Below are 55,580 nucleotides of genomic sequence, written 5' to 3'. Positions count from 1 at the left end.
CCTGCGTTACGACCCCGACGGCGGCTACGTCCACCACTGGGTCCCCGAACTGGCCGGACTCTGCGCACCGCGCGTGCACGAGCCCTGGCGGCTCCCCGGCCTGGAACGGGCGCGCTACGACTACCCCGACCCGGTGGTCGGCCTCGCCGACGGCCTGGACCGCTTCCGCAGGGGCCGCGGGACGGGGCCGGATTCCGCGGACGGGCCGGAGCCGGGCTCCGCGGGACGCCCGGGACCGGGGTGACGGCCCGCCGGCCCGCCGCGCCGTACGGTGGTGAGGTGGAGCCCGAACCCCCGCAACCCCAGCCTCGGCTCCGGCATCAGCCCCCGCCGGTCGCCCTCGGCACCGGCGCGGTCGCCCGACGCCTCGGGGTCTCCCCGACCACGCTGCGCTCCTGGGAGCGCCGCTACGCCATCGGGCCGGACCGCCGCGAAGAGGGCAGGCACCGGCGCTGGACCCCTGCGGACATCGCCCGGCTGGAGCTGATGTGCCGCCTCACCGCCCAGGGCGCGCCCCCGTCCGAAGCCGCCCGGGTGGCCCGGGGAGTCGCCCCGGACGGCCCGGCCGCAGCCGGTCCCGCCGCCGCGACGCCGGGAGGGCCGCGCGCGCTGCGCCTCGGGGACGTCCGCCCGGAGTGCAGGGGGCTCGCGCGGGCCGCCGTACGGCTGGACGCGCCGGCCGTGGAGGACCTGCTGGCGGCCGTGCTCGCCGAGCTGGGCCCGGTCACCGCCTGGGAGGAGGTCATCGCACCGACCCTGCACGCGGTGGGCCGCAAGTGGGCCTCGTCCGGGGAGCGTTACGTCGAGGTGGAACACCTGCTGTCCTGGTACGTCTCCGCGGCCCTGCACCGGATCCGGCCCGCCCCGGAGCCGCTTGTGGCCCCGCCCGTACTGCTGGCTTGCACACCCGGGGAGCAGCACAGCCTCCCGATGGAGGCGCTGGCCGCCGCCCTGGGCGAACGGGCCGTGCCGGTCAGGATGTTCGGAGCCGCCCTGCCGGCCGAGGCCCTGTGCGTGGCCGTCCGGCGGACGGGGCCGCGGGCCGTCGTCCTGTGGGCGCAGTCCCGTACGACCGCCGACGCCGCGCTCGCCCGGTCGGTGGCGGGCATCGAGTGGGGCCCGCGCGGCGCCCGCGGCCACTCGGCGCTGCTGCTCGCCGGCCCCGGCTGGGGCGCCGGAGCGGCGGCCCGGCCGGCCCGCGCCGAGCGGCTGTTCGGGCTCCGCTCCGGGCTGGCCGTCATCGAATCGGTTGTGGCACCCCGGGCTCCGGGAGCCGCTCCAGGGACTGCCGCATGACGTGCAGCGCCCGCCGCATGTGGCTCTTGACGGTGCCCAGCGGGAGGCCGGTGCGGTCCGCGATCTGCGACTGCGTCAGGTCCGCGTAGAAGGCGAGCCGCAGCACCCGCTGCTGCGCCGACGGCAGCCGGGCCAACTCGCCGAGCAACAGCACCCGTTCCACGGCCCGCTCCGGCCCCGGCTCCGGCTCCGGCCGGCCCTGAGCACAGACGCGCGCGGCGGCCTCGACCACCCGGGCCCGCCGGGTGCGGGCCTCCAGGGCGTCTGCCACCTTGTGCCGGGTGATGCCGGTCAGCCAGGCCCCGAGTCCGCCCGGCCCGGGCCGGTACCCGGCGCGGCCCCGCCACGCGGCGAGGAAGACCTGCTGGGTCACGTCCTCGGCCTCCCGCTCGTCGCCGAGCGAGCGAGAGGCCAGCGCGTGCACCAGCGGCCGCCAGCGCCGGTAGACCGCCGCCACGCAGTCCTCGTCGCCCGCCGCGAAACCCGCCGCCAGCCGGGTGTCGTCCTGGTCGTCCATGCCCCGAGCCTCGCGAGCGCGGCCCGCCCGGCCAAGTTGCACCGCTTGCGCATCGATTTGGCCGGGCAGGGCGGGCGCGGCGGTCACGGCGGGCGACCGGCACGACGGGCGACCGGCACGCCAGACACGCCAGACACGCCAGACACGACGGACACCGCGGCAGCTCAGGGACTGCGCCCCGATGCCGCAGGGACTAGGGTCCGAAGGGTGAGCGATCTGCTGCTGGTGAGGCACGGGGAGACCGCCTGGAGCGCGACCGGACGGCACACCGGGCGCACCGACGTCCCGCTGACCGCGCGCGGGGTCGAGGAGGCCATCTCGCTCTTCCCGTACTTCCGCGACCGAAGCCCCGCCCTGGTCCTGACCAGCCCGCTGCGCAGGGCCGCCGCCACCGCCGAGCTCGCCGGCCTGACCGGCGCCGTCACCGACCCCGACCTGTACGAGTGGGACTACGGCGGCTACGAGGGCATCACCACCCCCGAGATCCTGCGCGGGCGCCCCGACTGGTCCCTGTGGACCGACGGGGTACCGCCCGGCGACGAGGACCACCCCGGAGAGAACGCGGCCCAAGTCGGCGCCCGCGCGGACCGGGTGCTCGCCCGGGCGGGTGAGGTGCTGCGCGCCGACCGGGGCAATGTCGTCCTGGTGGCCCACGCGCACCTGCTGCGGGTGCTGACCGCCCGCTACCTCGGCCTGCCGCCCGAGGCCGGCCGCCTCTTCCTGCTCCGTACGGGCACCTTCAGCATGCTGTCCACGGAGCACGGCCTGCCCGTGGTCGCGGGCTGGAACACCCGCCCCTGAGGCTCCCGTGACGCTCCCGCCTCGCGCACCGGCCCCGTCTGCGTGACGATGCGTACATGGCCCACCATGGCTCGGACGGCGCGCCCCCTGAGCCCCCGGAACCGGGAGCGGGGCCCGTCACGGGATCCGCCGACACCGACGCGGAACCAGGGCTCAAGGCCAACGCGATCGGCTTCCTCGACGCGCTCGTCATCGGCCTGAACTCGACCTCGCCCGCCTACTCCCTGGCCGCGGTCATCGGGCCGATCGTCGCGCTCGCCGGCATCTACGCGCCCGGCGTCATGCTGGCCTCCTTCGTCCCGATGCTGCTGATCGCCGCCGCCTTCTACTACCTCAACAAGGTCGACCAGGACTGCGGCACCACCTTCTCGTGGGTGACGCGCGCCATGGGCCCCTGGGCGGGCTGGCTCGGCGGCTGGGCCATCGCCATGACCGGCGTCCTCGTCATCGGCTCGCTGGCCGACGTCGCCGTCCACTTCGGACTGCTCGCCGCCGGACTCGACGGCTGGGCGGCGAACGAGGCACTGCGCCAGAGCCTGACCGTCGTCGTGATCCTGGCCATGACGGCCGTCTGCGTCATCGGCACCGAGATGTCGGCCCGGCTCCAGGACGTCCTGATCCTGGCCCAGGTCTTCTTCCTGCTGGTCTTCGCCGTCGTCGCCCTCTACCGCGTCTACGCCGGCACCAGCAGCCTCGACGGCACCAGACCCGCGATCGAGTGGCTCAATCCCTTCGGCGCCGGCGGCGCCGCCCTCACCGGCGGCCTGCTGCTCGGCGTGTTCATCTACTGGGGCTGGGAGTCGGCGGTCAACCTCACCGAGGAGGTCGAGAACTCGGCCACCGCACCGGGCAAGGCCGGCATCTGGTCCACCGTGGTCCTGCTGGTGACGTACCTGTCCGTCGGCTTCGCGGTCGTCGGTTACGCCGGGACGAAGTTCCTCGCCGAGAACGCCGGCGAGGAGGAGGCCGTCTTCGCGGTCCTCGCGCACGAGGTGATGGGAGGCTGGGACTGGGTCGTCCTGCTCGCCGTCTGCACCTCCGCGCTCGCCTCCACCCAGACCACGATCATCCCGGCCTCCCGTACCGCCCTGTCCATGGCCCGCCGGCACGCGCTGCCGCCGAACCTCTCGCACATCCACCCCCGCTTCCGGACCCCGGACGTCAGCACCTGGTGGGTGGCCGGCATCGCCATCGTCTGGTACCTCGCCGTCAACCAGATCAGCGAGAACGCCCTCCTGGACTCCCTGACCGCGCTCTCCCTGCTGATCTCCTTCTACTACGCCCTCACCGGCCTGGCCTGCGCCGTCTACTACCGGCGCCACCTGCTGGAGAGCGTGCACAACTTCCTGCTGATCGGCCTCGGCCCGGTGCTCGGGGCCGGACTGCTGGCCTGGCTGCTCGTGCAGTCGGTCGCCGACATGTCGGACCCGGAGAACTCGGCGAGCGGCGTCTCCTGGTTCGGCCTCGGCCCGCCGCTCGTCATCGGGATCGGCATCGCCGTCGTCGGCGTGCTCGTGATGTGCTTCTGGCGGATCAGGGACGGCCGCTTCTGGCAGGAGCGGCGCGGCGTCGCCGACCCGGCCCTCGTACACGTGGCCAGGAAGCCCCGGAGGCCGGAAGTGCCGAAGCCCTGAACCTCAGCCCCGAACCTCGCCTTCCGCGGTCCCGCACCCCGTACCACCGGCCGTAAGCCGGAGAGGAGCCCCGATGTCCGTCGTCCTCGGGTACGACGAGTCGCCCGGAGCCGAGCGCGCCCTGCGCGTCGCCCTGGAGGTGGCCGCCGCCTTCGGCGAGCCGCTCGTCCTCGTCTACGGGGCCGCCGCCCCGGGCCCCACCGGCGAGGAGTACCGCGCGCACCGGGAGGCCGTCCGGGAAGCCGGCCGCAGCGCGCTCTCCCGGGCGGTGGAGGCCGCCGACGAGGCGGGAGTGCCGTCCACGGTCGAGGTGGCCGACGCGAAACCGGCCCAGGCGCTGCTCGACGCCGCCGAACGGCACGACGCCCGGGTGATCATCGTGGGGAGCTGGGGCGACAGCCCGATCCGCGGCGCCCTGCTCGGATCCACCCCGCACAAGCTCCTGCACCTCTCGCCGGTCCCGGTCCTGTGCGTCCCGACGGAGCACGCTCCGGGGGACTGACCCGCCGCCCGGGTCCGTTGGTCTGCCCATGGCCGAAGATCACCGCTCGGGAGTGTGCCAATGGCCCATCGAGGGCGGGCCGACTTGAGCCATTGCCCCTGTGGATGCTTATCTGTGTCCTATCCATGTATCTACGGCGCCACGCAGCGCCGGACGGCAACGAGGCCGCTCCGGACCGTGGCGCCTTCGCCGTGCCCGTGTGCCGCCCACCACCCCCGGGCGGATGCGGGTGCGGCGTGCTCCATCGCAAGGGGGGCGGCACACCGCCGTGAAGAGGATGTTCGTGGCTCCGGATCCGGGGCGCGCAAGACTCAGGAACGCCACGCGGGCCGTCATCGGCGTCGCCCTCGCGGTGGCCGTGGCCGAGCTCTGCGGGCTCTCGCTCGTCGCGTCGATCACCGGGGGACTGGCGGCCCTGCTCGCCCTCTTCACCGTGACCGACTCGACCGTGCGCGCCCAGCGGGTGACCACCGCCCTGCTGCCCGCCGCCGGGTTCCCCGTACTGGCCCTGGCCACCACCCTGCACGGCGTACCCCTGGCCCGCGACGCGGTGTTCGTCGCCGTGGTCTTCGCCGGCGTCTACGCCCGCCGGTGGGGGGTGCGCGGCCACGCCCTCGGCATCTTCGCGTTCATGAACTTCTTCATCACGCAGTTCCTGCACGCCCGGCCCGGGCAGCTGCCGGAGCTCTACGCCGCCGTCGGACTGGCCCTCCTGTCGGCCGGCGCCGTGCGGTTCGTGCTGTGGCCCATCGAACGGCGCGTTCCGCCCGCCGCCGTACCGCCCGCCCCGCCCGGGACCGGGCTGGCCCGGCCGACCACCCGCCAGGCCTTCCAAGCCACCGCCGCCTGCGCGGTCGCGCTGGGCATCGGCCAGGCCCTGTCGGAGGACCGCTGGTACTGGGCGGTCGGCACGGCCTGGTGGATCTTCGTCAACACCGCCTCGCGCGGCGAGACCCTGGTCCGCGGCTTCCGCCGGGTCCTCGGCACGGTGTTGGGGATCGGCGCGGGCCTGCTGGTGGCCATCCCGCTGAACGGTGCGCCCGCGCCCACGGCCGTCTTGGTGGCACTCTGCGTCTTCGGGATCTTCTACACCGCCGCCGTGTCCTACAGCTGGATGATGCTGGCCGTGACGGTGATGGCCGGCCTGCTCTACGGGCTGCTGGGCGTACTCGATCCCGGTCTGCTCGTCCTGCGCCTGGAGCAGACGGCCGTCGGCGCGGTGTGCGCCGGGCTGGCCGTGATCCTGGTGCTCCCGGTGACCACCCACGCGACCAACGACATGTGGATCCAGCGCGCGCTGCGCTGCGTCCGCGCCTGCACGGCAGAAGCCGCGGCCCGGCTCGCCGGTTCCCCGGTCGCGGACCCCGCGCCGCACGCCGCGGAGCTGGAGCTGTTCCTGGGCCGGGTACGGCTCTCCCTGGCTCCGCTCGTCCACCCGCTGAGCCCCTACCGCGGCCGCAAGGCCAGGGCCCGCCGGGTGCTCGCGCTGCTCGACGAGTGCGCCGTGGAGGTCCGCGGGCTGGTCGCCGTGGCGGCGGACCCGGACGCGAGCCACGACGCCCGGCTCGCGGCGGCGTGCTGGCGCGTGGAGGCCGCCGTGGAGGCCCTGCTGACGCCGGAAGCGGAACGCGCCACGGGCGCGGAGCACCGGTCGGCCGCCGCGGCCCTGAACCCCGCGCGGGCCGCCTCGGAACCCGCGCTGGCCCATCTGCAGGGTCTGGAGCGGCTCCTCGCCCAGCTCGACGGACCCCTGCGCACGGCGTCACGCTCCCCGCTGGTGGGCGCCTGACCCCTGCGGCCCGGGCGTCGACCGGTCGCACACGATCAGCCGCTCGTGGTCTGAAAAGGGTTGTCTGAAGGGTTGTTCGAGCGCCCGACGCTGCCGCGGATGGTACGTCCCCCCAAGTCCCGTCCGCAGGCCGATCGATGAAGATCACACGGAGGAGTGTTCCGGGCGCGCCTTCCGCACGCCGCTGACCTGCGACATGTACAACGGGTGATTGTTCATTGCACATTCATCCGGCATGGCGCCGCTTCACGGCGCGCGGGGTGGACCTGGTCGGATCGGACAGGGGGTAGCCGCCCGGAATGGAAATACTTCAACAGCGTTCCAGCACCGCTCAGGTGTGGGAAGCGGCCGAGGAGTTCATCCGACTCTTCCACAGGGAGAACCCGGACGCGGGTGATCCGCGCGAGCGGCTCGCCGCCGTACGGGCCGAGCTCGCCGAGACGGACACGTACCGGCACACTCCCGAGGAGCTGGAGCACGGCGCCCGCGTCGCGTGGCGCAACAGCAACCGCTGCATAGGCAGGCTGTACTGGAACTCGCTGCGCGTCCGCGACCGCCGCGGGCTCACCGACGCCGACGGGATCGCGGAAGAGTGCTTCGAGCACCTGCGCGAGGCCACCAACGGCGGCCGGGTCCGGCCCACCATCACGGTCTTCGCCCCCGACACCCCGGACCGCCCCGGCCCGCTGATCTGGAGCGAGCAGCTGGTCCGGTACGCCGGCTACGGCGACCACCCTTCGATAACCGTCGGCGACGCCCGCAACGCCGAGCTCACGAGCGCGTTGCTCGCGCTGGGCTGGTCCCGCGGCTCGGGCACCCCCTTCGACCTCCTTCCGCTGGTCGTGCAGGGGGTCGACGACAAACCCCGCTGGTTCGACGTCCCCCCGGACGCCGTCCTGGAGGTGCCCATCGAGCACCCCGACGGAGCGGCCGGCGGTGACGGCTGGTCGGACTGGGGCCTGCGCTGGCACGCCGTACCCGCGATCTCCAACATGTGCCTGGAGATCGGCGGAATCCACTACCCGGCGGCGCCCTTCAACGGCTGGTACATGGGCACCGAGATCGGTGCCCGCAACCTCGCGGACACCGACCGCTACAACCTCCTGCCCGCGGTCGCCCGCCGCATGGGCCTCGACACCGCCAGCGACCGTTCGCTCTGGAAGGACCGCGCGCTCGTCGAGCTCAACCGGGCGGTCCTGCACTCCTTCGACCGGGCCAAGGTCACCATCGCCGACCACCACACGGAGTCCCGGCGCTTCCTGACGCACCTGGAGAAGGAGGAGCGCAAGGGCCGCGACGTGGGCGCGGACTGGTCCTGGATCGTGCCGCCCATCTCCGGATCGGCGACCCCGGTCTTCCACCGCACCTACGAGGACCGGCCGAGCTCGACCGCCTACGTCCACCATCCCGGTGCCCAAGAACGGGCCCAAGGGCGGGATTTGGTCTAGACCTTCTGTTACCGTCGCTCGGGAACGGATCCGGAACGGCGGAGAGGGGCCTCTCGTGGGCGGCGCGGACAGTGGTGTGGGCGGTACGGACCGTACGGCCGACGGCGGCGGACACCTGGCCTGGATCGGCTCGTTCACCTCGGGGGGCGGCCGCGGTGTCACCACCGCGGCCGTGGATCCGGCCACCGGAGCGCTGACCCCGCTCTCGGCCACGGACGCCGTCGCCGACCCCTCGTACCTGGTCCACGAGCCCGTCACCGGCGTGCTGTACGCCGTGAGCGAGACCGAGGAGGGCGCCGTGGGCGCCTTCCGGACCACTGAGCAGGGGCTCGTCCCCCTCGGCGCGACCGTCCCCGTCGGCGGCGCCGGCCCCACCCATCTCAGCGTGGCGGGGCGCCGGCTGCTGACCGCCAACTACACCTCGGGCAGCGTCAGCAGCCTCCCGCTCGCCGACGACGGCTCGATCGGGGAGCCCGCCGCCGTACTGGCCCACCAGGGCTCCGGCCCCGACGCCGGCCGGCAGAAGGCCCCGCACGCCCACCAGGTGCTGCCCGCCCCCGGCGGCCGCTGGGTCCTCAGCGTCGACCTCGGCACCGACTCGGTACGGGTCTGCGCGCTCGACCCGGCCACCGGAGCCCCGGCCCTGCACGCCGAGACCGCGCTGCGCGCCGGGGCCGGCCCCCGGCACCTCGCCTTCCACCCCTCCGGCGAGGTGGTCTACGTATTGCACGAGCTGGAGCCGCAGCTGACCGTCTGCCGCTGGAACGGGGAGTCGGGCGAGCTCCAACCGGTCGGCGAGGTTCCGGTCGCCTCCACGGGCGCTCCAGGGGCCCCGGCGGCCTACCCCTCGGCGGTCGTGGCCTCGCCAGACGGCCGTTTCGTCTGGGCGGCCGTCCGCGGAGCCGACACCATCGCCACCTTCTCCCTCGCCGGCGGCGCGGAGAAGCCGCAGCTCACGGGCACCGTGCCGTGCGGGGGCAGTTGGCCGCGCGATCTGGCCGCCGACCCGTCGGGGCGCCGGCTGTACGCGGCCAACGAGCGTTCCGGCGACGTCACCTGGTTCGACGTGGACCCGGTGACGGGCGAGCCGCACCGCGCCGGCTCGGTGGCCGTGCCCGCCGCCACCTGCGTGGTCTTCGGCTGAGCCCCCGGACGGCACCGGGCGGCACCCGACCGCCGTACGTACGAGGGCCCGCGCTCCGGCTCGTTCGATTCAGAACGGTCCGGGGCGCGGGCCCTCGTACGCACGGCATGAGCGGGGGGTCAGTGGGCGGCGGCGCCCTGGGTGATGCCGAGGGCGGCGGAGTACTGCGCGACGGCCAGCTTGCCGAGCGCGGGGTACGCGCCGAGCACGTCGGCGGCGCTGCAGCCGGCCTCCTTGCAGGCGGTGTCGAGGAGTCCCTCGGCGGCCTCCGGGCCGATCAGGTACGGGGCCAGCGCGAGCTGCGTCGAACCCTCGCGGCGGAGCTGGTCGGCGATGGCGGCCACCGAACCCTCCTCGTCCAGCGCGGCGGCCATCACCGGCACGGCGAGACGGGCGGCCAGCAGCATGCCGGTGATGCCCGCGGCCTGCACGGCCTCCTCGCCGCCGGTGGTGGCCAAGACGATGCCGTCGGCGGCCGTGGTCACGCTGAAGAGCCTGGCCCGGTCGGCGCGGGCGAGGCCGGCCTCGGACAGCCGCACGTGCAGCCCCTCGGCGAGCAGCGGGTGCGGGCCGAGCGGATCGGCCAGCTCGGCGGCGGCCGAGGAGTCCATCAGGGCCTGGCGCACGCGGCGCAGCAGATCCCCGTCGGGGCCGGCCAGCAGGGGCACGACCACGGCGTCCGGACCGGTCGGCGCGGGCACCTCCTGCCCGGCGGCGCGGGCGGACTCCGCGCGCGCGGCGCGGTCGCGGGCCACGGAGTTCAGCACGCCCGACAGGGACGGGAACTCGGTGGCGTCGTCACCGTCGAGGAAACCGACCCGGGCGTCCAGGCCCGGCAGCTCGGAGCGGCCGATGCTGATGATCTCTTCCGCGAGCCCCCGCGAGGCGGCCGAAGGGGCACCGGGCACGGCGAGCACCAGCGCGGGCGCGCCCTCGGGCGCCACCGCGGGCTCGGGCCGGCGGTGCCGTCCGGTCTGGCGGGGTCGCGGCATTCGTACGGGCAGGCCATTTGCGGGCCCAGTGGGGGAGCTCATGGCGCCGCATGCTACTGGTTTATCGAAACCGGGTGTTCGGGCAGGGCCTTCTCCGGCGGCATCTGTCCGTATTTATCCGAGGAATGTCAGATACGGTTCGGGCCTTCGGTCACCCTGCGGAGGGAAGCCGCCAGTCCACGGGCTGCGCACCCTGGCGGACCAGCAGGTCGTTCGTCCTGCTGAACGGCCTCGACCCGAAGAACCCGTTGTCCGCGGACATCGGGGAGGGGTGCACCGATTCCACGGCCGGCAGGTCGCCCAGCAGGGGCCGCAGGTTGCGCGCCTCGCGCCCCCACAGCACCGACACCAGGGGCTTGCCGCGGGCCGCGAGCGCGCGGATGGCCTGTTCGGTCACCGCCTCCCAGCCCTTGCCGCGATGGGCGTTGGGCTTGCGCGGGGCCGTGGTGAGCGAGCGGTTCAGCAGCAGGACGCCCTGCCGGGTCCACGGGGTCAGATCCCCGTTCCGGGGCTTGCCCGTGCCGAGATCGGCGTGCAGTTCGCGGAAGATGTTGTCGAGGCTCGGGGGCCAGGGGCTGACCTCGGGGGCCACGGAGAAGGACAGGCCGATCGCGTGCCCCGGCGTCGGGTACGGATCCTGCCCGACGATCAGCACCTTCACCTCGTCGAAGGGCTGCTGGAACGCGCGCAGCACGTTCGCACCGGCGGGGACGTAGGTCCTGCCCGCCGCGATCTCCGCGCGCAGGAAGTCGCCCATCGCGGCGATCTGCGCCGCCACCGGCTCCAGAGCCCGGGCCCAGCCCGGCTCGACGATCTCGTTCAACGGTCGTGCTGCCACGATGGATCACTCTACTGGCCCCGTCCGCGGCCCGGTGCCACCCCTCGCGAGACGGGCCGCGGGGCCGGGCCGCTCGTTGACGGTGGTCGCGGGGCCGCCGGGTGCGGGGGCCTCAGGTGTCGTTTTCGACGCCGCGACCTGGGGCGCTCATGTCGCCCGTCGCGGGAGTGCCGCCCGCGAGCCCGTAGCGCAGGTACACGGTCCCCTTGGTGCCGGTGGCCGGGGGTGCGAGGAGCTCGAGGTTGGTGGGCACGGCGCCGTCGTCGAACACCTTCTTCCCGACGCCGAGCACGATCGGGTGCACCCAGAGGTCGAGGCGGTCGAAGAGCTTCTCGCGCAGGAGCGTCTGGACGAGGTTCAGGCTGCCTACGACCTTCACGTGCTCGTGCCGGTCACGGATCTCGCGCACCGCGTCGGCGAGGTCCGGGCCCAGCCGGGTGGAGCCGGCCCACGAGAGGTCGGGCTTGCCGCGCGAGGCCACGTACTTCGGGACGCTGTTGAAGAGGGTGGCGATCTCGCCGTCCTCGCCGCCCTTCTGGTGGGGCCAGTAGGCGGCGAAGATGTCGTACGTCCGCCGTCCCAGCAGCAGGGCGTCCGTGCCCTCGTAAGCGGCCGCGACCTGCGCTCCCGTGACCTCGTCCAGCAGGGGCGCCTGCCAGCCGCCGAACGGGAACCCCACCGGGTCCTCGTCGGGGCCGCCGGGCGCCTGCCCGACGAGGTCGAGGGTCGCGAACATTTCGATGTGGATGAGGCCCATGGCGCACTCCCGGTGAGTCGGTCGTCTTCTTCAAGAGATAGACCTTCCGGCGCCCGAAAACTCATCGCCACGACGGATCGCTCCTGCCGTCGGGCGGTCGTGGCGCGGGGACGGGCGGCCGGGAACTCCGGCACCCGTTGTCGCTTCGATACCTGTTCGCAACAGGTTCGATTGCTCCAACTCTCCACCGCGGGCGTCCCATTCAACACCGATGACGTTCGAGGGAGACCGCATGGAGCCCGTCGAGGACCGCACGCCCGGCATACTTCGCACGCCCAGTACGCCCAGCACGCCCAGCACGCCCAGCACGCCCAGCACGCCCCGTACCCCCGGCACGTCCCACAGGGACCGCCCGGCCCGGCGGAGAACCCACGGCAGACTGACCGCCGCGCTCCTAGCCGGCGGCCTCCTGCTGGCCGGCTGCGGAAGCGGCGGTTCGAACCGCAGCGCCGACGGGGAGTGGAAGGGCGGCGACGCAGGACCGCGGCCGTCCGCCACCCGCCCCGGCGGAGAAAGCACGGAAGGCGAGAGCGACGGGCGGCGCCCCACCGGACCGCCCGCCGACTACCTCTCCACCTTCGCGCTCGACGTGGACACCGCCAGCTACGGGTACGCCCGCCGCACCCTCGCGGACGGCAAGCTCCCCGACCCCGCCACCGTGCGCCCCGAGGAGTTCGTCAACAGCTTCCGGCAGGACTACCAGGAGCCCGACGGCGACGGCTTCTCCGTCACCGTGGACGGGGCCCGCACCAATGAGACGAACTGGTCCCTGGTCCGGGTGGGCCTCGCCACCCGCGTCGGGAACGGCGGGGCGGACGGCGCCGAGGCCCGGCCGCCCGCGGCGCTCACCTTCGTCGTGGACGTCTCCGGTTCCATGGCCGAGCCCGGCCGCCTCGACCTCGTCCGCAGCTCCATGAAGCTGATGACCGACCAGCTGCGCGAAGACGACTCGGTCGCCGTCGTCACCTTCAGCGGGAAGGCCCAGACCCGGCTGCCGATGACCCGCGTCGAGGGCCACCGCGAGCGGATCCAGGAGGTCGTCGGCGCGCTGCGCACCGCCGACTCGACCAACGTGGAGGCCGGGGTCGTCCGCGGGTACGAGGTCGCGGTCGAGTCGCTGCGGCCCGGCGCCACCAACCGGGTCGTCCTGCTGTCCGACGCCCTGGCCAACAACGGCGCCACTTCCGCCGACACCATCCTGAACCGGATCGGCGAAGCCCGGACCAAGCACGGCATCACCCTGTTCGGCGTGGGCGTGGGCAGCGAGTTCAACGACGCCTTCATGGAACAGCTCGCCGACCGGGGCGACGGACACACCACTTACGTCTCCGACGCGGAGGGCGCCCGCAAGGTGTTCTGCGAGGACCTCCCGGCGCAGGTGCAGCTGCGGGCCCGCGACGCCAAGGCGCAGGTCGCCTTCGACCCGCAGACCGTCGAACGGTTCCGGCTGATCGGCTACGACGACCGCCGCGTCGCCGACGGCGACTTCAGGAACGACACCGTGGACGGGGGAGAGGTCGGCTCCGGCCACACCGTGACCGCCCTGTACGCGGTACGGCTGCGCCCCGGCGCCACCGGACACCTGGCGACGGCGACGGTGCGCTGGCTGGACCCGCGTACCCGGGCGCCGCACGAGGAGTCCGGCAAGATCGAGGCGGCGGCCCTGTCCGGCGACGTGTGGACCGCGGCGTCCACGCGCTTCCAGGTCACCGCGGTGGCGGCCTACTTCGCCTCGGCCCTGCGCGAGCGCGACGGCGGCTGGGAGCGGGTGCCGGGCGCCGCCCCGCTGGGGAGCCTGGCCGGGCACGCGGACCGGCTGGCCGGGAGCACCGAGGATCCGGCCGTACGCCAGCTGGCGCAAGCCGTGCACCAGGCCCGCGCGCTCACCGGCTGAGGGCCCGGACGGGGGTGGCGCGGGGTACGGGTCGCGGCCGCTAGCGGTTCAGCACGGCGGCCCGTACGCACAGGACGTCGGGGAGGTGCTCGGCCAGCAACTGCCAGCTGTCCCCGTCGTCCTGGCTGGCGTACAGCTCGCCGTTGCGGTTGCCGAAATAGATCCCGGCCGGGTCCGCGTCGTCCGTGCAGAGCGCGTCGCGCAGCACCGTGCCGTAGTGGTCCCCGGCCGGGAGGCCCTTCGTCAGGGGCTCCCAGGTCGTACCCGCGTCCCGGGTCCGGAAGACCCGGCAGCGGTGCTCCGCGGGGACGCGGTCGATGTCGGCGTTGAGCGGGAAGACGTAGGCGGTGCCCGGCCGGTGCGGGTGCGCGGCCACCGCGAAGCCGAAGTCGGAGGGCAGGCCGTCGCCGATGTCCGTCCAGCGGGCCCCGGCGTCGTCGCTGCGGTAGACGCCCCAGTGGTTCTGCAGGTACAGCCGGCCGGTGTCCCCGGCGTCCTGGGCGATCTTGTGCACGCACTGGCCGAACTCGGGGTCCGGATCGGGCAGGAACACCGCCGAGACCCCGTGGTTGGACGGGGCCCAGCTCGCCCCGCCGTCCGTGGTCCGGAAGACCCCGGCCGTGGAGACCGCCACCGTGACCAGGTCCGGGTCGCCCGGGTCGGTGATCACCGTGTGCAGGCCCTCGCCACCGCCGCCCGGGACCCACTTGTCCCGGGTCGGGTGCTCCCACAGGGGGCGGACCAGTTCGAAGGACTCGCCGTGGTCGGCCGAGCGGAACAGGGCGGCCGGTTCGGTGCCCGCGTAGACCACGCCGGGCGCCTCGGGGCCGGCCGGATGGAGCTGCCAGACCCGCTCCAGGGAGGCTCCGGTGTCCTCGGGGAACTTCACCGCGGCCGCGGCGGGCTCCCGCCAGGTCGCTCCCAGGTCGTCGGAGCTGAACACGGACGGTCCCCAGTGGGTGCTGTCGCCGGCGACCAGGAGCCGGGGCGCGCCGCGGCGCCGGTCGATGGCGACGGCCGAGACCGCCTGGGCGTTGAAGTGCGGCTCGTCGAACTCCCAGGTGCCGCCGGAGTCCCGGCGGCCGATGAACAGTCCCTTGCGGGTTCCCGCGAGCAGTACCACGTCGGTCATGGCCGACACCTCCGGACGTCTTTGTCCTGCACGGCAGCTTTCCGCCAGTCTGCACCCGACCACTGACAGGGGCAGGTCGCGGCGCGCGCCGCCCCGGTCGTACGAAGGGTCTCGTAGTACGAGGGAATTCGTAGTACGGTGACTCTCGTACTTAGCGGCCGGTTCCCCGGCACGCTTCCGGTCGCCCCTGGAGACCCCTCATGAGTGCTGCTCCCGTTTCCTTCGCCGCCCTGTTCCAGCCGTGGACCATCCGCTCGATCACCGTCCCGAACCGGGTGTGGATGGCCGCGATGTGCCAGTACAGCGCCGAGCCCTCCGGTCCGGACGCCGGGGTCGCCCACGACTGGCACTTCGCGCACTACGCGGCCCGTGCCACCGGCGGCACCGGCCTGATCATGCAGGAGGCCACGGCCGTCGCGCCCGAGGGGCGGATCTCGCCGTACGACCTCGGGATCTGGAACGACACGCAGGTCGAGGCGCTGCGCCGGATCACCTCCTTCGTGAAGGGCCGGGGCGCGGTCTCCGGCATCCAGCTCGCCCATGCCGGCCGCAAGGCCTCCACCGACCGCACCTGGAAGGGCGGTGGCCCCGTCGGCCCCGAGGCGCACGGCTGGCGGCCCAGCGCCCCGAGCCCCGTGCCGTTCTCCGCGGACCACCAGGTCCCGCACGAGCTGACGGTCCGGGAGATCCGGGACGTCGTGGAGCAGTTCGCGGCCGCCGCCCGGCGCGCGCTCGCCGCCGGCTACCAGGTCGTCGAGATCCACGGCGCCCACGGCTACCTGATCGGCGAGTTCCTCTCCCCGCACAGCAACAAGCGCACCGACGAGTACGGCGGCTCCTTCGAGAACCGCACCCGCCTCGCCCTCGAAGTCGTCGACGCCGTACGGGCGGTGTGGCCCGAGGAGCTGCCGCTGTTCTTCCGGATCTCCGCCACCGACTGGCTGGAGGAGGACGGCTGGACCGCGGACGAGACCGTCCGGCTGGCCGGCCTGCTCGAGGAGCACGGCGTGGACCTCCTGGACGTCTCCACCGGAGGCCTCGCCCCCGGCGTGACGATCCCGGTCGGCCCCGGCTATCAGGTGCCCTTCGCGGCCCGGGTCAAGGCCGAGACCACCCTCCCGGTCGCCGCCGTGGGCCTGATCACCGAACCGGAGCAGGCCGAGAAGATCCTGGCCAACGGAGAGGCCGACGCCGTCCTGCTGGGCCGCGAACTGCTGCGCGACCCGTTCTGGGCCCGCCGCGCGGCCGCCGCGCTCGGCGCGCAGGTCCGTACGCCCGAGCAGTACCACCGTTCCTGGTGAACCGGTGCGGCGCGGGGGCCGGGCTCCCGCGCCGCACCCGGCCGTTCGGCTCCGCTCCTACGATGGTTCTCGTACGATGGAGGAATACCCGGCATCGCGGCATCGCGGCATCACCCAGTGAGTGGAGTACGGACATGACGGAACGTGACGCGGCCCGTGTCCTCGCCCACCCCGAGGCCGCCGAGATCCGGCTCGAAGGGGTCCTGCACGCCCTCTCCGACCCGGTCCGGCTCTCCATCGTCCGCGACCTCGCGGCCACGGACGCCGAGCTGGTCTGCTCGCACTTCGAGCTCCCGGTCACCAAGTCCACGACCACGCACCACTTCCGGGTCCTGCGCGAGAGCGGTGTCGTGCGCCAGTCCTACCGCGGCACGGCCAAGCTGAACGGACTGCGCCGCGCCGAGCTGGCGGAGCTGTTCCCCGGGCTGCTCGACGGCGTCCTCGCGGCGGCCGCCGCGGAGGAGACGCGCGACCGGGGCTGAGGAGCACCCCGGGCCCGGGGGTCAGTCCGTGCCGCCGGCCGCGGCCAGCAGGCCCGCCCAGTCCGGGATCTTGACGGAGCGCCGGCCCAGGGACCGCCCGAGTTCCGCCTCGGCCGTCTCGATGGCCAGCCACCCCGGCCACCGGACCGGTCGCAGCCCGGCCAGGAGCATCACCTCCAGCGGGTCCCGCTCCCGTTCGCGCCGGGCCAGCGCCCCCGCGTCCTGGAGCAGGGAGGAGGCCGTCTCCTTCGCGCAGGGCCGGTTGGTGCCGATGACCCCGGTCGGGCCGCGCTTGATCCAGCCCGCCACGTACTCGCCCACGGAGGCGCGGCCCTCCCGGAGCACCCGGCCCGCCGCGTGCGGGACCGTACCGCGCCGCTCGTCGAAGGGCAGCCCGCCCAGCGGGACGCCCTGGTACCCCACCGAGCGCAGGACCAACTGCGCCGGGACGTCCTCGTAGACCCCCGTGCCGGTGACCCCGCCCCCGCCGTCGGGAGCCGTCCGCTCGAACCGCATCCCGGTGACCCGGCCGTCCGGGCCGCCGAGCACCTCCACCGGGCGCAGGAAGAACCGCAGCGCGATCCGCCGGTCCCCGCCGCTCGCCGGATCCGCCACCCAGCCGCGCAGCACCTCCACGTTGCGCCGGTTCACCGCGGGCAGGGCCGCGCCCGGGTCCGCGTACGCCGGGTCGAGGGCCAGCTCCAGCGGGTCGGCCCGTACGTCCACGCCCGGCAGCGTGCCCAGTTCGCGCAGCTCCTTGGTGGTGAACTTGCCCTGCGAGGGCCCGCGCCGGGCCACCATGTGGACCGCGCGCACCCCGCTGGCGCCGAGCGCGCCCAGGGCCGGCTGCGGCATGTCGGTCGGGGCCAGTTCCGGCACCCCCCGGGCCAGGATCCGCGTCACGTCGACCGCCACGTTCCCGGCGCCGACCACGATCGCCGACTCCACCCCGGGCAGCCCGAAGGCCTCGGCCGCGGCATCCGGATGGCCGCTGTACCAGGCCACGAAGGCCGTGGCGGAATGCACCCCGACGAGCTCCTCGCCGGGGATGCCGAGCATCCGGTCCCGGGCCGCGCCGACGCAGTACACCACCGCGTGGTACAGCTCCAGGAGCCTGGCGGTGGGCAGGGCGTCCCCGCCGACCTCGACGTTGCCGAGGAAGCGGATCCGCTCGTCCTCCAGCACGGTGCGCAGGCTGCCCTGCAGGGACTTGATCTTCTCGTGGTCGGGGGCCACCCCGTAGCGCACGAGCCCGTACGGAGCCGGCAGCCGGTCGAGCACGTCGACCCGGATCCCCGGCACCTCGCGCTGCTGTACGAGTGTCTGTGCGGCGTAGACCCCGCTGGGGCCCGATCCGACGACGGCGATACGAAGCACGGCGGAGCTCCTCCCGCAGGTGTTCCCAGCATGACACCGGGTGCCCCGGCCGTCAGCCCATCGCGCGCATCCGGTGGACCTCGGCGCTCTGGGTGGCCGCCACCTCGTTGGCCATCTCCTCCACGGCGGCGTTGTTGCCCGCGGCCAGGACCTCGCCCGCCATCTTCAGGGCGCCCTCGTGGTGGGCGGTCATCAGGGCGAGGAAGAGCCGGTCGAAGTCCGCACCCCGGGCCGCGGTGAGCTCCTCGAGCTGCCGCGCGGTGGCCATGCCGGGCATCGCCGCGTGGTCGTGGCCCCCCGGGGCGGCGGTGGGCGCCGGGTTGCGGGCCGCCCATCCCTCCATCGCGCCGATCTCGGGCTTCTGCGCGGCCGCGATCCGTCCGGCGAGCCGCTTGACCCCGTCGGCCGCGGCCCGGTCCGGAGCGAGTGCGCTCATGGTCAGTGCCTGACCGTGGTGTTCGATCATGTTCCGCACGTACGCTCGGTCCGCCGCGTTGGGGGTGTCGTCGGGCAGTTCCTTCGCGGCCTGTTCGGGGGAGATGGTGCGTGCCTTCTCGCCGGGTTTGCCGGGGGCGATCACCATCGGCTTGCCGTCCGCCGCGCCGTCCGTCCCGCCGCCGTCCCGGCAGCCGGTGAGGGGGAGCAGCAGCCCAACGGCCAGGGCCGCTCCGACGATTCGCCCGAGTGAGACTTTCGCCATGTCCATGCTAAGGACCATACTGCCGGGGTCCGCGTTCCGTTCCCACGACGGGCGGAATCGACCGGACCCATGGGAGGGCACAGTGACCTCGATGCACACCAGCAGACGGCGCGGATCCCTGGGAGTGGCCGCAGCGGCGGCCGGACTCCTCACCACGTTGCTGGCGGCCGGACCCGCGGCCGCCACCCCCGACCCGGGAGACCTGCTCCCGGGCGGGGGCGCGTCGCAGAGCGCCGCCACCGCGGCCGGCGCGGGCCGGGACTTGGCGCCCGGCGAGATACCGGGGCAGGACGAGATCGTCCACAGCAGGAACATCAAACCCCTGGCCAACATCCCCAGTTCCGACCCGACCGGAATCAACTCCGACATGGCGTTCCAGGGCAAGTACGCCTACGCGGGCAGCTACAACGGCTTCACGATCTACGACATCGGCAACCCCAAGGCGCCGAAGAAGGTCACCGAAGTGCTGTGCCCCGGCGGGCAGAACGACATCTCGGTCGACGGGGACCTGCTCTTCCTGTCCACCGACTCCTCGCGCAGCGACGACTCCTGCAACAGCGTCTCGCAGCCCGCCACGGAGAAGTCCTCCTGGGAGGGCATCAAGATCTTCGACATCAAGGACAAGAAGAACCCCAAGTACATCAAGTCCGTCGAGACCCCGTGCGGTTCCCACACCCACACGCTGGTGCCGGGCGGCCGGGACGCTTACCTCTACGTCTCCTCGTACAACCCGAGCGACGCGTTCCCCGACTGCAAGCCGCCGCACGACGGCATCTCGGTCGTGAAGGTCCCCAAGAAGAGCCCGACGCGGGCCGCGGTCGTGGCCTTCCCGATCCTCTTCCCGGACGGCGGCAACCCGGGCGGGCCCACCAACCCGGGCGTCTCCAAGACCACGGGCTGCCACGACATCACCGTGCTGCCCTCCAAGGACCTCGCCGCGGGCGCCTGCATGGGCGACGGCATCCTCTTCGACATCAGCAAGCCCGAGGAACCGCGCGTCATCGACCGGGTCCAGGACAACGTGAACTTCGCGTTCTGGCACTCGGCCACCTTCAACGAGCGGGCGAACAAGGTGGTGTTCACCGACGAGCTGGGCGGCGGTGGCGGCGCCACCTGCAACGAGGCCACCGGCCCCACCCGGGGAGCCGACGGCATCTACGAGATCACCGGCCGCGGCGACCAGCGCAAGCTCGTCTTCAAGAGCTACTTCAAGATCCCGCGCATGCAGGCCGACACCGAGAACTGCGTGGCCCACAACGGCTCGCTGATCCCGGTCGGCGGCGGCCGTGACATCATGGTCCAGGCCTGGTACCAAGGCGGCATCTCCGTCTGGGAGTTCACCGATTCCACCAGCCCGAAGGAAATCGCCTACTTCGAGCGGGGCCCGCTGACCACCGACAAGCTCGGCCTCGGCGGCTCCTGGTCCGCCTACTACTACAACGGGCACATCTACTCGAACGACATCGTCAAGGGCCTCGACGTGCTGCGGCTCGACGACTGGCGCACCGACAGCGCCAAGTGGGTGTGGCTGGGCCGGCTCAACGTGCAGACCCAGCCCGAATACCACTAACGGGGCGAGGGGAACGTTCCGCCGGGCGGTCCTCCGTCCGGCGGGACACCCGACTCCCAGTCCAGCCCGTACCGCTGGAACAGCTCGGCCCGCAGCCGGGACGCCGGCATCGGCGCGCCCGGCAGCAGCACCGCCACCACCGCACCCATCAACAGCGCCCGCAGCAGCGGGTAGTCGGTGTCCACCTCCGCCGATCCGTACCGTACGACGGTGTCCCGCAGCAGCTCCGCGAGCCGCTGCTGCTCGACGCACTGCACGAACCCCTCCGCCTGCAGGATCCCCGCCATGTGGGTCCGCATCAGCCGGGGCTGGTCCCGGGCCAGCCCGAGGACCGCGTCGATGGCCCGGGCCAGGCGCTCCCGGCCGTCCTGTGTACGGGGCTCCCGCTCCAGCGCCGCTTCCAGGGTGAGGTGCATCAGCCGGTGCACGGCGGACTGCAGGAGCTGGCGCTTGCCCGGGAAGTAGTAGGACACCAGGCCGCGGGCGGCTCCGGCCCGGTCGGCGATGTCGCCGAGGGTGGTGGCCTCGTAGCCGCGCTCCGCGACCAGCTCGACCGTGGCCTGCAGCAGCCGCTCCCGGGAACGCCTGCGCAATTCTTCATTGACCGATGCGCTGCGCGGGGACATGCTTGCTCCTGCGTTGACTGGTTCGGAGCCAGTATACTCAGCGTGCCGGACCGCCTGCTCTGGGCGACACGGGGGATCGCCCAGAGCAGGCACCGTCCGAGACCGAGACCGCCACTGTGAGCGCCACGAGCACGGCGCCCAGCAGCCAGCCCGCCAGGACGTCCGAGAACCAGTGGACGCCGAGGTAGATCCGGGTGAAGCCGACCCCGAGGACCGAGACCGAGGCCAGGAGCAGTGCCAGGGCCGGGACGGACCGGGTGAACGGGCGGGCGTACGGGCGCGCGTGCGGCCCCGCTGACCGGCACGCGACCAGCCACACCAGCAGACCGCAGACCACCGTCGCCGTCAGGGCGTGTCCCGACGGGTAGGCGGCGTAGTCCGCGGAGGCGACCGGATCCGGCCATACCGGCCGCTCCCGCCCCACCCAGACCTTCAGCCCCTGGCTCACCGCCGAGGCCGCGAGGGTGGCCAGGGCGATCCGCAGCGCGCACCGGCCGCTGCCCCGCCACCACAGCCACAGGCAGGCCGCACTCGCCAGGGCCCGCATGGTCCACGGGTCCCAGACCCAGTCGCTGAGCACCCTCACCAGCCGGGTGACCCCGGGGTGGGACACGGCGTAGGAGTGCAGGGTCCGCGCGATGCGGCCGTCGAAGGACAGCAGCGGAGCCCAGCCGGTGGCCACCAGGACCGTCAGTACGATCGACGCGATCGCCGCGGCGATCAGTGCGCACGCCAGTGGGGTCGGCAACCGTACGTGGGCGTTCCGCATCCGCCGATCCTCGCATCCGGGGGCGCCGACGCCCCGTAAGGGCGGCTGCCCCGCGATCCCCGGAGGGCGGCCCTCAGGCGAGCGCGCCCAGCCCCGGTCCGAACGCGACCAGCAGCGGAACCGCCGGAGCCAGCGTCGCCAGGGCCGTCAGCCGCATCCGGCGCACGGCCGACAGCCGGGGCGCGGCCGCGAGCAGCCGCCGGACCCGTTCGGGGACGTGCGCGTCCGGCGCGGGGGACGGGCCGAAGACCCCGCGGTCCTCGTTCAGGCCGATCAGGGCCAGGGCGGTGGTCAGGCGCCCGTACCGCCGCGAGGCCACGTCGTCGGCCGCCAGCTCCACCAGCCGGTGCATCTGCGCCTCGAACGCGGCGAAGACGGGGACCTGCGGGAACCCCCCGGACAGGGCCCGCGAGCAGTGCAGCAGCCAGTCGTGCCGGGCCGCCGCGTGCCCCTGCTCGTGGGCCAGTACGGCGTCCAGCTGGCTCCCCTTGAGCCGGCCCAGCGCCGCCGTCGTGACCACCAGCCGCGGGGCAGGACCAGGCAGCCACCAGCTGTCCGGCCGCTGCCCCTCCAGGACCACGAGCCGCGCCTCCGAGGCCTGTTCCCCGGGCAACAGAGGCGCCCGCAGCAGCAGTTCGGCGCCCTGCGTGCGGCGCCGGGCGCGGGCCCGCAGGATCTCCCGGGCCAGCATCGCGCCGGTCCAGAGCCCACCGCCGGCCAGTACGACGGCGGTGCCGGCGGCCCAGAGCCCGCCCGAGGCGTCCAGCGCGTAGGCGTCGACCACGCCGTGCGGAGCCGGGGCGAACAGCCCGCCCCGTACGGCGTGCCAGGCGGCGGCCGCGCTCAGCAGCATCGACAGCGCGAGGCACAGGAGTACGGCGCCCACCACGCACTGCCAGGTCCACAGGGCCACGACGGGTTCACGCTCGGGCCATCGGGCCCGGGCCAGCAGGCGGGGCGCGAACACCGCGGTCAGGGCGCCGAGCAGCAGGAGAACGGCGGGGACCATCATGGGCCCCAGCCTAGGAGGGTGCGGCTACCTGCGGGTATGGTCCGGGCCCAAGGGTGATGCAGGACACGTTTGCCCGGCCCGCCCGCGGCCTCACATCGTGAGCAGCATCGCGAACATCCCCATTCCCATGGCCAGTCGGCAGGCGCGGATCACCTCCGCCGGTCCGGCGGGTGTTCCGGGGCCGCCCGCGCCGTCCGTGCCGTCCGTGCCGGCCCCGCCGACCGTGACCAGCCGGGCGCCGCCCAGCACCACGTACCCGGCGTAGTAGACGAGCAGCAGGCCGGTGACCAGCGGCAGTCCGGAGCCCTGTCCGTGGGCGTGGTCGGAGGACCCCGTCCCCGCGCCGGTAGCCGCGGCCAGCGCCATGTAGACCATGGTCAGCGAGCCCACCAGGTGGTGCGCGTGGTGCGGTCCGCCGCGCAGCAGCCACAGCGCGTGCAGCGCCGCCCCGCAGAAGACCGCGCCCAGCACGGGCGCCTGCCAGTCGCCGCCCAGCCGGAGCGGCACCGCCATCAGGGCCATGCCGAACCCCATCGCCGCCTCCCCGGCCGCCGGTCCGCCGCCGGCTCTGCCCGCGCGCCGCAGACAGTACGCACCGCTCACCGCGCAGAGCAGGACGAGGAGCCAGGCGGAGACGGAGGTGGAGAGGGACGTGGCGGGACCGTGCACGGCGGAACCTCCCGGTTCGTCGGCTTCACCGGAAGAGATGCCCTCTTCACACGGCCATCACGCCGGGCGAGGTTAGGCTCTGCGGGACCGCCGCAAGCAGCACGTCGCAGAACCTCGCGCAGAACGGAGCCCTCGATGCCGAGCGCCGCCCCCCGGGCCTTGACCTACCGCAGTGCCGTGGAGGCGGACATCCCGGAGCTCGTGGAGCTCGTGGAATCGGCGTACCGGGGAGACGCGAGCCGCGGGGGCTGGACCACCGAGGCGGACTTCCTGGACGGGCAGCGGACCGACGCCGCGGACGTGGCCCGGATCGTCGGGCACCCCGAGGGCATGCTCCTCGTCGTGGAGCGCGCCGGCGAGATCGTCTCCTGCTGCCACCTGGAACACCGGGGTGACCACGTGTACTTCGGCATGTTCGCGGTTCGCCCCGGACAGCAGGGCGGTGGCCTGGGCAAGGCGGTCATGGCGGAGGCCGAACGCCGCGCCCGCGAGCAGTGGGCGGCCAAGGAGATGCGGATGACCGTGATCAACGTACGGGAGGAGCTCATCGCCTTCTACGTGCGCCGTGGTTACGAGCGCACCGGCGAGATGAGCCCCTTCCCCTACGGGGACGAGCGCTTCGGCGTCCCGCTCCGCGACGACCTGGCCTTCGAGCTGCTGGTCAAGCCGCTGTAGTCGCGGGGGCGGGGCCCGTGGGCCCTCCGCGGGCCGTCCGACGCCCCGCCGTCCGCGTGCCGGCCGGCCGGCCGGCCGTCTGCCCGCCGTCCGCCGCCTGCGGAACGCCTTGCGCGGTCCTCAGGCGGTGAAGCGTCCCGTGGAGCGGATCTCCGGGAAATCGGTGAGCACGCCGTCGAGTTCGAGGGCCCGCGCCAGCCGCAGCCGCTCCAGCGTGTTGACCGTCCACCCCGTCACGCGCAGTCCCGCCTCGTGTGCCGACTCCACGGTGTGCAGGGTGAGGTGGCCGATGTTCAGGGCAACCGTCTCCGCGCCCGCCAGGGCGGCCCGGGCGACGACCTCCCCGGCATCGGCCCGGGTCTGGTTCGCGTAGAGGACGGTCCGCACGCCCGGCACCAGGCGAGCCGCCTCGACGAGCACCTCGTCGTGGAACGAGGCCACTTCCACCCGGCCGGTCAGATCGCGGCGCAGCAGCAGCTCCGCGAAGGTCCCGACGGCGGCGAGGTCGTGGACCTGGATCCGCAGCGGTGCGCGGACCGCGTCGACGACCTCGTCCAGGACCGGCACGTGCTCGCCGTCTCCGGCGTCCAGCCCGCGCAGTTCGTCGAGCGTCAGATCGGCCACGGCTCCCGAACCGTCGGTGGTCCGGTCCACCTCGGCGTCGTGCAGGACGACGAGGGCGCCGTCCTTGCTGAGCCGCACGTCCAGCGCGACCACGTCCATGCCGGACCGTTCCGCGCGGACGAACGACCGCAGGGTGTTCTCCGGTTCGACACCCATGACCCCGCGGTGCCCGATGGTGAGGAAAGTCAAGGTTCTCTCGCTTCCGTCGACGGCGGCCCCGCGCGGTCGCGGTGTCCCGACCGGCCGCGCGCGATATGAGGACGCATGCTAGTGCGCCTCCCGTGCGATGAAACCGCCTTTGCGGGGCCTCCGCAACGCCGTCCGGCCGCCTCCCGACGGGCTCGCCGGGGGCCGGGGAGCCCCGCGCGCGGCCCGCGTGGTCACCCGGGGGTGGGCGCGTCCCCGCCGACTTGACGTTCCTGCGCGCCGAGGCCCTCCAGGTCCGCCAGCAGGGCCCTTGTCAGCTCCAGTTCGGCCAGGTGCTGGCGCTCGCTCCAGCGCAGGGCGAGCACCGGGAAGGCCCACTCCGGCTCGGTCGCCGCGTGCGCCATGGCCTCCCGTACGGCGGCCAACTCCTCGGTGGTGCGCTCCAGATGCTCCGTCACCATGCCGCGCAGCCGCTCCGGCTCGGCCAGGTGCCCCAGCCAGACCCGCAGCAGCAACCCGTGCTTGAGCACCGGGGGGCCCGCCTCGGCGACGTCGGAGGCCCAGCCGGCCAGGGCCTCGCGCCCCGCGGGGGTGATGCCGTAGCGGCGCTTGGCCCGCACCTCTTCGGGCCCCGAGCGCACGGAGGCCGCGTAGCCCAGTTCCTCCAGACGGCGCAGTTCGGCGTAGATCTGACTGATGGCGGGGGACCAGTAGAAGAAGCGCAGCGAGGAGTCCGCCCACTTCTTCAGCTCGTAGCCGGTCCGCTCCCCGGGGAAGGAGAGCAGGCCGAGAACGGCCCACGCGGTCGGCGGAAGCTCTTGCTTCTTCGACGTCTGACTACTAGTCATATTTCGAATAGAAGTGAGACCGGGTACGGGACGCAACCCTGGAGGCATAAGTGAAGTTCTCCGTCATCTTCGAGGCACAGCTGGCCGACCCGACCGTGGAGCGCGAGCACCAGGTCATCCGTGACTGCGTGGAGCAGGCGGTGCTCGCCGAAGAGATGGGATTCGACCGGATCTGGGCCGTCGAGCACCACTCCCTGAAGTGGTACGCCCACATGTCCGCCCCGGAAATCTTTCTGAGCTTCGTCGCTGCCCGGACGAACACCATACGCATCGGGCACGGAGTCGTGTGCATGCCCTTCGCCTTCAACCACCCCGTCCGCGTCGCCGAGCGGGCCGCGATGCTCGACCTGCTGTCCGGCGGGCGGGTCGACCTCGGGGCCGGGCGGGGCGGGACCGTGCAGGAGACCTCGCTGTGCGGTGTGGACAAGGACCGCACCACGGCGGAGGTGGAGGAAGCGCTGCGGATCATCGGGAAGGCCTGGCAGGAGGACGAGCTGGAGTACCACGGGGAGCTCATCGACATCGATCCGCACCCGATCCTGCCGCGGCCGAGCCAGCGGCCCCACCCGCCGCTGTTCCTCGCGTGCAGCCGGTCCGAGACCCTGGTGCAGGCCGCGGAGCTGGGCGTCGGGGCGCTGGTGATGGGATTCGCCGGGCCGGAGTCCATCGCGGGGATGCGCTCCGTCTACGACGCCGCGATCGCCGGCCGGGACGGCGGCCGCTTCGTCTCCACGGCGGTCAACGACCACTTCTCGGTGCTCTGTCCGACGATCGTGCTCGACGACCCCGAGGAGGCGCGCCGGATCGGGATCCGGGGGCAGCGGTTCTTCGCGCAGTCCATCGGCCACTGGTACGGCGGGGCGGGGGTGCCGGACGAGGCGGTGGTCGAGGGTGCCGACGAGGGGGCGGAGATGCGCAGGGCAGCCGAGCAGGTGGTGGCCCGGCTGCACGAGCAGGACATCCCGGTACGGCCCACCGCCACGGCCACCTTCAACGCGGACCACGCCTACGGGAGCGCGGACGAGGCGATCGCGTACGTGGAGCGGCTGCGGGAGGCGGGGGCCGACGAGATCATGTGCCTGATCCAGATGGGGACCGTGCCGCAGGAGGCCTGCCTGGAGACCCTGCGGCAGTGGGGCGAGAAGGTCATCCCGCACTTCGCGAACCAGCGGGCTTAGGGGCGGATGGGTCCTGGGTGACCTCGACGGCTACGGCGCCACCGTGCGGGCGCTCCGCCGGGGCTCCGGCGCCGTCCAGGTCTCCGCGGCGGCGTCGGCGGCCATCCGTCGGCCTCCCCGCTCGTCGCGGACCCGAGAGGGCTGCCGCCCGGGTACGTGGTGGTCGCCGGCTGCGATCCGCTGCGGGACGAGTGGGAGGCGTGCACCGCCAGCTGCTCGGGGCCGGGGTCCGTTCGGCCCTGGACTCCCGCCCCGGAATGTTCCACGGGTTCCTCGGCCCCGGCCCGAGTGCTCCCCGAGGCCCGTCAGGCCTTGGCGCGTCTGGGCGAAGTCATCGACTCCACGCATAAGAACGGGAAGACTTCCGGTGAAACCGGGGGTGACGCAGGATATTTTCCCGGATCTCCTCTTGAGTAAGAGAGCCTCACATGCCTACCCTGTCGCGACGTGAGGTTCTCCTGTGGAGGAAGTGACATGACGGAAACTCTTGTGCCGGGTACCGGCGGTGCCGTGATAACCGCTGGTGTACGGGTGGTCGACCACCCGGCGTGGCCCGAGCTCAAGGCCGCCGTGGAGGAGATCCGGCCCTGGCAGTCCGCCGACGGGTCCATCGACTTCGAGCGCGAGGGGCACCACGCCCGCATCGCGGCCCCGGCCGCGGTCGAGCGCGTGATCGAGGGCATCGAGGCCCTGTCTCCGCTGCTGCCGCACGGTGAGGCGTACCACCGTGCCCTCATCGGCGACCTGCGCAAGTGGTCCGACGGCGGCTTCGGCGTGCCCGACTTCCTCGACTCCCTGCTGGCCTTCGCCCCGGCCGCCGAGCGCGCCGACGGGCTCCAGCACCTCGTGGTCTTCCCGATGTACACGCAGAACGGCAACCCGGACCGCAACCTCGAAGCCGTCGTGCTGAAGATGGTGTGGCCCGAGTGGCTCTCCGAGCTGGAGCGCACCCGGTACGACAACCCGCTCTTCCTCGGCATCACCTTCGAGGACTTCACCCCGGGCTACGACACGCACTCCGCCGTGCTCTTCCCGGAGACCATCGCGGTCCGCGAGGCACCCGAGCGCTTCACCTGGGGCGGCATCTTCTGCGACCGCGAGGCCGCCCGCTACCGCAAGGTCACCGAGGCCGCCGTCGACATCCTGGGCATCGAGCTGCCCGAGGACATCGCCCGGATGGTCGAGGACCAGGAGCGCTGCGAGAAGGCCTTCGTCCTGTGGGACATGGTCCACGACCGCACCCACAGCCACGGCGACCTGCCGTTCGACCCCTTCATGATCAAGCAGCGCCAGCCGTTCTGGATGTACGGCCTGGAAGAGCTGCGCTGCGACCTCACCGCCTTCAAGGAGGCCGTGAAGCTGGAGTCCGAGGGCAACGAACACGGCCGCGACGTGCAGTACGCCGTCCTCTTCGACCGGATGTTCCGCTTCCCGGTGTCCGGCGACCGCAACCGCAACTACGACGGCCTCGGCGGCCAGCTCCTCTTCGCGTACCTCCACAAGCACGACGTCGTGCGCTGGACGGACAACAAGCTGAAGATCGACTGGATGCGTGCCCCGCAGGTCACCAACCAGCTGTGCGCCGAGATCGAGGACCTCTACCGGGCCGGCATCGACCGCCCGAAGCTGGTCCACTGGTTCAAGGCGTACGACCTGGTCGCCGAGTACCTCGCCCCCCACCCGGGATCCAAGTGGGCCAAGGGCCCCGACGCCCTGGACCTGACGCAGCCGCCGCGCAAGCTCGTGGACGACGTGCTTCCGGACGAGTTTCCGCTGAGCATGTTCTATGAGGCCCTGGCCAAGAAGCTCAAGGGCGTGATCGCCTCGACCAAGGGCATCACGGCAGGGAACGCCGCGGACCGCGAGACCGCCGCGCGGGTCGCCGCGTGAGCACTCGCCCACAGGAGGCTGCACAGATGAACGGCTCCGGTAACGGGAACGGGAACGGAAAGCTCCATGGGGCGGTAGTGGCAGTGGCGGGGGCCGGCGGGCCCGCCGGCCGCGCCACCCTGCTCCGCCTCGCCGAGGCGGGGGCCGTGGTCGTCGCCTCCGACGCCGACGCGGCCCGGCTCGCCGAAGCGGTGGACGCCGCGCGCTACGCCCACGGCGGCGCCACCATCACCGGTGACACCGTCGACCTGCTCGACCTGGACGCCACCAAGGCCTGGGCCGAGCAGACCGAGAAGGAGTTCGGCCGCATCGACGGCCTGGTCCACCTCGTCGGCGGCTGGCGCGGCAGCACCACCTTCACGGACACCGACCTCGCGGACTGGGCCTTCCTGGAGAAGCTCCTCATCCGCACCGTCCAGCACACCTCGCTCGCCTTCCACGACGGGCTGCTGCGCAGCGACCGCGGGCGCTACGTCCTGGTCAGCCAGTCCGGTGCGCACAAGCCGGTCGCCAACAACGCCGCGTACAACGCGGGCAAGGCCGCGGCCGAGGCCTGGACGCTCGCGATGGCGGATTCCTTCCGCAAGGCGGGTGGCGAGGACGGTCCGGGCGCCGCGGCTGCGATCCTGGTGATCAAGGCATTGGTGCACGACGCGATGCGCGCCGAGCGTCCCACTGCGAAGTTCGCGGGCTTCACCGACGTCAAGGAGCTGGCCGAGGCCATCGCCGGCGTCTGGGAGCGGCCCGCCGCCGATGTGAATGGACAGCGTCTGTGGCTCACCCCCCAACCGTGAAGACCGGTGCCGTGAAGACCGCGATACGGAAGTCCGTGGCGAAGACCGATGCCCGCCGGCACCACGACCCGGCGGTGCGCGGTTTCGCGAGCGACAACTACGCCGGGATCCACCCGGAGATCCTCGCGGCCATCGCCCTCGCCAACGGCGGCCACCAGGTCTCCTACGGCGACGACGAGTACACCGAGAACCTGCAGCAGGTCTTCCGCGGTCACTTCGGCCCGCACGCCGAGGCCTATCCGGTCTTCAACGGCACCGGTGCCAACGTGACCGCCCTGCAGGCGCTCACCGACCGCTGGGGCGCCGTGATCTGCGCCGAGTCGGCGCACATCAACGTCGACGAGGGCGGTGCGCCCGAGCGGATGGCGGGCCTCAAGCTGCTCACCGTTCCCACGCCGGACGGCAAGCTCACCCCCGAGCTCATCGACCGGCAGGCCTGGGGCTGGGAGGACGAGCACCGGGCGATGCCGCAGGTCGTCTCGATCACCCAGAACACCGAGCTCGGCACGGTGTACACCGTGGACGAGATCCGTGCCATCTGCGAGCACGCGCACGCCAAGGGGATGAAGGTCCACCTCGACGGCGCCCGGATAGCCAACGCCGCGGCCTCGCTCGACGTGCCGATGCGCAGCTTCACGAACGCGGTCGGCGTGGACGTGCTGTCCTACGGCGGCACCAAGAACGGGATGATGGCCGGCGAGGCCGTCGTCGTGCTGAACCCGGACTCCGTCCGGCAGATGAAGCACATCCGCAAGATGTCGATGCAGCTCGCCTCCAAGATGCGCTTCGTGTCGGTGCAGCTCGAGGCGCTCCTCGCGAAGGACCTGTGGCTGCGCAACGCCCGCCACGCCAACGCGATGGCGCAGCGGCTGGCGGCCGGGGTGCGCGAGACCGACGGGGTGGAGATCCTCTACCCGGTGCAGGCGAACGCGGTGTTCGCGCGACTCCCGCACGAGGTGTCGCGGCGGCTTCAGGAGCGCTACCGCTTCTACTTCTGGGACGAGATCGCGGGCGACGTCCGGTGGATGTGCAGCTACGACACCCAGGAGGAGGACGTGGACGGCTTCCTCCAGGCCCTCAAGGAAGAGCTGGCCCGCTAGCTGGTCCTCGAATCCCACGCCATAAATCTATAGGCATGCAGATCTATGCATGAGTATGCTCCTGGATCATGGAATTGATCCAGGAGCATCCTGACCTTGCCGCCTATCTGGCCGCCGATGACGTGATAGATCACGGTCATCCGCTGGTCCAGGAGACCGCCGACGCCCTGTGGACCGCCACGGGCGATGCATATTCATACGCCAAAGCGGTCTTCGAGTTCGTCCGTGACGCCATCCCGCACTCCGCCGACTCCGGCGACGACCGCGTCTCGTGGCGCGCCTCCGACGTCCTGGAGACGCGCAACGGGATCTGCTACGCCAAAGCCCACGCGCTGACCGCGCTGCTGCGGGCCCGGGACATCCCGGCCGGCCTCTGCTACCAGCTCCTGGGCGACGACGACGGATCGAACCTCGCCCTCCACGGCCTCGTCGCGCTGCGCCTGCCCGGCGGCGAGGGCTGGTCCCGGGTCGACCCCCGGGGCAACAAGCCGGGCGTGGACGCCCAGTTCACCCTGGACCGCGAACAACTCGCCTTCCCCGTCCGTACGGAGCTCGGCGAGATCGATTACCCCGCGCTGTACGCGACCGCGCATCCGGCCACGCTCAAGGCGCTCCAGGAGTCCGTGGACCGGCCGCAGTTGTGGCGGAACCTGCCGACGGGCCTGTAGCCGCCGCGCCGGCGTCCGCGACCGGGGCCGCGTCCCGTGCGGGGCCGCGCGCCGCCACCACGGTGTGCAGCAGGGCCGCGGCCAGCTGCAGGGCGGCGATCGCGAGCACCAGGATCCAGGGCGGCACATCGGCCGCGAGCCCCACGAGCGCGGCGCCCGTCGACGCGGCCGTCACCTTCAGCCCGGCGCCGAGGGTGAACACCTGGGTCCGCGCCTGCGCGGGCGCGAACTCCGAGCGGATGCGCAAGGTGGCCGTCAGCAGCGGGCCGTCGCACACCCCGGCCGCCGCGAACGCCACCGCCGTGAGGGGGACGGACGGGGTGAACGCCGCCGCCGTCAGGGCCACCCCGGTCGCCGCCATGGCCCAGCGGGCCAGCCGGCCCGGCGGCACGGACGTGATCCGGCCCAGCGTCAGGGCGCCGGTCAGGGCGCCCAGGGCGAAGGCGGTCATGAGCACCCCGCCGCCGCCGGGGCTGCCCAGCGTGGTGGCCAGCAGTACCGCCGTGGTGGTGAGCGCCCCGATGCCCACGAAGGCCAGGGTCGTGGCCGAGGTGACGGCCCGCAGCTCCCTGACCCGCCACAGGGCGGCCAGTCCGGCACCCAGCCCGGCCCGGGGTGCGCCGTGGGCCGGTCCCGGGTCCGGGTCCGCATAGGGAAGGGTGGCGGCCAGAGCCGCGGCCAGTGCGCCGGAAGCCGCGAGGAGGGCCATCGCCGGCCCGGCCGAGCCGAAGGCCGCGACCAGGCTGACGGCCGCCGGAGCGGTGACGGCGGCGCCGTTGTACGTCGACGCGTCCCAGCCGTACGCCCGGTCGCGCGCGGGACCGGCCGGAACCAGCCCCGCCACCAGGCTCGACAGCCCGCCCGTCACCATCGGCCCGCAGGAGCCGCCGAGTACGGCCACCGCGAGCACCACCGGCGTCGGAGCCCGCCCGAGCAGCAACGCCAGTGCCGCGACGGCCGTGGTGAATCCCGCCAGGGCTCCCACCTGGAAGAGGCGCGGCCGGCGCGACCTGGCCGCGGCGGCGCCCGCCAGCGGGGCCGCGAGCACGTGCGGGGCAAGCCAGGCGGTCAGTACGAACGCGCCGTGGGCGGCGCTCCCGGTGCGCTGGAGGGCGAGCAGCACGACGGCCATGCTCATGCCCTCTGAGGCGAAGCGCGCCGCCAGTGCGGCGGCCAAGTACCGTCCGAGCCCCGGCATCCCGGCCCCTTTCGCCCGGTGACGTGGCAGAGGGGTGCGAGGTTACGCCATACGGGTGTAGGGCGAAAGGATCGCTGTTTTCGGTCAATAGGAAACTTTCCTGTCTGACATCGTTGTCAGCCTGGCATGCGCATGAGTATCTTCGGCCGCAGGAATCCCCCCACGGACCCTGAAGTACCCCTGAAGTACCCCTGAGGGCCCCAAGAAAGACCCCCGAAGGACCCCCCACCTCCGATCTCCGACCTCCGACCGGAAGGCGCTTCATGCGTTACGGAGTCCCCGCCGGGCTGCTCGCCGCGGCCCTCGGCCTGGTCGCGGCGCTGACCCCCGCCCCCACCTCCGCCGCCGTCACCCCCCACACCCCCGTCACCCCTGCCGTACCCGCCGCCGCCCCCGCGGCCTTCGCCCATCCCGGAGTCCTGAACAGCCGCGCCCAGCTGGACTTCGTACGCACCAAGGTGCAGGCCGGGCAGCAGCCGTGGAAGGCGGCGTTCGACGCGATGCTCTCGAGCCGCTACGGCTCGCTGTCGCGGACGCCCAAGCCCCGCGAGATCGTCGAATGCGGCTCGTACTCCCATCCGAATCTGGGCTGCACCGACGAGCGGGAGGACGCCATAGCCGCGTACACGGACGCGCTCGCCTGGTACATCACCGGCGACGTCCGGTACGCGAAGAAGTCGATCGAGCTGATGGACGCGTGGTCCGCCCGGATCAAGGACCACACCAACAGCAACGCCCCCCTGCAGAGCGGCTGGGCCGGCTCCACCTGGCCGCGCGCCGCCGAGATCGTCAAGCACACCTACAGCGGCGGCTGGCCGAACCAGGGGCGCTTCGCCACGATGCTGCGCCAGGTCTACCTGCCCGAGGTGATCGGCGGGAAGCCGAACAGCAACGGCAACTGGGAACTGATCATGATGGACGCGGCCGTCGGCATCTCCGTCCACCTCGACGACCGCGCGAGCTACGACAAGGCGATGGCGATCTACCTCGGCCGGGTGCCCGCCTACTTCTACCTGGCCTCCGACGGGCCGCAGCCCGCGTACCCGCCGCGCTCCACCATCGACACCAGGAGCGAACTGATCGGCTACTGGCACGATCAGAGCACCTTCGTGGACGGTCTGGCGCAGGAGACCTGCCGGGACTTCGGCCACACCGGCATGGGCATCGCGGCGACCATGCACGTGGCCGAGACCTCGCGCATCCAAGGGCGCGACCTGTACCCGGAGTTCAAAGACCGGTTCCGCCACGCGCTGGGCTTCCACGCCACGTACGAACTCGGTGAGGCCGTGCCCTCGTGGCTGTGCGGCGGGAGCCTGGCCAAGGGCCTGGGCCCGGCGACCGAGGTCGGCTACAACGCCCTGCACACCCGGCTCGGCGTCACGATGGAGAACACCCGCCGGCTCACCGAGGGCCGCCGCCCGGCGGGAACCGAGAACCACTTCGAGGCGTGGGAGACGCTGACCCACGCGGAGAACCCGAACTGACGAACCCCCGACGCGCGACCGCGGCCCCGCCCGATGAATGGGCGGGGCCGCGGTCTCCCGTCAGGCTCAACAGGTCTCAGCCGGTCTCCGAGCAGGCCTCAGCCGGCTTCCTTGACCTGCGCCGGGGTCGGCGCGGTGCCGCCGAGGTGGGCCGGCAGCCACCAGGAGTCCTCGGCGCCCCTGGGCTTGGCCGGGTAGGCGCTCTGGGCGGCGTCCAGCAACTCCTGCACCCGCTCGCGCACCCGGCGGGTGATGGCCCCGGCGTACTGGTCGGTGGGCGCCTCCAGCGGCTCGCCCACCCGCATCGTCACCGGGATGTGGCTGCGCTTGAGGTCCTTGGGGCGGCCCTTGGTCCACATCCGCTGCGTTCCCCACAGCGCCACCGGGATCAGCGGGACACCGGCTTCCTGGGCCATGCGCGCCGCACCGGACTTGAAGCTCTTGAGCGTGAAGGACTGGGAGATCGTCGCTTCCGGGAACACGCCGATGATCTCGCCGGAACGCAGCGAGTCGAGCGCGTGCTGGTAGGCGGTCTCGCCCTGGGCGCGGTCCACCGGGATGTGCTTCATCGCGCGCATCAGCGGACCGGACACCTTGTGCCGGAACACCGATTCCTTGGCCATGAAGCGGACGAGCCGCTTCTGCGGGCGCGCGGTCAGCCCGGCGAAGATGAAGTCGAGGTAGCCGATGTGGTTCGACACCAGAACCGCCCCGCCCTTGCGCGGGATGTTCTCGGTGCCCTTCATGTCGATACGGACGTCGAGCGCACGGAAGAGGGCGTGTGCTGCACCGATAACCGGGGGGTAGACGAGCTCAGCCATGGTGGGGAGACCCCGCTTTCTGCCTGGAGGTGCTCCCGGCCGGAAGTTACGGCAGCGTAGGTACGCGGCCATGGGGATCGTGCCCCATACGAGGGCCGCAGGCCAGCCCAGACGCCCGCGCCCGGCGAGATTCTCGTCACGCCGGGAATGCGGCGCGCCCGCGGGGCGCTCCGATCAGCGTACGACCGTACCGGGATGATGGAGAGTGCCCGTACGGGTCAGGCGACGGTGGAGACGGGGACGCGGGTGCGCGCAGGCGAGCGGGACGAGGGCGCGGGCGAAGGCCGGCTGGGCATCGCCGAACTGGGCGCGGAGCCGGGGGAGCGGGCCACGCTCGTGCAGTTCTCCAGCGCCTTCTGTCAGCCCTGCCGGGCCACCCGGCGGATCCTTGACGAGGTCGCGGCCCTGGTCGCGGGCGTCCGGCACATCGAGATCGACGCCGAGAAGAACCTGGACCTCGTACGGGCCCTCGGCATCGAGAAGACCCCGACGGTACTGGTCCTGGACGCGGCGGGCCGGATCGTGCGGCGGGCCGCCGGGATGCCGCGCAAGGCGGACGTGATCGCCGCCCTGGGCGCCGCGGTATGACGCGGGCGCGGACCTCCGGCAGGCACGGGCGGCGGGCGCCCGGGGCGTCCGGTGAGCCGGTACACGCGTCCGTACGCAGCGTGACGCGCCCTACATCTGTCCGTAGAGGCTTGACTGTGTACACGAGAGATCGCCAGGCTTGCGATATGCGGTATGAACTCCTGCTTTACGGACGGGGCACCTCCTGATGACGGCTCCGACGGCTCCGACGGTTCCGTCCCCACGGACCGGCGCCGGCCTGCCCGGCTCGCCCGCGCTGCTGCGCTCGGTGTTCCGCCGGCACGCCGCGGGCGTCGCCGTGATCACCGCCGAGAGCGGCGGCCGGCCGGTGGGTTTCACCGCGACCTCCCTCAACTCCGTCTCGGCGGACCCCCCGCTCCTGTCGTTCACCATCGGCACCGGGTCCTCCAGCTGGCCCGCGATACGGGACTCAGAGCACCTCGGGGTCCACATACTCGGCGAGCACCAGGGGGACCTGGCGGGCCTGTTCGCCCGCAACGGGGCCGACCGCTTCGGGCCGGCCACCGACTGGGCGCCGGGTCCGCACGGGGTCCCGGTGCTGGGCGGCGTCCTGGCCTGGCTGGTGTGCCGGGTCGTGGCGCGGGTTCCGGCGGGCGAGCACCGGGTGATCATCGCGGAGGCGGTCGCCGGGGACCCGGCGGGTGACCCGGTGGGGGATCCGGCCGGCGAGGGCCGTCCGCTGCTGTACCACCAGGGGCGCTTCAACGCGTTGAGGGACTGAATCGTCCCTGCTGGGGCCCGTTTCCCCGGCGTTGGCCAGATCACAGTTCACCGGCCTTGCAACCTGGCGGAACCCGCTGTGTACTGACGAGTAACATCCCTGAACGGGGCGCGGGCCGCCCCGGCGGGAACGGCCCGAGATGGCGCCTATGCTGCCTGAACAAGGCGGTACCAGAAATGTCGATGCGGTAGGAGAGCCGGCGTGAGCCTGAGGATCGTTGTCTGTGTGAAGTACGTGCCCGACGCCACTGGCGACCGGCAGTTCACCGAAGACCTGACCGTCAACCGTGACGACGTCGACGGCCTGCTGTCGGAGCTCGACGAGTACGCCGTCGAGCAGGCGCTGCAGATCGCCGACGAGGCCGACGACGCGGAGATCACCGTCCTGACGGTGGGCCCCGAGGACGCGAAGGACGCGCTGCGCAAGGCGCTGTCGATGGGTGCCGACAAGGCCATCCACGTCGAGGACGACGACCTGCACGGCAGCGACGTCATGGCCACCTCGCTGGTGCTCGCCAAGGCGATCGAGAAGGCCGGTTACGACCTGGTCATCACGGGCATGGCCTCGACCGACGGCACCATGGGCGTCCTCCCGGCGATCCTGGCCGAGCGCCTGGGCGTTCCGCAGGTCACCCTGCTCTCCGAGGTCAAGGTCGAGGACGGTGTCGTCACCGGCCGCCGCGACGGCGACTCGGCGAGCGAGCAGCTGGAGGCCTCCCTCCCCGCGCTCGTCTCGGTGACGGACCAGTCGGGCGAGGCCCGCTACCCGTCCTTCAAGGGCATCATGGCCGCCAAGAAGAAGCCGGTGGAGTCCTGGGACCTGGAGGAGCTGGAGATCGAGTCCGACGAGGTCGGCCTCGAGGGCTCCTGGACCGCGGTCGACTCCGCGACCCAGCGTCCGGCCCGCACCGCCGGCACGATCGTCAAGGACGAGGGCGAGGGCGGCAAGTCGCTGGCCGCCTTCCTTGCGGAGCAGAAGTTCATTTAAGAACTGTCTGGCCGGCCGGAAGTTCATCCAAGAGCTTCGGCCCCTTCTCAAACGCCCCCTGACTACTTCGCATTCGCAGGAGCATCCCCCATGGCTGAAGTCCTCGTCTACGTCGACCACGTCGACGGCGCCGTCCGCAAGCCCACCCTCGAACTGCTGACGCTGGCCCGCCGCATCGGCGAGCCCGTCGCCGTCGCCCTCGGCGCCGGTGCCGAGGCCACCGCCGCCGTGCTCGCCGAGCACGGTGCCGTCAAGGTCCTCACCGCCGACGCCCCGGAGTTCTCCGACTACCTCGTCGTACCGAAGGTGGACGCGCTCCAGGCCGCGTACGACGCCGTCTCCCCGGCCGCCGTCCTGGTCCCCTCCTCCGCCGAGGGCAAGGAGATCGCCGCCCGCCTGGCGGTCCGCATCGGCTCCGGCATCATCACCGACGCCACCGACCTGGAGGCGGGTGACGAGGGCCCGGTCGCGACGCAGGCCGCGTTCGCCGCGTCCTTCAGCGTCAAGTCCCGCGTCTCCAAGGGCACCCCGGTGATCACGGTGAAGCCGAACTCGGCCCCGGTCGAGGCCGCCCCGGCCGCCGGCGCCGTCGAGGCGCTCGCCGTCACCTTCGGCGCCCTGGCCACCGGCACCAAGGTCACCTCCCGCACCCCGCGCGAGTCGACCGGCCGCCCCGAGCTGACCGAGGCCGCGATCGTGGTCTCCGGCGGCCGTGGCGTCAACGGCGCCGAGAACTTCCACATCATCGAGGCCCTCGCGGACTCCCTCGGTGCGGCCGTCGGCGCCTCGCGCGCCGCCGTGGACGCCGGCTGGTACCCGCACTCCAACCAGGTCGGCCAGACCGGCAAGTCGGTCTCCCCGCAGCTGTACATCGCCTCGGGCATCTCGGGCGCCATCCAGCACCGGGCCGGCATGCAGACCTCCAAGACGATCGTCGCGATCAACAAGGACGCCGAGGCTCCGATCTTCGACCTCGTCGACTACGGCGTGGTCGGCGACCTCTTCGCGGTCGTCCCCCAGCTGACCGACGAGATCAAGGCGCGCAAGGGCTAAAGCCCTGCCGCAGGCGCTGACCTGCGGGTAAGTGGTCTCCGGGGCCGTGTGGTGTTTCTCACCGCACGGCCCCGAGTCGTTTGTCCAGGACGGCGGAGTGACCATTGACTGAGTGGAACCCCGTGACTAAATTCTGTAATGCGGATCTAAGATTCCGTGAAGCGGAAAAGAGGAGAGTGCACGATGGGTCAGCAGGAGAAGGTGGCGACGAGCCTCGCAGGCGCGGTCAGCGAGGGCATCAGCGCTTCCCTCAAGCCGGTGGACGCGGAACTCGCGCGCCACTACCCGGGCGACCCCGGCACCCGTCAGCCCATCCACACGGTCTACGTGCCCGGTGACGTCTTCGCGGCGGACACCATCCGCACCTGGGGCGACCAGGCCCTCGCGGCCCTGGACGAGCACGCCCCGGACGCCGCCACCTTCGCCAAGGTGCTCGGCATCTCCGACGAGCTGGCCGTACCGGTCTACGACCGCGTCCGCGCCAAGCTCGCCTCCGAGCCCATCGAGGACCTCCGCGTCGACTTCGAGGACGGCTTCGGCGTCCGCTCCGACGAGGAGGAGGACCAGGCCGCGGCCCGCGCCGCCCGCCTCGTCGCCGAAGCCTTCTCCAACGGCACGAACGCCCCGTACATGGGCATCCGGATGAAGTGCATGGAGTCCAACGTCCGCGACCGCGGCATCCGGACCACCGACATCTTCCTCTCCGGCCTGCTCGCGCACGGCGGCCTGCCCGAGGGCCTGGTCCTGACCCTGCCCAAGGTCACCTACCCCGAGCAGGTCACGGCCTTCGTGCAGCTCCTGGAGGCCTTCGAGACAGCTCGCGGCCTGCGCCCGGGCCGGATCGGCTTCGAGATCCAGATCGAGACCAGCCAGTCCATCCTCGCCTCCGACGGCACCGCCGCGGTCGCTCGGATGATCGAGGCCTCGAAGGGCCGCGCCACCGGCCTGCACTACGGCACCTTCGACTACAGCGCCTGCGTCGGCGTCTCCGCCGCGTACCAGTCGAGCGACCACCCCGCCGCCGACCACGCCAAGGCGATCATGCAGGTCGCGGCCGCCGGCACCGGCGTGCGCGTCTCCGACGGCTCGACCAACGTCCTGCCCATCGGCACCACCGAGCACGTCCACGAGGCCTGGAAGCTGCACTACGGCCTCACCCGCCGCGCCCTGGCCCGTGCCTACTACCAGGGCTGGGACATGCACCCGGCGCACCTGCCGACCCGCTACGCGGCCGTCTTCGTCTTCTACCGCGAGGGCCTCGAGACGGCCGCCGCGCGCCTGAAGGCGTACGTCGCCAAGATCGAGGGCGACGTCATGGACGAGCCCGCCACGGCGAAGGCCCTGGCCGGCTACCTGGTCCGCGGCCTGGACTGCGGCGCCGTCGGCGCCGACGAGGTGACCGCCCTGACCGGCCTGACCCGCGCGGAGCTCGACGCCTTCGCCATCCCGCGCCGCTCGGCGACGCTGACGGCCACCGCCTGAGGCGGGTAGTACCCCGTACGAGGCCCGGCCGGTCTGCCCCCGGCCGGGCCTTTCGGCGTCCCGGCGCGGTCAGGAGGCCGGCGGGATCTCGCCCGAGCCGCGGGGGATCAGGCGGGTGGGGAGCTCGATGCGGGCCGGGGGGAGGTCCGCGCCCGCCAGGCGCTGGAAGAGACGGTCGGTGGCCACGCGGCCCAGGGCCGCGGCGTCCTGGGCGATCACCGTGATCCCGGGGTTCAGCAGGTCGGCGAGTTCGAAGTCGTCGAAGCCGATCAGGGCCACCGGGCGGGGCAGGGACGCGAGGACGCGTACGGCCGTGACCGTCACGCGGTTGTTCCCGGCGAAGAGCGCCGTCACCGGCTCCCGGCCGGACAGCATCGATCGCGCGGCGGCCGAGACGCGCTCCGGGGCCGTCGTGCCGAGGGAGACCCACGCGCCGTCGACCGGCAGGCCGGCGTCCGCCATGGCCGCGCGGTAGCCCCGCAGTCGCTCGGTCGCGGTGTGGATGTGCGGGTGGTCGCCGATGAAGCCGATCCGGCGGTGGCCGCCCGCGATCAGGTGGGCCACCCCGTCCCGGGCGCCGCCGTAGCTGTCGGACAGTACGACGTCCGCGTCGATCCGGCCCGCCGGGCGGTCGACGAACACGGTGGCCACCCCGGCCCTGATCTCCGGCTCCAGATAGCGGTGGTCGTTCCCGGCCGGGATCACCACGAGCCCGTCCACGCGGCGGGCGCACAGCGCGAGCGCCAACTCCCTTTCGCGCTCCGGGTCCTCATCGCTGGAGCCGTTGATGAGCAGGGCGCCGTGGGCGCGGGCCACCTCTTCCACGGCCCGGTTGAGCGGTCCGTAGAAGGGGTCGGAGAGGTCTTCCAGGACCAGGCCGACGGTGGCGGTGCGGCCCTTGCGCAGGACCCGCGCGCTGTCGTTGCGGCGGAAACCGAGTGCGTCGATGGCCTCCTGGACCCGCTTCTCGGTGTCCGGGGTGACCCCCGGCTCCCCGTTGACCACGCGTGACACCGTTTTGAGGCCCACGCCGGCCCGGGCCGCCACGTCCTTCATGGTCGGCCGGTTGCCGTAGCGGGGCTCGGGCGGGCGGCGGGTGTGGGGCACGGTGTCGGACCTCCGGAGGGGCGGGCGCTGTGGCGGTGCGGGCCCCACGCTGCGGCAGGCCCCTGACCTTGAGGATAAGCACTCGGCGGGACGCCGGGGTTTCCGTGGCAGGGTGGTGCGGGCAAGCCACTGGGGGCATCGGGAGAGGGGTAGACGTGATTGTCTGGATCAACGGCACCTTCGGCGCCGGGAAGAGCAGCACAGCGCGCGAGCTGACCGGCCTCCTGCCGGAGAGCACCTTGTTCGACCCGGAGTTCATCGGTGACGCCCTGCGCGTACTGCTGCCGCGCAAACGCCTCGCGGAGGTGTCCGACTACCAGGACCTGCCGAGTTGGCGGCGGCTCGTCGTGGACACGGCCGCGGCGATGCTTGCGGAGCTGGGCGGGGTGCTGGTGGTCCCGATGACGCTGTTGCGGCAGGAGTACCGCGACGAGATCTTCGGCGGGCTCGCGGCGCGCAGGATCGCGGTGCGGCACGTGCTGCTCGCCCCGGAGGAAACGATCCTTCGCGAGCGGATCGCGACCCGGGAGGAGCCCGGGGCGGCGGCGGACGCGGACCTGCGGGTGAGGAAGTGGGCCTACGACCACATCCCGGCCTACCAGCACGCGCTGGGCTGGCTCGCGGCCGACGCCCACGTCGTCGACAACGGGACCCTGACCGTACGGGAGACGGCCGAGCGCATCGCCGAAGCCGTACGCACCGGCACGGCCCGGGTCTGCGACATCGTGCAGACCCCGCAGCCGACGCGCGAGACGGTGGCCGCCGGGGTACTGCTCTTCGACGATGCGGACCGGGTGCTCCTGGTCGACCCGACGTACAAGCCGGGGTGGGAGTTCCCCGGCGGGGTCGTCGAGGCCGGGGAGGCCCCGGCGTGCGCAGGGGTACGGGAGGTCGAGGAGGAACTCGGCCTCGTACTGGAGCGCCTCCCGGAGCTCCTGGTCGTGGACTGGGAGCCGCCGGGGCCTCCGGCGGGCTACGGCGGCCTGCGGCTCCTGTTCGACGGGGGCCGGCTGTCGGCGGCGCAGACCGGGCGGCTGCGGCTGCCCGGGCCGGAGCTGCGGGCCTGGCGGTTCGTGACGGAGGAGGAAGCGGCGGACCTGCTGCCGCAGGTGCGGTACGAGAGGCTCCGATGGGCCCTGCGGGCCCGCGAACGGGGCCGGGCGGCGTACTTGGAGGCGGGGCGGGCCGTTCCGTAGGCGGGCGCCGGGGGCCGGGGCGCCCGGGGGCCGGGGAAGGGACCCCGGCCCCTTGTCGGGGTCAGCCCGCCGGGGTGGGTGAAGGCTGAGCCGCGGCCGCCGTTTCCGCTGCCGCGAGGAGGATGGCCGCGGTGTCCGAGGTCAGGGGGTCGCCGTGGCCGAAGCAGGCCACCGAGGGGGCCAGGGCGGCCAGTCGGAGCATCGACTCGACGGCCCGGGCGCGGTCCACGTTGAAGACGCCGAGGATCACCTGACCGACGCCGGCGATGCAGTCACCCGTGAACAGCACTCCGTGCGCGGGGAGATGGATGCCGATGCTGCCCGGGGTGTGCCCCGGAGCGTGGACGACGACCGCCCCGCCGCCGAAGGGGAGCACCTCCCCGTCCGTCAACTCCTGCTCCACCGGGGTCGCGGGGGCCTGTGGGACGGTCATGGCGTGCTCCCACAGCGGCAGTTCCCAGTCCAGCAGCACCGGCTCCGGAACCGGCCGGTCGCCGCGGATCACCGGCGCATCCAGCGCGTGCGCCAGCACCGGGGCGCCCCAGCGGGCGGAGAGCTCGCCCGCCGAGCCGAAGTGGTCGCCATGGCAGTGGGTCACGACGATGCGCTCCAGCCGCTCCGGCAGCAGCCCGAGGGAACGTATCGCCCCTTCGATCGCGTCCGCCGAACCGGCGTGACCCGCGTCGATCAGGGTCAGGTCCGCTCCGTCGCGCCAGAGGTAGGCCTGGCCGATGGGGAAGCGGAGCGTGTGGAGGCGGTCGGGGATGACTTCTACGAGATCCATCACCCGAACGTACGGGGACGAACCGCGCCATCGGCGGGGATTGCGCCGGTAGCGTGGTTCGCCCGTAGCGGAGCGGCGGGAGAGCGGCGGGGGAGCCGGCTGTGACACCGTCAGGCGTGCTTGGACTCCGCGTAGTTGACGAGGAACAGCGCCTCCGTGACCGACAGGCGCTCCAACTCCTCCGGGGAGACGCTCTCGTTCACCGCGTGGATCTGCGCCTCCGGCTCGCTCAGGCCGATGAGCAGCATCTCCGCGTCCGGGTAGAGCTCCGTCAGCGTGTTGCACAGGGGGATCGAGCCGCCCATGCCGCTGATCTGCATCTCCTGGCCCGGGTAGGCAGCCCTCATGGCCTGCGCCATCGAGGCGTACGCGGGGCTGTCCGTGTCCGCCTGGAACGGCTGTCCCTGGCCGACGACTTCGAGCTCCAGACGCGCCTTCCACGGGGTGTGCGCCACCAGGTGCGCCTCCAGCAGCTTGATCGCCTGCACCGTGTCCACGCCCGGCGGCACCCGCAGGCTCACCAGCGCGCCCGCGCTCGCGTGCACCGAGGGGGTGGCGCCGACCACCGGCGGGGAGTCGATGGCCAGCACGGTGACGGCCGGCCGGGACCAGAGCCGGTCCGCGATCGTGCCCTCGCCGATCAGCTCGACCCCGTCGAGCACCTTCGCGTCGGAACGGAAGTCGGCCTCCGGGTACTGGAGCCCCTCCCACACCGCGTCCGAGGCCAGCCCGTCCACCGTGGTCGAACCGTCCGGCGCGCGCAGCGAGGCCAGGAGCTGGATCAGGGCGGCCATCGCGTCGGGGGCGGCCCCGCCGAACATCCCGGAGTGCAGGTTGCCGCCCAAGGTGTCGATCTTGATCTTCAGCAGGCACATGCCGCGCAGGGTCGCGGTGACCGTCGGCAGGCCCGTGCGGAAGTTGCCCGCGTCGCCGATCACGACGGCGTCGGCGGCCAGCAGTTCGGGGTGGGCCGTCGCGTACTGCTGGAGACCGCCGGTGCCCTGCTCCTCCGACCCCTCGACGATCACCTTCACGTTCACCGGCACACCGCCGTTGGCCTGGAGGGCGCGCAGCGCGAGCAGGTGCATGATGAACCCGCCCTTGCAGTCGGCGGCGCCGCGGCCGTACCAGCGGCCGTTCCGCTCGGTCAGCTCGAAGGCGGGGGAGACCCAGGCCGCGTCGTCCAGCGGGGGCTGCACGTCGTAGTGCGCGTACAGCAGGACGGTCGGCGCGTCCGCCGGGCCGGGCAGGAATCCGTACACCGACTGGGTGCCGTCGGGGGTGTCGAGCAGCGCGACGTCCTGGAAGCCCTCGGCGCGCAGCGCGTCGGCCACCCACTTCGCGGCGGCCCGGCTCTCGCTCTGGGGGAACTGGGCCCAGTCCGCCACCGACTGGAAAGCCACCAGCTCGGACAGCTCCTGCTTGGCGCGGGGCATCAGCGAGGCGACGGTCTCGGCGATCGGATGAGACGGCATGGGCACGCTCCTCTTGGGTGCGACGTTGGTGTACGTGTACGTGTACGGGTTACGTAGACGTGTCCCGCATGCGCGGGGTGTGCGTACGCGGGCTACGGCAAAAAGACTCTTCCGATCCTCGCACAACGGGGCAGTCGATCTCGCGCCGTAGGATTTCCCCGGCATCGGAGCAATGGCATGAACCGCATGATCAGGAGCAGCAGCACATCGTGAGCAGCGACGAGAGCGACAGCGGCGACGTAAGCGACGCGCAGGCAGGGCCGGCCGCTCAGGGGGCGGACGCGCAGACGGCCGGGGGGACTGGCGAGGTGACCGGCGAGGTGTGGGACGTGGTCGTGGTCGGGGCCGGGCCGGCCGGGTCCTCGGCCGCGCACGCGGCGGCCGCCGCGGGACGGCGCGTTCTGCTGTTGGAGAAGGCGGAACTGCCCCGGTACAAGACCTGTGGCGGAGGCATCATCGGCCCCTCGCGCGATGCGCTCCCGCCGGGTTTCGTGCTGCCCTTCAAGGACCGTGTCCACGCGGTCACCTTCTCGCTGGACGGGAAGTTCGCCCGGACCCGGCGTTCGAAGCAGATGCTGTTCGGGCTGATCAACCGCCCCGAGTTCGACGCGGCGCTGGTGGCCGAGGCGGAGAAGGCCGGCGCCACGGTCCGTACGGGTACGGCCGTCGCGCGGGTGGAACAGCACGGGGCGTCCGTGCCCGACCGGCGGACCGTCGCCGTGATCCTCGTCGACGGCGAGACCGTGCTGGCCCGGGCCGTGGTCGGCGCGGACGGCAGCGCGAGCCGGATCGGCGCGCACGTCGGCGTCGAGATGGACCAGGTCGACCTCGGCCTGGAAGCGGAGATTCCCGTCCCCGAGACGGTCGCCGCGGACTGGAAGGGCCGGGTCCTCATCGACTGGGGACCGCTGCCCGGCAGTTACGGCTGGGTCTTCCCCAAGGGCGACACCCTCACCGTCGGGGTCATCTCGGCCAAGGGCGAAGGCGCCGCGACCAAGCGGTACCTGGAGGACTTCATCGCCCGGCTGGGCCTGTCGGGCTTCGAACCGGCACTCTCCTCCGGGCACTTGACCCGCTGCCGCAAGCCCGGATCGCCGCTTTCGCGCGGGCGGGTCCTGGTCGCGGGCGACGCGGCCGGACTGCTGGAGCCGTGGACCCGCGAGGGCATCTCCTTCGCGCTGCGCTCGGGGCGGCTCGCCGGCGAGTGGGCCGTGAAGATCTCCGAGGCCCAGGACGCCGTGGACGCGCGCCGCCAGGCCCTCAACTACGCCTTCGCCGTCAAGGCCGGGCTGGGCGTGGAGATGGGCGTCGGCAAGCGGATGCTGGAACTCTTCGAGGCCAAGCCGGGCCTGCTGCACGCGGCGATCACCGGCTTCCGGCCGGCCTGGCTGGCCTTCGCCCGGATCGCCCGGGGCTCGCTGACGCTGGCCGAGATGGTGCGTACGTACCCGCTGGCGCGCAAGGCACTGCACGTGCTCGACGCGCGGCAGGCACGGAGCCGGGGCGGGGCAAGCGTTGAGGCCGGCGCTGAGGTTGGGTCCGGGGCCGGGTCCGGGGGGCAGGACGGAGCCCAGGGAGAGATCAAGGGCTGAGCCCAGGGCTGATCCCTGGGCTGAAGTCGCCGTCCCCGGTGGGGGACCGGTGGCGTCGAAGTGCGGAGTGTGGCGGTCTTGCCGGGTGTATCGGCGAGGCCGCCGCCGCGTTTGGTGGCCGGGTGGCCGGGTGGCCGGGTCGAGGTGGTGACGGGCGGGCGGCGGGTCCCGAGGCGCCTCGGGCGGCGCGTCAGGAGGTGACCGTGATGCGGAAGACCGGGTGGTCGGGGGCGGCGGCCCGGAGCTCGGACTCGGAGGACTTCGCGGTGACCCCGTCGAAGAACCGGTTGACCTCCCAGCCCCACTTCTTCAGGTATCCGCGCAGGATGACGGCCTGCTCGGCGGGGTCGGTGAGCTCGGTGACGGTGAAGGCGTGCACGGTGCGGCCCAGGCGGAGCTCGCCGCCGCCCGCGGCGCGCATGTTGCGGACCCATTGGGAGTGGCCGCGGGCGGAGACCAGGTACCGGGTGCCGTCCTGGTGGTACGGGTTCACCGGGATCCGCTGCATCGTGCCGGAGGTGCGGCCGCGCACCGACAGCTCGGCGGTTCCGGCCAGGCTCATGCCGAGGCGGGCCAGCTTGCCGACGAGGGCGTTGAAGAGGACGTCGAGCCGGCCGGCCTTGACGTAGTACGGCTTGGGCGCGTTCATGCTGGCCTCCGAGGAGTTTGGGAGAGCACTGCTCTCGCTTGAGAACAGTGTGCACGGATCGGTGCTCCAAAACAAGAGCAGTGCTCTCGCAATGGATCGGCGCTCTCGTTATTGGGCAGTGCTCTGCCTGCGTGGCACACTGACCCCCATGAGCACCGTGCGAGGGGCCAGGGAACGAGCCCGCATCGAAGTCACCGCCGCCATCAAGGACGAGGCGCGCCGCGCACTCGCGGCCGAGGGCGCCGCCAAGCTCTCGCTGCGCGCCGTCGCCCGCGAGCTGGGCATGGTCTCCTCCGCCCTCTACCGCTACTTCCCCAGCCGCGACGAGCTCCTCACCGCCCTCATCGTCGACGCCTACAACAGCGTCGGCGCCGCCGCCGAGGACGCCGACGCCCGCTCGCTCGCCGCCGACGGCACCCCCCGCGCCCGCTGGGCCGCGGTCTGCGCGTCCGTCCGCGCCTGGGCGCTGGAGCACCCGCACGAGTACGCCCTGATCTACGGCTCGCCCGTCCCCGGTTACACCGCCCCCCTCGACACCGTCGGCCCCGCCTCCCGCGTGGGCAACACCCTCATCGGCATCGTCCGCGCCGCCTACGGGGGCCGTGGCATTTCCCTCCCGCCGCTCCCCGCCGAGCTGCGCCCCGAGGCCGCCCGCATGGCCGCGGACTTCGCCGAAGGCCTGCCGCCCGAGGCGGCCGCGGCCCTGGTCGCCGCCTGGGCGCAGCTCGTCGGGCTGATCTCCTTCGAACTGTTCGGCCAGTTCGACCGGGTCGTCGAGGAGCGGGCCGCCTTCTTCGCGCACGCCGCCGGACAGCTGGCGCACGGGGTCGGACTGCCCGCCGTCTAGGCGGGACGGGGCCGTGCGGGGCCGCGGTGGGGGTCGGCCGGGCGGGCACTGCGGGGCCGTACCGGTAGGGGCGGGGAAGGTTCGCTTGTCAGTTCCTCGTACTGAAGGAGCGCAATCGGCCCTGGTGTGCCCGGAGGCCCGTCTAGTGTTCCTCGGGCCGGGCTCCCGTCCCGGTTGCCGTCCCCGGCGCCCGGCCATCGCCCCGGCGCCGCCTGCCGTTGCCCTGCCGTCGCCCCGAGGAGCAGTCATGACCCGCGCCGCGAAGGCCGTTTACGCCGTCCTGGCCACCCTCTTACTCGCCGCGCCGGCGCCGGCCGTCACCGCGTCGGCGAGCTCGGAGCCGGGCCGCTCCCAGGCCCGGGACCGTACCCCGGCCCTCGCCCCGGCGCCGACCCCCGAGGTGAGACCGACCCCCCGGGCGGCCGGTGTGCGGGGCCTTGAGATAGCCGTCCCGGCCTACGTCTGGGCCAACGACCCGATGCTCGTCGATCTCACCGCCACCAGCCCGGCCGCCTCGGTGGTGGTCCTCAATCCGGGCAACGGCGACTCCCCGTTCGACGCCCCCTGGCGGGCCCGCGCCGACGTCCTGCGCACCGGCACCACCGCCACCGGCGAGAAGACCAAGGTGCTCGGCTACGTCCACACCGACCACGGCAACCGCGACATCGCCGAGGTGAAGGCCTCCGTGGACAACTACCTGAAGACTCCCGACGGCCGGCTCCACGTGGACGGCATCTTCTTCGACGTGGTCAGCCGCGACTGCGGCCCGGCCAACGCCATCCGCGACCACTACACGGAGCTCCGCACGTACGTGCAGGACACCATGGAAGCCATCGCCCCCGGCACGTCGGACCTGGTCGTCAACAACCCCGGCACGGCCATCGCCGACTGCTTCCTGGAGCCCGGCCGCCGCACCGCCGACGTCTTCGTCACCTTCGAGGACACGTACACGGCCTACACGGGCGCCGGCTGGCTCGGCGGCAACGTCTTCAACGCACTCACCGGCTATCGCTCCGGCGCCGAACTCGACCCGAGCGGCACCGCGTTCTGGCACCTCGTACACGACGTCCCGGACACCCCGGCGATGCGCGCGACGCTCCGCACGGCCTTCGAACGCGGCGCGGGCTACGCCTACGCGACCAGTGCGCAGATGCCGAACCCCTGGGACGCCCAGCCCGGTTGGAAGTACCGAGCCCAGACCTCGTACGCCTCAACCCTGGGCTGAGCCGGCCTCCAAGTGCGCCCGTCCGTCAGTTCCTGTTCAGGGTGCGGGATATGCCGGCGACGACGGCTGTGGTGAGGATCCAGCCGATGGTGATCAGCAGGTACGCCAGCCACTGTGTCGACCCCGTCCAATGCCAGGCGCTGCGCTGGCCGAAGTCGCCGATGGGGAAGAGCAAGTCGATGGTGTAGACGAACGGGTTGAACGGGGCGCCCTCTCCGGACTTCGTCTGGACCGGCGAGCGGGCGCTGAAGGCGAGGCTGCCGAGCAGCCAGAGCGTGGCCATCCACAAGGCGGACAGCCAGGGTCGGTAGCCGTAGCCGACGGCGGCGTCGAGCAGGTATCCCCACACCCGTCCGGGCGGGTTCAGGGTGCGGCGGCGGTGGCGTTGCTTCTCCAGCAGCACCCTCCGGGCGTCGTCGTCGTGGCCGGCCTGGCGGTAGCAGGCGGCGAGCTGCTCGTACGGCTGCGGGGCATAGCCGGGGCTGCGGCGGATCCACGCCAGGCGGTGGGCCACGTCCTCGTGCAGGAAGGTCCCGTCGGAGCGCAGGGAGTCGTAGACGAACCCGTCCAGCCTCACTTCCCTCGGCCAGCTCCGCTTGCGGTCGTGCAGAACGGCGGCCCTCGCACCCTGGAGGTCCACCGCTCCCGCAGGCTCCGCGGCAAGGCCGAAGTGGAAGGTTCCCACCTGCATCCCGACCCCGAACAGCGTCGTGTCGCGGCCGACGAGGGTCGCCCCCTCAAGGGTGAGCAGGTCCGATATCCGGGCACCCCGCAGCCGCACGGTTCCCACCGCGCTGAATCCCTCGGACAGGTCCACGACCGTGGCCGTCACGTTGTCCGCAAGCAATGCCATCCCGTCGGGGCTCTCCAGGCGTGCGCCCTGCATGAACAGGCCGCCGGGCAATTGCGCGCCCGGCAGCCGCACCCCGCCCCGCGCGGTGAGGCCCTGGCAGAAGACGGCGCCGCCCATGACCAGGCCCCCCGCGAACACCGCCCACTCTCCGGGCGCCGCTATCAGCACCCCGTTCAGGACCAGTTCGCCGGCCGCGTGAGCGTTGATGAGGGACAGGCGGCCCGTGTCCATCACGGAACCGTTCAGGTCGAGATGGCCCTCGATGCGGGCCAGTCCGGCGTCCACGCCGGGGACCCGGCTGTTCGTGATCCGGATGGTCCGTGTCGAGGCCGCGTAGAGGCTGACCGTCTGTTCCAACCGGCACGCCCTCAGCCAGAGCAGGTGGCTGATCTCCGCACCGGCCAGGTCGAGCCGGCCGGTGATCAGCGCCCCGCTGAGGCGCAGGGAAGCGACACTGCTCGACGGCTCCGTGTTGCCGCCCAGCAGAAGGGCGGCCAGGACCTCCGCACGGACCGTGCGCTCGGGCCCCCAGTGCTCTCCTCTTGCGGGATCGTCGTCCTCAGGCGTCCCGGTGCGCAGATCCACCCACCGACCTGCGGGGAAGGAATCCCACAAGGCGCGCTCGGCCACCGTCAGTTCGTCGTAGTTCAGCACCGCCACAGGCTACGAGTGCCGCACGGCTGCCGCATACGAGCGCAATGAACCGCTCGACCGCGACTCAGTGGTCGTCGTTCTCCGGGCGGCGGGTGAAGCGCCACAGGACGTGGGTGACGCGGAGGAGGAACACCGCCGCGGCCAGTGCGGCGCCCGCCATCGCCAGAGTTCGGTCGGCGGTGGGGGAGAGGTCGAAGGCCAGGGCGGGGCCGTACAGCACCGCGAAGGCGAGTCCGGCCGCGAAACCGCCGCTGACGAAGGCGAACACGATCTCGATGGTGATGGCGTCCCGGTCGGCCTCGCTGCGTCTCCCCATGCACGCAGTCTCGCCGCGCGGCCCGCACCGGCACAAGGGTTCCTCCGGTGCGCGGACCGGCGGTTCGCGGCCTGAGCCGTCTCTTTCGGATCTTGCCCGGCCGGCAAGATCCGAAAGAGACGGCCGAGGGTCAGATTCCGGCCGTGTCCACCCAGAGCCGGGCCAGTTCGGCGTCGCCCGTCACGCCCGGTCCGGTGAGCGGCTGCCGGTTCCACAGCGCCGAGTAGAGCCAGGAGGCTTCGCCCGCCAGCGTGCAGTCGGCCTCCTCGCGGTCCGCATCCCCGCGCACCGTGCGCGCCGGCTCCTGGGACAGGTGTACGGTCCACACCGCGCCCGTGTCGGAGGCCCGTACCCGCATCACCCGCGGCTCCGCCGTCCGTACCCGGCTCTGCGGCCGCGCGTGGAAGCCGGTCAGCAGCTCGTCCACCCCGTCCTCCGCGAAGCCGGGATCCACGGCCCCGAAGGGCACGCCCAGCGCGGCTTCCGCGTCCATCCGGTGCACGGTGGTCTCGTGCGCCTGGCGCCGCGCCCAGAAGGCCAGCGGCGAAGGCGGGGCGGTGGGCAGGAAGGTCCAGCACCGGGCGTCGGCCGAGGTCCCGGTCAGCGTCCGCACCAGCGTCGCGTGGCCCTCGCGGAACCAGGCCAGCAGTTCCGCGCCCACCAGCTCGGGAGCCTCCGGGAACGGCGCCCGCTCGGTGAGGCCCTGGGCCACGTACCCGGTGGCCCAGCGGTGCACGGAGCCGGTGTGGCGCAGCAGATCGGCGACCCGCCACTGGGGACACGTGGGCACCAGGGCGTCCGTACCGGCCCGTTCGGCTGCGTCGGCGAGCTGCTCGCCCTCGCGGGCCACGGTCTTCACAAAGCTGATGATCTCCATGCCGGGAGTCTCGCAGCCGCCCGCGGGGACGCACAACGAAGGATGATGGAGGACACGGACGCTGCGGAGCCGGTCGCGGAGGAGTGCGCGGTGGAGGCGGCGGAGGAGGCGGTGGAGGCCATGGAGCACCCGGGTGGCGAGCTCTTCCCGCGCGAGCGCACCGAGATCGTGCCCGGCGCCGTGCACGTGCCGGACTGGCTGGGGCCCGGGCGGCAGCGGGAGTTGGTGGAGGCCTGCCGGGGTTGGGCCCGGCCGCCCGCCGGGCTGCGGACGGTGCGCACCCCGGGCGGCGGGACGATGACCGCCCGACAGGTGTGCCTGGGGCTGCACTGGTACCCGTACGGTTACGCGCCCACGGCCGTCGACGGGGACGGCACGCCGGTCAAGGCGATGCCCGACTGGCTCGCGCTGCTGGGGCGCAGCGCCGTGGCCGCCGCGTACGGGCAGGCCCCGGATCCGGGCGTCGCCTACGACATCGCCCTGGTCAACTTCTACGGGGGCGACTCCCGCATGGGCATGCACCGGGACGCCGAGGAGCGCTCCGAAGCCCCCGTGGTCTCGCTGAGCCTGGGTGATTCCTGCCTCTTCCGCTTCGGGAACACCGGCTCGCGCGGGCGTCCGTATCGGGACCTTGAGCTGCGCAGCGGGGATCTGTTCGTCTTCGGCGGGCCGGTCCGACGGGCCTTTCACGGGGTGCCGAAAGTCCTGCCCGGCACCGCTCCGCCGGGCCTCGGGCTGACCGGGCGGCTGAACATCACGCTGCGGGTCGGCGGGCTCGGCTAGGGCCTGTCGTCACACTCCCGTCGTCGCCCGAAGGGCGAGGCAGACGGGAGTTTGACGACGGGCCCTGGCGGGCGGCGTCCTCGAGGCTCCGATCATGCGAGGATCGCTGTCATGAACGGCAACGGGGCCCCGCGGCGGGTGGGGGATGTGACCACGGTGTCCGCTGGGACGGACGGGAACGAAGGCGCCGGAACGGCCCAGGGGTCCGACGGGGCCGGAGCGTCCGTCGCGCCGCCGGTGTCCGAGGCATCCGACGTGTCCGAGGCGTCCGCGGCCGCGACGCCGGCGCCCGCGCCCGCGGCATCGGCTTCGAGCTCGGCGTCCGCCGCCGGCTCCGCGCGGACCAAGCTGGAGCGGGGGCGTGGCGCACTCGGCCCGGCGCTGGAGCTCGTCCACACGGGCCGGGCCCCGACCCGCGCGGTCCTGACGGCCGAGCTCGGTGTCACCCGTGCCACCGCCGGCGCCGTCGCCGCCGAGCTGGAGGCGCTCGGCCTGATCCGCGTGGACTCCCGCCCCGGCGGGGCCGGCGGAACCCAGGGCCGCCCCTCGCACCGGCTCTCCGTGGACGAGAACGGCCCGGTGGCCCTGGCGGCGCAGGTGCACTCGGACGGGTTCCGGGCTGCCCTGGTCGGCCTCGGCGGCCGGATCGTCGCCACCGCTCCCGGACGGGTGCCCGTGTCCGCCGACCCCGCGCAGGTGCTCGGCGCGGTCGTCGAAGCCGGGGCCGCGCTGCTCGCGCAGACCGGCCGGCGCTGCATCGGGGCCGGCCTCGCGGTACCCTCGGCGGTCGCGGAGCCGGAGGGGACGGCGCTGAACCCGCTGCACCTGGCCTGGCCGGCCGGTTCCCCCGTACGGGCCATCTTCGCCGACTGCGTGAAGGAGGCCGGGATCGACGGCCCGGCGCTGACCGGCAACGACGTGAACCTCGCCGCGCTCGCCGAACACCGCCACGGCGCCGGCCGCAGCGCGCAGCACCTGCTGTGCGTGGCCACCGGGCACCGCGGGGTCGGCGGGGCGCTTGTCCTGGACGGCCGCTTGCACAGCGGGAGTTCGGGCCTGGCCCTGGAGGTCGGCCACCTCACCGTGAACCCGGAGGGGCGCCCCTGCCACTGCGGCAGCCGCGGCTGCCTCGACGTGGAGGCCGACCCGCTGGCCTTCCTCACCGCCGCCGGGCGCATCCCGGGCCCCGAGGTGTCCCTGCTCCAGCAGGCCCGCGACCTGCTGCGCGAGGAGTCCGCGGATCCCGGGGTGCGGGCGGCCACCGAGGAGCTCATCGACCGGCTCGGCCTGGGCCTCGCGGGCCTGGTCAACATCCTGAATCCGGACCGGATCATCCTGGGCGGACTGCACCGCGAGCTGCTCTACGCCGACCCCGAACGGCTGCGCGCGGTGGTCGCGGACCGCAGCCTGTGGGGGCGCAGCGGCGGCGTGCCGATCCTGCCGTGCACGCTCGACCACAACAGCCTGGTCGGCGCCGCCGAGCTGGCATGGCAGCCGGTGCTCGACGACCCCCTCGGGACCCTGGGCACGGCGGCCTGAGCGCTCGACGGCCCCTCCGGGCGGCTGCGGCGGCCGGAGGCTACCCGGGCCGGGCGGCGACCGAGGCGGACACCGACAGGCGGGCGGAGACCGGCTCGGGGGGTGCGGCGACGGGCGGGGCCGGCGCGGTGTCCCGTACGGTCATGCCGGCGTGCGGCACCGGTTTCTCGGCCAGGAGCACCGGGTGGGCTTCCGGTGCGGCGGGGCCGGGGGCGGCGCGCAGCGAGAACCACACCACCTTGCCCGCGCGGTCGTCCTGCTGCCGGGCTCCCCACGCCTCGCTGAGCGCCTCCACGAGCGCGAGCCCGCGTCCGGAGGTCTCCAGGGCGTCGACCGCGGCGATGCCCGCCGGGCGGGCGGCCTCGGAAGCCCCCGCGGCCCGGGAATCCCGGAGCATGGGGAGGCGGGGGTCGCTGTCGTAGACGGAGACGGTCAGCCGGCCGAGGCGGAGCTCGATCTCGACGGTGCACGTCTTGTCCGGCTGCGCATGACGGTGGACGTTGCTGAGCAGCTCCGTCACGCCGAGCGCAGCCCGGTCTATGAGCGGATCGAGCTGCCAGTGGCGCAGTTGCGCCGAAACGATTCGGCGGATCTGTCCGATCCGCAAGGGCAGGGCCTGCAGTTCGACGACGCAGTGCCTGCGGGAATGACTGATCACGGCTGCGACTCCCCGACATCAGTGTTACGGGTGCTGCACCCTCGGTGACGCCTCCCCAGGGTCACCCACTGTGGGCCTGTGTGCAACCGAACGCGATCGAAAGCGATCCGTATGGATCCCCAAAGTGACTGTTTGTACAGGTGAGGGGGGTACATTGCGAAAGCGGGCGGCGAAAGGCGAAGAGGGCGCCGGGCCCGCCGAGCACTCGGGGACCTCGGGGACCTCGGGACATCGGGGCATCGGGACATACGAAGGAGCACGGCGCATGAGCACCACCGGTACGACCGCCACGACCGTCGACGTCGACCGCAGCGACGCGGACTACCGCGCGTGGCTGAAAGAGGCCGTCCGCAAGGTGCAGGCGGACGCGAACCGATCCGCCGACACGCACCTGCTGCGCTTCCCGCTCCCGGAGGCCTGGGGCATCGACCTCTACCTCAAGGACGAGTCCACCCACCCGACGGGGTCCCTCAAGCACCGCCTCGCCCGCTCCCTGTTCCTCTACGCGCTCTGCAACGGCTGGATCCGCCCCGGCCGCCCCGTCATCGAGGCCTCGTCCGGTTCCACCGCCGTCTCGGAGGCCTACTTCGCCAAGCTGATCGGCGTCCCGTTCATCGCCGTCATGCCGCGGACGACGAGCCCCGAGAAGTGCCGGCTCATCGAGTTCCACGGCGGTGAGTGCCACTTCGTCGACGACTCGATGAAGATGTACGAGGAGTCGGCCGAGCTCGCCGCCCGCACCGGCGGCCACTACATGGACCAGTTCACGTACGCGGAGCGGGCGACGGACTGGCGCGGCAACAACAACATCGCCGAATCGATGTACCAGCAGCTGCGGTTGGAGCGTTACCCCGAGCCCGCCTGGATCGTGGCCACGGCCGGCACCGGCGGCACCTCCGCGACGATCGCCCGCTACGTGCACTACATGCAGCACGACACCCGCATCTGCGTCCCGGACCCGGAGAACTCCTGTTTCTTCGACGGCTGGACCCGCAACGACCCGCACGCGACCAGCGACTGCGGTTCGCGCATCGAGGGCATCGGCCGGCCCCGGATGGAGCCGAGCTTCGTGCCCGGGGCCATCGACCGGATGATGCGGGTCCCGGACGCCGCGAGCGTCGCGGCGTGCCGCGCGCTGGAGCGGGTGATCGGCCGCAAGGCGGGCGGTTCCACCGGTACCGGCGTGTGGAGCGCCCTGAAGATCATCTCGGAGATGGTGGCGGAGGGCCGCACGGGCAGCGTGGTGACCCTGCTCTGCGACGGGGGCGAGCGCTACCTGGACAAGTACTACTCCGACGCGTGGCTGGCGGAGCAGGGGCTCGACATCGCGCCGTACGCACGGACGCTGGACACCATGCTGGCGACCGGTGTGTGGAGCGAGCCCATCGGCTGAAACGTTTCCCTGTCCGCTGCGGGATCGGCTGGCTACGCTGTGCGGACTTTGGACGGGGTGCGGCGCGGGGCGGGGAGCCATGGCGGAGTTCACGGACGGCGGT

General features: G+C 72.8%; 55 protein-coding genes (2 of these 55 cut by a window edge). 32 read left to right on the top strand and 23 right to left on the bottom strand.

The window, feature by feature from the left end; all coding sequences use genetic code 11:
- Together OG247_RS06880 and OG247_RS06875 are read left to right on the top strand one after the other, a co-directional pair.
- Nucleotides 1-244, top strand: the end of a protein-coding gene (locus OG247_RS06880; RefSeq protein WP_327251386.1) for a cryptochrome/photolyase family protein. Its footprint begins 1,181 nt before the window's first position; only the last 244 of its 1,425 coding nucleotides appear in the window; its start codon lies off the left edge, out of view; it ends in the stop codon at nt 242-244.
- A gap of 35 nt (nt 245-279) precedes the next feature.
- Nucleotides 280-1,296: a MerR family transcriptional regulator gene (locus tag OG247_RS06875; RefSeq protein WP_327251385.1), complete on the top strand. Its 1,017-nt coding sequence runs from the start codon at nt 280-282 to the stop codon at nt 1,294-1,296.
- On the opposite strand, the gene OG247_RS06870 is transcribed toward OG247_RS06875, so the two are convergent.
- On the bottom strand, nt 1,238-1,813 hold the full coding sequence (locus OG247_RS06870; protein WP_327251384.1) for an RNA polymerase sigma factor: 576 nt from the start codon (nt 1,811-1,813) through the stop codon (nt 1,238-1,240). The two genes, OG247_RS06875 and OG247_RS06870, sit on opposite strands and share 59 nt — an antisense overlap.
- Before the next feature lie 207 nt (nt 1,814-2,020).
- Here OG247_RS06870 and OG247_RS06865 point away from each other — a divergent pair, with 207 nt between their 5' ends.
- From OG247_RS06865 to OG247_RS06840, 6 genes are all read left to right on the top strand, one after another.
- Nucleotides 2,021-2,614, top strand: a complete 594-nt coding sequence (locus tag OG247_RS06865; protein ID WP_327251383.1) for a histidine phosphatase family protein — start codon at nt 2,021-2,023, stop codon at nt 2,612-2,614.
- A gap of 56 nt (nt 2,615-2,670) precedes the next feature.
- Complete coding sequence (locus OG247_RS06860) at nt 2,671-4,248, top strand: APC family permease (protein ID WP_327251382.1); 1,578 nt, start codon at nt 2,671-2,673, stop codon at nt 4,246-4,248.
- 73 nt (nt 4,249-4,321) lie between these two features.
- Nucleotides 4,322-4,750, top strand: coding sequence for a universal stress protein (locus OG247_RS06855; RefSeq protein ID WP_327251381.1), 429 nt, complete (start codon nt 4,322-4,324; stop codon nt 4,748-4,750).
- Between the two features lie 277 nt (nt 4,751-5,027).
- A complete protein-coding gene (locus tag OG247_RS06850) occupies nt 5,028-6,539 on the top strand; it encodes an FUSC family protein (RefSeq protein ID WP_327257365.1) in 1,512 nt (503 codons plus the stop codon).
- Between the two features lie 299 nt (nt 6,540-6,838).
- Complete coding sequence (locus OG247_RS06845; RefSeq protein ID WP_327251380.1) at nt 6,839-7,987, top strand: nitric oxide synthase oxygenase; 1,149 nt, start codon at nt 6,839-6,841, stop codon at nt 7,985-7,987.
- Between the two features lie 55 nt (nt 7,988-8,042).
- Complete coding sequence (locus tag OG247_RS06840) at nt 8,043-9,131, top strand: lactonase family protein (RefSeq protein ID WP_442813231.1); 1,089 nt, start codon at nt 8,043-8,045, stop codon at nt 9,129-9,131.
- Between the two features lie 119 nt (nt 9,132-9,250).
- Here the strand turns inward: OG247_RS06840 and OG247_RS06835 are convergent, their stop codons facing one another.
- The 3 genes from OG247_RS06835 to OG247_RS06825 form a co-directional block, all read right to left on the bottom strand.
- A complete protein-coding gene (locus tag OG247_RS06835) occupies nt 9,251-10,165 on the bottom strand; it encodes a sirohydrochlorin chelatase (protein ID WP_327251379.1) in 915 nt (304 codons plus the stop codon).
- Between the two features lie 109 nt (nt 10,166-10,274).
- On the bottom strand, nt 10,275-10,961 hold the full coding sequence (locus tag OG247_RS06830; protein ID WP_327251378.1) for a uracil-DNA glycosylase: 687 nt from the start codon (nt 10,959-10,961) through the stop codon (nt 10,275-10,277).
- 112 nt (nt 10,962-11,073) lie between these two features.
- Nucleotides 11,074-11,718 carry a dihydrofolate reductase family protein gene (locus OG247_RS06825; protein WP_327251377.1) on the bottom strand — a complete coding sequence of 215 codons (645 nt, stop codon included), beginning with the start codon at nt 11,716-11,718 and terminating at the stop codon, nt 11,074-11,076.
- Between the two features lie 232 nt (nt 11,719-11,950).
- Here OG247_RS06825 and OG247_RS06820 point away from each other — a divergent pair, with 232 nt between their 5' ends.
- Nucleotides 11,951-13,612 carry a vWA domain-containing protein gene (locus tag OG247_RS06820; protein ID WP_327251376.1) on the top strand — a complete coding sequence of 554 codons (1,662 nt, stop codon included), beginning with the start codon at nt 11,951-11,953 and terminating at the stop codon, nt 13,610-13,612.
- A gap of 40 nt (nt 13,613-13,652) precedes the next feature.
- Here OG247_RS06820 and OG247_RS06815 read toward each other — a convergent pair whose 3' ends face one another.
- On the bottom strand, nt 13,653-14,744 hold the full coding sequence (locus tag OG247_RS06815) for a WD40/YVTN/BNR-like repeat-containing protein (protein ID WP_327251375.1): 1,092 nt from the start codon (nt 14,742-14,744) through the stop codon (nt 13,653-13,655).
- 200 nt (nt 14,745-14,944) lie between these two features.
- Between OG247_RS06815 and OG247_RS06810 the strand changes: the two genes are divergently transcribed.
- Nucleotides 14,945-16,045, top strand: coding sequence for an NADH:flavin oxidoreductase/NADH oxidase (locus OG247_RS06810; RefSeq protein ID WP_327251374.1), 1,101 nt, complete (start codon nt 14,945-14,947; stop codon nt 16,043-16,045).
- 134 nt (nt 16,046-16,179) lie between these two features.
- Nucleotides 16,180-16,527 (top strand): ArsR/SmtB family transcription factor, encoded by a 348-nt coding sequence (locus OG247_RS06805; protein WP_327251373.1) that lies wholly within the window; start codon nt 16,180-16,182, stop codon nt 16,525-16,527.
- 21 nt (nt 16,528-16,548) lie between these two features.
- Here the strand turns inward: OG247_RS06805 and OG247_RS06800 are convergent, their stop codons facing one another.
- Nucleotides 16,549-17,904, bottom strand: coding sequence for an FAD-dependent oxidoreductase (locus tag OG247_RS06800; protein WP_327251372.1), 1,356 nt, complete (start codon nt 17,902-17,904; stop codon nt 16,549-16,551).
- A gap of 52 nt (nt 17,905-17,956) precedes the next feature.
- The gene (locus OG247_RS06795; RefSeq protein ID WP_327251371.1) at nt 17,957-18,610 is read right to left on the bottom strand and encodes a DUF305 domain-containing protein; all 654 of its coding nucleotides are present in this window, start codon (nt 18,608-18,610) and stop codon (nt 17,957-17,959) included.
- 85 nt (nt 18,611-18,695) lie between these two features.
- Between OG247_RS06795 and OG247_RS06790 the strand changes: the two genes are divergently transcribed.
- On the top strand, nt 18,696-20,174 hold the full coding sequence (locus OG247_RS06790) for an LVIVD repeat-containing protein (RefSeq protein WP_327251370.1): 1,479 nt from the start codon (nt 18,696-18,698) through the stop codon (nt 20,172-20,174).
- Here the strand turns inward: OG247_RS06790 and OG247_RS06785 are convergent.
- From OG247_RS06785 to OG247_RS06770, 4 genes are all read right to left on the bottom strand, one after another.
- Entirely contained in the window at nt 20,171-20,800 is a 630-nt protein-coding gene (locus tag OG247_RS06785; RefSeq protein WP_327251369.1) for a TetR/AcrR family transcriptional regulator, read from the bottom strand. The two genes, OG247_RS06790 and OG247_RS06785, sit on opposite strands and share 4 nt — an antisense overlap.
- A 37-nt stretch (nt 20,801-20,837) precedes the next feature.
- Entirely contained in the window at nt 20,838-21,569 is a 732-nt protein-coding gene (locus tag OG247_RS06780) for a phosphatase PAP2 family protein (protein ID WP_327251368.1), read from the bottom strand.
- A 73-nt stretch (nt 21,570-21,642) separates the two neighbouring features.
- A complete protein-coding gene (locus OG247_RS06775) occupies nt 21,643-22,581 on the bottom strand; it encodes a M56 family metallopeptidase (protein WP_327251367.1) in 939 nt (312 codons plus the stop codon).
- A gap of 90 nt (nt 22,582-22,671) precedes the next feature.
- Nucleotides 22,672-23,250: a DUF5134 domain-containing protein gene (locus OG247_RS06770; RefSeq protein ID WP_327251366.1), complete on the bottom strand. Its 579-nt coding sequence runs from the start codon at nt 23,248-23,250 to the stop codon at nt 22,672-22,674.
- A gap of 135 nt (nt 23,251-23,385) precedes the next feature.
- Between OG247_RS06770 and OG247_RS06765 the strand changes: the two genes are divergently transcribed.
- Nucleotides 23,386-23,925, top strand: coding sequence for a GNAT family N-acetyltransferase (locus OG247_RS06765; protein WP_327251365.1), 540 nt, complete (start codon nt 23,386-23,388; stop codon nt 23,923-23,925).
- A gap of 120 nt (nt 23,926-24,045) precedes the next feature.
- Here OG247_RS06765 and OG247_RS06760 read toward each other — a convergent pair whose 3' ends face one another.
- A complete protein-coding gene (locus OG247_RS06760) occupies nt 24,046-24,738 on the bottom strand; it encodes a glycerophosphodiester phosphodiesterase (protein ID WP_327251364.1) in 693 nt (230 codons plus the stop codon).
- A 191-nt stretch (nt 24,739-24,929) separates the two neighbouring features.
- Nucleotides 24,930-25,544, bottom strand: coding sequence for a PadR family transcriptional regulator (locus OG247_RS06755; protein ID WP_327251363.1), 615 nt, complete (start codon nt 25,542-25,544; stop codon nt 24,930-24,932).
- Between the two features lie 50 nt (nt 25,545-25,594).
- Between OG247_RS06755 and OG247_RS06750 the strand changes: the two genes are divergently transcribed.
- The 5 genes from OG247_RS06750 to OG247_RS06730 all read left to right on the top strand — a co-directional run bounded on the left by OG247_RS06750 (nt 25,595) and on the right by OG247_RS06730 (nt 31,174).
- Nucleotides 25,595-26,722 (top strand): LLM class flavin-dependent oxidoreductase, encoded by a 1,128-nt coding sequence (locus OG247_RS06750; RefSeq protein WP_327251362.1) that lies wholly within the window; start codon nt 25,595-25,597, stop codon nt 26,720-26,722.
- A 474-nt stretch (nt 26,723-27,196) separates the two neighbouring features.
- Nucleotides 27,197-28,612 (top strand): DUF6421 family protein, encoded by a 1,416-nt coding sequence (locus OG247_RS06745; protein WP_327251361.1) that lies wholly within the window; start codon nt 27,197-27,199, stop codon nt 28,610-28,612.
- Between the two features lie 26 nt (nt 28,613-28,638).
- Nucleotides 28,639-29,406, top strand: coding sequence for an SDR family NAD(P)-dependent oxidoreductase (locus OG247_RS06740; RefSeq protein WP_327251360.1), 768 nt, complete (start codon nt 28,639-28,641; stop codon nt 29,404-29,406).
- Nucleotides 29,403-30,506: a threonine aldolase family protein gene (locus OG247_RS06735; protein ID WP_327251359.1), complete on the top strand. Its 1,104-nt coding sequence runs from the start codon at nt 29,403-29,405 to the stop codon at nt 30,504-30,506. Before OG247_RS06740 ends, OG247_RS06735 begins: the two co-directional genes overlap by 4 nt.
- Before the next feature lie 68 nt (nt 30,507-30,574).
- Complete coding sequence (locus OG247_RS06730) at nt 30,575-31,174, top strand: transglutaminase-like domain-containing protein (protein WP_327251358.1); 600 nt, start codon at nt 30,575-30,577, stop codon at nt 31,172-31,174.
- Here OG247_RS06730 and OG247_RS06725 read toward each other — a convergent pair.
- Nucleotides 31,110-32,372: an MFS transporter gene (locus OG247_RS06725; RefSeq protein WP_327251357.1), complete on the bottom strand. Its 1,263-nt coding sequence runs from the start codon at nt 32,370-32,372 to the stop codon at nt 31,110-31,112. The genes OG247_RS06730 and OG247_RS06725 overlap by 65 nt on opposite strands.
- Before the next feature lie 263 nt (nt 32,373-32,635).
- Here OG247_RS06725 and OG247_RS06720 point away from each other — a divergent pair, with 263 nt between their 5' ends.
- The gene (locus tag OG247_RS06720) at nt 32,636-33,856 is read left to right on the top strand and encodes an alginate lyase family protein (protein WP_327251356.1); all 1,221 of its coding nucleotides are present in this window, start codon (nt 32,636-32,638) and stop codon (nt 33,854-33,856) included.
- A gap of 98 nt (nt 33,857-33,954) precedes the next feature.
- On the opposite strand, the gene OG247_RS06715 is transcribed toward OG247_RS06720, so the two are convergent.
- Nucleotides 33,955-34,677, bottom strand: a complete 723-nt coding sequence (locus OG247_RS06715; protein ID WP_327251355.1) for a lysophospholipid acyltransferase family protein — start codon at nt 34,675-34,677, stop codon at nt 33,955-33,957.
- 195 nt (nt 34,678-34,872) lie between these two features.
- Between OG247_RS06715 and OG247_RS06710 the strand changes: the two genes are divergently transcribed.
- The 5 genes from OG247_RS06710 (at nt 34,873) to OG247_RS06690 (ending at nt 39,529) form a co-directional block, all read left to right on the top strand.
- On the top strand, nt 34,873-35,265 hold the full coding sequence (locus OG247_RS06710) for a TlpA family protein disulfide reductase (protein WP_442813230.1): 393 nt from the start codon (nt 34,873-34,875) through the stop codon (nt 35,263-35,265).
- Nucleotides 35,266-35,452: 187 nt separating this feature from the next.
- The gene (locus OG247_RS06705) at nt 35,453-36,007 is read left to right on the top strand and encodes a flavin reductase family protein (protein ID WP_327251354.1); all 555 of its coding nucleotides are present in this window, start codon (nt 35,453-35,455) and stop codon (nt 36,005-36,007) included.
- A gap of 201 nt (nt 36,008-36,208) precedes the next feature.
- Nucleotides 36,209-36,994: an electron transfer flavoprotein subunit beta/FixA family protein gene (locus OG247_RS06700; protein WP_243342015.1), complete on the top strand. Its 786-nt coding sequence runs from the start codon at nt 36,209-36,211 to the stop codon at nt 36,992-36,994.
- A gap of 90 nt (nt 36,995-37,084) precedes the next feature.
- Nucleotides 37,085-38,047, top strand: coding sequence for an electron transfer flavoprotein subunit alpha/FixB family protein (locus tag OG247_RS06695; RefSeq protein ID WP_327251353.1), 963 nt, complete (start codon nt 37,085-37,087; stop codon nt 38,045-38,047).
- Nucleotides 38,048-38,230: 183 nt separating this feature from the next.
- Complete coding sequence (locus OG247_RS06690; RefSeq protein WP_250738901.1) at nt 38,231-39,529, top strand: DUF6986 family protein; 1,299 nt, start codon at nt 38,231-38,233, stop codon at nt 39,527-39,529.
- A gap of 69 nt (nt 39,530-39,598) precedes the next feature.
- On the opposite strand, the gene OG247_RS06685 is transcribed toward OG247_RS06690, so the two are convergent.
- Nucleotides 39,599-40,585 carry a LacI family DNA-binding transcriptional regulator gene (locus OG247_RS06685; RefSeq protein ID WP_327257362.1) on the bottom strand — a complete coding sequence of 329 codons (987 nt, stop codon included), beginning with the start codon at nt 40,583-40,585 and terminating at the stop codon, nt 39,599-39,601.
- 206 nt (nt 40,586-40,791) lie between these two features.
- Here OG247_RS06685 and OG247_RS06680 point away from each other — a divergent pair, with 206 nt between their 5' ends.
- Complete coding sequence (locus tag OG247_RS06680; protein WP_327251352.1) at nt 40,792-41,832, top strand: NUDIX hydrolase; 1,041 nt, start codon at nt 40,792-40,794, stop codon at nt 41,830-41,832.
- Nucleotides 41,833-41,893: 61 nt separating this feature from the next.
- On the opposite strand, the gene OG247_RS06675 is transcribed toward OG247_RS06680, so the two are convergent.
- Nucleotides 41,894-42,616, bottom strand: a complete 723-nt coding sequence (locus OG247_RS06675; protein ID WP_327251351.1) for an MBL fold metallo-hydrolase — start codon at nt 42,614-42,616, stop codon at nt 41,894-41,896.
- Between the two features lie 110 nt (nt 42,617-42,726).
- Nucleotides 42,727-44,091, bottom strand: coding sequence for a dipeptidase (locus tag OG247_RS06670; protein WP_327251350.1), 1,365 nt, complete (start codon nt 44,089-44,091; stop codon nt 42,727-42,729).
- Between the two features lie 308 nt (nt 44,092-44,399).
- Here OG247_RS06670 and OG247_RS06665 point away from each other — a divergent pair, with 308 nt between their 5' ends.
- Complete coding sequence (locus tag OG247_RS06665) at nt 44,400-45,683, top strand: geranylgeranyl reductase family protein (RefSeq protein ID WP_327257361.1); 1,284 nt, start codon at nt 44,400-44,402, stop codon at nt 45,681-45,683.
- Nucleotides 45,684-45,873: 190 nt separating this feature from the next.
- Here the strand turns inward: OG247_RS06665 and OG247_RS06660 are convergent, their stop codons facing one another.
- Nucleotides 45,874-46,332, bottom strand: coding sequence for a nitroreductase/quinone reductase family protein (locus OG247_RS06660; protein ID WP_327251349.1), 459 nt, complete (start codon nt 46,330-46,332; stop codon nt 45,874-45,876).
- Nucleotides 46,333-46,480: 148 nt separating this feature from the next.
- Between OG247_RS06660 and OG247_RS06655 the strand changes: the two genes are divergently transcribed.
- On the top strand, nt 46,481-47,179 hold the full coding sequence (locus OG247_RS06655) for a TetR/AcrR family transcriptional regulator (RefSeq protein ID WP_327251348.1): 699 nt from the start codon (nt 46,481-46,483) through the stop codon (nt 47,177-47,179).
- 247 nt (nt 47,180-47,426) lie between these two features.
- Nucleotides 47,427-48,404, top strand: a complete 978-nt coding sequence (locus OG247_RS06650; protein WP_327251347.1) for a spherulation-specific family 4 protein — start codon at nt 47,427-47,429, stop codon at nt 48,402-48,404.
- Between the two features lie 25 nt (nt 48,405-48,429).
- Here the strand turns inward: OG247_RS06650 and OG247_RS06645 are convergent, their stop codons facing one another.
- The 3 genes from OG247_RS06645 to OG247_RS06635 all read right to left on the bottom strand — a co-directional run bounded on the left by OG247_RS06645 (nt 48,430) and on the right by OG247_RS06635 (nt 51,104).
- Nucleotides 48,430-49,917, bottom strand: a complete 1,488-nt coding sequence (locus OG247_RS06645) for an oxidoreductase (protein ID WP_327251346.1) — start codon at nt 49,915-49,917, stop codon at nt 48,430-48,432.
- A 58-nt stretch (nt 49,918-49,975) separates the two neighbouring features.
- Nucleotides 49,976-50,227, bottom strand: a complete 252-nt coding sequence (locus OG247_RS06640; RefSeq protein ID WP_327251345.1) for a DUF6332 family protein — start codon at nt 50,225-50,227, stop codon at nt 49,976-49,978.
- 130 nt (nt 50,228-50,357) lie between these two features.
- Nucleotides 50,358-51,104 carry a maleylpyruvate isomerase family mycothiol-dependent enzyme gene (locus OG247_RS06635; RefSeq protein WP_327251344.1) on the bottom strand — a complete coding sequence of 249 codons (747 nt, stop codon included), beginning with the start codon at nt 51,102-51,104 and terminating at the stop codon, nt 50,358-50,360.
- A gap of 120 nt (nt 51,105-51,224) precedes the next feature.
- Here OG247_RS06635 and OG247_RS06630 point away from each other — a divergent pair, with 120 nt between their 5' ends.
- Together OG247_RS06630 and OG247_RS06625 are read left to right on the top strand one after the other, a co-directional pair.
- Entirely contained in the window at nt 51,225-51,887 is a 663-nt protein-coding gene (locus tag OG247_RS06630) for an alpha-ketoglutarate-dependent dioxygenase AlkB family protein (RefSeq protein WP_327257360.1), read from the top strand.
- Nucleotides 51,888-51,998: 111 nt separating this feature from the next.
- The gene (locus tag OG247_RS06625) at nt 51,999-53,426 is read left to right on the top strand and encodes an ROK family transcriptional regulator (RefSeq protein WP_327251343.1); all 1,428 of its coding nucleotides are present in this window, start codon (nt 51,999-52,001) and stop codon (nt 53,424-53,426) included.
- 40 nt (nt 53,427-53,466) lie between these two features.
- Here the strand turns inward: OG247_RS06625 and OG247_RS06620 are convergent, their stop codons facing one another.
- Nucleotides 53,467-54,084, bottom strand: a complete 618-nt coding sequence (locus tag OG247_RS06620) for an ATP-binding protein (RefSeq protein WP_327251342.1) — start codon at nt 54,082-54,084, stop codon at nt 53,467-53,469.
- A gap of 265 nt (nt 54,085-54,349) precedes the next feature.
- On the opposite strand from OG247_RS06620, the gene OG247_RS06615 reads away from it, so the two are divergent.
- The gene (locus OG247_RS06615) at nt 54,350-55,477 is read left to right on the top strand and encodes a PLP-dependent cysteine synthase family protein (RefSeq protein ID WP_327251341.1); all 1,128 of its coding nucleotides are present in this window, start codon (nt 54,350-54,352) and stop codon (nt 55,475-55,477) included.
- A 79-nt stretch (nt 55,478-55,556) separates the two neighbouring features.
- A protein-coding gene (locus OG247_RS06610) for a hypothetical protein (protein WP_327251340.1) crosses the window boundary here: on the top strand, nt 55,557-55,580 show its beginning. The gene runs 639 nt beyond the window's last position; the window shows 24 of its 663 coding nt (coding positions 1-24); the start codon lies at nt 55,557-55,559; the stop codon falls past the right edge of the window.

Origin of the sequence: Streptomyces sp. NBC_01244, from assembly GCF_035987325.1 — a bacterium.
In the GTDB taxonomy this organism is placed as follows: Bacteria; Actinomycetota; Actinomycetes; order Streptomycetales; family Streptomycetaceae; genus Streptomyces.
Note: the sequence above shows the minus strand (reverse complement) of the source record. Positions and strands in the feature narration are given on the sequence as shown.

What these genes read in the sequence shown, in the direction of transcription:
- OG247_RS06870 (WP_327251384.1), bottom strand. Translation starts at nt 1,813, where the DNA reads ATGGACGACCAGGACGACACCCGGCTGGCGGCGGGTTTCGCGGCGGGC.
- OG247_RS06860 (WP_327251382.1), top strand. Translation starts at nt 2,671, where the DNA reads ATGGCCCACCATGGCTCGGACGGCGCGCCCCCTGAGCCCCCGGAACCG.
- OG247_RS06855 (WP_327251381.1), top strand. Translation starts at nt 4,322, where the DNA reads ATGTCCGTCGTCCTCGGGTACGACGAGTCGCCCGGAGCCGAGCGCGCC.
- OG247_RS06850 (WP_327257365.1), top strand. Translation starts at nt 5,028, where the DNA reads ATGTTCGTGGCTCCGGATCCGGGGCGCGCAAGACTCAGGAACGCCACG.
- OG247_RS06845 (WP_327251380.1), top strand. Translation starts at nt 6,839, where the DNA reads ATGGAAATACTTCAACAGCGTTCCAGCACCGCTCAGGTGTGGGAAGCG.
- OG247_RS06835 (WP_327251379.1), bottom strand. Translation starts at nt 10,165, where the DNA reads ATGAGCTCCCCCACTGGGCCCGCAAATGGCCTGCCCGTACGAATGCCG.
- OG247_RS06825 (WP_327251377.1), bottom strand. Translation starts at nt 11,718, where the DNA reads ATGGGCCTCATCCACATCGAAATGTTCGCGACCCTCGACCTCGTCGGG.
- OG247_RS06820 (WP_327251376.1), top strand. Translation starts at nt 11,951, where the DNA reads ATGGAGCCCGTCGAGGACCGCACGCCCGGCATACTTCGCACGCCCAGT.
- OG247_RS06815 (WP_327251375.1), bottom strand. Translation starts at nt 14,744, where the DNA reads ATGACCGACGTGGTACTGCTCGCGGGAACCCGCAAGGGACTGTTCATC.
- OG247_RS06810 (WP_327251374.1), top strand. Translation starts at nt 14,945, where the DNA reads ATGAGTGCTGCTCCCGTTTCCTTCGCCGCCCTGTTCCAGCCGTGGACC.
- OG247_RS06805 (WP_327251373.1), top strand. Translation starts at nt 16,180, where the DNA reads ATGACGGAACGTGACGCGGCCCGTGTCCTCGCCCACCCCGAGGCCGCC.
- OG247_RS06795 (WP_327251371.1), bottom strand. Translation starts at nt 18,610, where the DNA reads ATGGACATGGCGAAAGTCTCACTCGGGCGAATCGTCGGAGCGGCCCTG.
- OG247_RS06790 (WP_327251370.1), top strand. Translation starts at nt 18,696, where the DNA reads ATGCACACCAGCAGACGGCGCGGATCCCTGGGAGTGGCCGCAGCGGCG.
- OG247_RS06785 (WP_327251369.1), bottom strand. Translation starts at nt 20,800, where the DNA reads ATGTCCCCGCGCAGCGCATCGGTCAATGAAGAATTGCGCAGGCGTTCC.
- OG247_RS06780 (WP_327251368.1), bottom strand. Translation starts at nt 21,569, where the DNA reads ATGCGGAACGCCCACGTACGGTTGCCGACCCCACTGGCGTGCGCACTG.
- OG247_RS06775 (WP_327251367.1), bottom strand. Translation starts at nt 22,581, where the DNA reads ATGATGGTCCCCGCCGTTCTCCTGCTGCTCGGCGCCCTGACCGCGGTG.
- OG247_RS06765 (WP_327251365.1), top strand. Translation starts at nt 23,386, where the DNA reads ATGCCGAGCGCCGCCCCCCGGGCCTTGACCTACCGCAGTGCCGTGGAG.
- OG247_RS06755 (WP_327251363.1), bottom strand. Translation starts at nt 25,544, where the DNA reads ATGACTAGTAGTCAGACGTCGAAGAAGCAAGAGCTTCCGCCGACCGCG.
- OG247_RS06745 (WP_327251361.1), top strand. Translation starts at nt 27,197, where the DNA reads ATGACGGAAACTCTTGTGCCGGGTACCGGCGGTGCCGTGATAACCGCT.
- OG247_RS06740 (WP_327251360.1), top strand. Translation starts at nt 28,639, where the DNA reads ATGAACGGCTCCGGTAACGGGAACGGGAACGGAAAGCTCCATGGGGCG.
- OG247_RS06730 (WP_327251358.1), top strand. Translation starts at nt 30,575, where the DNA reads ATGGAATTGATCCAGGAGCATCCTGACCTTGCCGCCTATCTGGCCGCC.
- OG247_RS06725 (WP_327251357.1), bottom strand. Translation starts at nt 32,372, where the DNA reads ATGCCGGGGCTCGGACGGTACTTGGCCGCCGCACTGGCGGCGCGCTTC.
- OG247_RS06720 (WP_327251356.1), top strand. Translation starts at nt 32,636, where the DNA reads ATGCGTTACGGAGTCCCCGCCGGGCTGCTCGCCGCGGCCCTCGGCCTG.
- OG247_RS06715 (WP_327251355.1), bottom strand. Translation starts at nt 34,677, where the DNA reads ATGGCTGAGCTCGTCTACCCCCCGGTTATCGGTGCAGCACACGCCCTC.
- OG247_RS06710 (WP_442813230.1), top strand. Translation starts at nt 34,873, where the DNA reads ATGATGGAGAGTGCCCGTACGGGTCAGGCGACGGTGGAGACGGGGACG.
- OG247_RS06705 (WP_327251354.1), top strand. Translation starts at nt 35,453, where the DNA reads ATGACGGCTCCGACGGCTCCGACGGTTCCGTCCCCACGGACCGGCGCC.
- OG247_RS06695 (WP_327251353.1), top strand. Translation starts at nt 37,085, where the DNA reads ATGGCTGAAGTCCTCGTCTACGTCGACCACGTCGACGGCGCCGTCCGC.
- OG247_RS06690 (WP_250738901.1), top strand. Translation starts at nt 38,231, where the DNA reads ATGGGTCAGCAGGAGAAGGTGGCGACGAGCCTCGCAGGCGCGGTCAGC.
- OG247_RS06685 (WP_327257362.1), bottom strand. Translation starts at nt 40,585, where the DNA reads ATGAAGGACGTGGCGGCCCGGGCCGGCGTGGGCCTCAAAACGGTGTCA.
- OG247_RS06675 (WP_327251351.1), bottom strand. Translation starts at nt 42,616, where the DNA reads ATGGATCTCGTAGAAGTCATCCCCGACCGCCTCCACACGCTCCGCTTC.
- OG247_RS06670 (WP_327251350.1), bottom strand. Translation starts at nt 44,091, where the DNA reads ATGCCGTCTCATCCGATCGCCGAGACCGTCGCCTCGCTGATGCCCCGC.
- OG247_RS06660 (WP_327251349.1), bottom strand. Translation starts at nt 46,332, where the DNA reads ATGAACGCGCCCAAGCCGTACTACGTCAAGGCCGGCCGGCTCGACGTC.
- OG247_RS06655 (WP_327251348.1), top strand. Translation starts at nt 46,481, where the DNA reads ATGAGCACCGTGCGAGGGGCCAGGGAACGAGCCCGCATCGAAGTCACC.
- OG247_RS06650 (WP_327251347.1), top strand. Translation starts at nt 47,427, where the DNA reads ATGACCCGCGCCGCGAAGGCCGTTTACGCCGTCCTGGCCACCCTCTTA.
- OG247_RS06640 (WP_327251345.1), bottom strand. Translation starts at nt 50,227, where the DNA reads ATGGGGAGACGCAGCGAGGCCGACCGGGACGCCATCACCATCGAGATC.
- OG247_RS06635 (WP_327251344.1), bottom strand. Translation starts at nt 51,104, where the DNA reads ATGGAGATCATCAGCTTTGTGAAGACCGTGGCCCGCGAGGGCGAGCAG.
- OG247_RS06630 (WP_327257360.1), top strand. Translation starts at nt 51,225, where the DNA reads ATGGAGCACCCGGGTGGCGAGCTCTTCCCGCGCGAGCGCACCGAGATC.
- OG247_RS06625 (WP_327251343.1), top strand. Translation starts at nt 51,999, where the DNA reads ATGAACGGCAACGGGGCCCCGCGGCGGGTGGGGGATGTGACCACGGTG.
- OG247_RS06615 (WP_327251341.1), top strand. Translation starts at nt 54,350, where the DNA reads ATGAGCACCACCGGTACGACCGCCACGACCGTCGACGTCGACCGCAGC.